Genomic DNA, 56,257 nt, shown 5'->3' with positions numbered 1-56,257 from the left:
AGGAAGACGGTGACCAGCAGGGCGAAGAACGGCGTCATGAGGACGCCGGCGGCGGTCAGTTGACGGCGTTTGGCCGCTCTGCGGGCGCGCAGTCCCGAGGCGGAGGGTGCCGGGGCGGCGGCGCGGACGGCGCCGGCCGGTACCCGTGAGCGGGTGGTCGTGGTCATGGGTGTGTCACCTGCCTTTCGTCGGCTCAGGTGCTGTGCTGAGTGGTGGACAGGCCGAGCGCCTTGAGGTCGGGCATGGTGCCCTCCTGGGCGGTGCGCAGCGACTCGACCAGGCTGCCCTGGCCACCGCTGACGCGGGCGAAGGAGTCCTGCATGACCTTCTGGGTGGCGCTCATCCGCGGGCCCCACAGCCACTGGTCGCCGATCTTCTCGGCCTCCTGCTCGAACAGGGTGTAGATGTCCTGACCGCCGTAGTACGAGCGGTCGAAGGCGTCGCGGCCCACCGCGACCAGGCCGGGCGCCGCCGGGTACTGGCTGCTGGTGCCGCTGGAGAGCCGGGCGCGCAGGGCGTCGGGGTGGGAGACCTGCCACTCGATGAACTCCATCGCGGCCTCCGGGTGCCTGCTGTCCTCGGTGATCGCGAAGGTGGAGCCGCCGTGGGTGCCGGCCGAGGGGCTCGACGTGTCCCACTGCGGCATCGGCGCGATCCGCCACTGGCCCTTCTGCCCGGGCCGTGCGTTCATCTGCGCACCGGCGTCCCAGGCGCCGCTGAGCCGGGTCAGGACCAGCCCGTTGCCGATCTGCGCGTCGGACTGCCTGCTCTCGACGGCGTTCATGAAGACGTCGTCCCGGTCGATCAGCCGCTGCCAGTACTCCCCGACCCGCCGGGAGGGCGCGTCGGCCAGCGAGACGTTCCAGGCGCCCTTCGAGGTGTCGAACCACTGGGCGCCCGCCTGCCAGGCGTAGCAGGCGAACTGGGTCATCCCGTCGGTGGGGAAGAGCACCAGTCGGCGGTCGGGCGCCTTGCGGCGCACCGTCGCGGCCTGCTCGGCGAACTCGTCCCAGGTACGGGCGACTTCCAGCCCGTACTCGTCGAACAGATCGGCCCGGTAGTGCATCACCATCGGTTCGACGTCCAGCGGCACGGCGAACACCCGGCGTTCGAAGGTGGTCAGGCCCAGCGCCTGCGGCAGCAGCTTGCGGCGCAGACCGTCACTGACCAGGTCGGTGATGTCGCGGGCGACGCCGTCGATGGCGAACCCCGGGACCTGCGGGTATTCGAGGGTGGCGACGTCGGGCGCGTTCCCGGCCCGGGCGGCGTTGCTGAGCTTGGCGTAGCCGCCCTGGCCGCCGGAGGGGATCTGCTGGAACTCCACCTGGATGGTGCGGTGCGTGCGGTTGAACGCGTCGACCACTTCCTGGCTGCCGCGCAGGGCGGACCAGAAGGTGATGCGCGTGGTGGTGCCCGTGCGGGCCGACGATGCGCCGTTCCCCCCGGTGCAGGCGCTCGCGGCTCCTGCCAGGGGTAGAGCGGTCATCGCGGCGAGCACGGAGCGACGGCTGGGTCGTCCGGGCATGGCGCCTCCGCGGCTCCTGCGGGTCCGCGTGGGTGCGGACACGACTCATCGAGACACCGGAATCCTGAACGCCCCGCCTCAAACGGTCAATAGATCGATCAGAAGAAAATGAAACGCTCAAACGCTCATTCGTCGAACGGCTCCGCCACCCGGGCCGTCGATCCCCGCACCATCAGCCGCGGCAGCAGCTCGACGCGCCGCCCCGGCTGCCGGCTGCCGGGCGCCTCGGCCAGCCGCTGGAGCAGCAGCTCCGCCGCCGCGTGCCCGACCTCGGCCTTCGGCGGCGACACGGCCGTCAGCGGGGGCGAAGCGAGACCGGCCACCACGTCGTCGTAGGCGACCACCGAGCAGTCCTCCGGCACGCGCACCCCGTCCTCCGCGAGCCGCTGGACCACCATCAGCGCGTCCACGTCGCCGTGCAGCACCATCGCGGTCGCACCCACCTTGCGCATCAGCGCGGGCAGGTCGGCCCTCTCGTCCGCGGCGTACGGCCCGTCGGCCCCGGCCTCCGGCGCGACCAGCGTCCACGCCCACCGCTCCACCAGGGGATGCGTCCCGGCGATCTCGGTGAACGCGGCGCGCAGCGAGCGTGCCGTGGGGCTGTCGTGCCGGGTGGCGAACACGATGCGCCGGTGGCCGAGCCCCACCAGGTGCTCCACCGCCAGGTGCGCGCCGTACCAGTGGTCCGAGCACACCGAGTCCAGGGCGTGCAGCGCGCTGCCGCGCCACGGGCGGCGCTCCATCAGCACCGTCGGCACCCCGACCCCGGCCAGCCACTCGTGGTCGGCCTCCTCGTCCGCCCGGCCCCGCCACCGCGGGGCGATCAGCAGCCCGTCCGCGCCGTCCGCCAGCGCCCGCTCGACCAGCGGGCGTTCGGCACCGGACGCCTGCGGCGCGAGGTGCAGGGCCATGCGCACCCCCGCCCGTTCCAGCACCGTGCGGGCCCCGTGCAGCGTCTCGGTCAGGTACGAGTGCCGCACCGGAACCACCACGGCCACTCGGTCCCCGGCCGCCGGGACCGCGTCGGCGACGGTCTCCCGGGCCGGCAGCGTCGACCGCACGACGCCGTGCCCGCGACTCAGTCTGCCCTCGCGCGTCAGCTCCTCGACGTCCCGGCGCACGGTGACCACCGAGACCTGCAACTCGTCGGCGAGGTCGCGCACCCGCGCGGTGCCGCGCGCCTGGACCGCCGCCAGTATCCGCTGGCGCCTGAGATCGACCGGCTCCCGCATCAGGTCTCCCCACCCGTAAATGTTCGTTTGAGCGATTCGGCGCCATCATAACGATCGCTCGTGCCGGGTGCCCGGGCCTTTCCCCCACGGCCGGGCGCCGCACCCGCAGCGCCCTACGGCTCCGGGTCGGCCAGCAGCGGTCCCAGCGGACCCAGGTCGAGGTTCAGGTCGGAGCGGCTCAGACCGTGCTGGGCGCACAGGTCGTCCATGCGCTCGTCCAGCAGCATGAGCGCCGTGCCGAGCCGCTCCTCCTGCTCGGTGCTCAGCGTTCCCTCGTCGAAACGGCGCACGGCCTGGCGCTCCATGAGCTGGCGCAGCAGCTCCACCACGGTCAGCACCAGCGCGGCCAGGTCGTTCGTGACCCGCTCGGGGTCCAGGTCGAGGGCATGGGCGGCCCGGCCCCGGGGCGCGGTCACAGCGGCCCGCTGTCCGGCCAGGGAGCGGGCACCCGCTCGTTCACCGACGACAGCAGCGCGTGCAGCGAGATCCGCACCAGTGGCACGTCCGCGACGGCCAGGACCAGATCGCCGCTGACCACGACGCCGGTCGCCAGCACCCGGTCCAGCAGGTCGACCAGGGGCACCCCGACCGGTGCGTACGGCTCCGGGCCGTCCCAGGGCACGGGAGCCGGGCCCGGCGTACGGGCGTCCGCGACGGTCACGACGCGGCCTCCCGGTCCGGGTCGGCCCGCGGGTCCGGGTCGGCCTGCGGTTCCTCGTCCCAGCGGGCGAAGGAGTACGGGATCCACGGTCCCGACGCGTCCACCCGCACCGCCGGGTGCGCCCCGACGGCGGCGAACCGGGCCAGGGCCGCGGTGAAGTCGGCGCGCCGCGCGTCCGCCACCAGGTAGGCCGCGTTGAGCAGTTGCGGGGCCCGGCGGCCCGTCAACCGCTCGCTCTGCGGGCGGTGCCGCGTCGCGGCGACCGCGAGGCGCCGCAGCGCCGCGTCGACGGCCTCCGCCTCGGCCAGCGCCTTCCCGCGCGCACCCTGCTGTTCGCGCCGCCGCGCGCTGACCCGGCTGAGGTAGGCGCGGCCGCCGTCGCCGGAGCCGGCGGGGGCGACCGCGTCGGGGTCCCCGGCGGCCTCGGGCGCGGCCTCGGCGGCGTGCACCTTCACCGCCCACTCCGTACGGTCCCTCAGACGGTCCAGCAGCGTCTCCAGCACCTGCTGCCGGGCGGCCACCGCCCGAGCCGCGGTCAGGTCGCCGCGGTACAGCGTCGCCATCGGCAGCGGCACGACGGGGCCCCGCCCGGCGGCGGCCTCGACGCCCCGGTGATGGGCGCGGGCACAGCTTTCCAGGTCCTCGGGCCGGTTGAGGCGCTCGGTGAGCGCCTGCTCGTCGAACAGGGCCGCGGGCACGTCCTGCACGACCAGGCACAGGCCGCCCGAGCGCAGGACGCGCAGCGGACCGCCTTCCTCGTGCCCCCGCGCCGCCGCCAGACCGGCCGGGTCGGGCGGGGTGCGGGTGACGGCGAAGGCGCACACGACGCCGGGGGCCGCGGGTCCGGCGGCGGACGCACTCATCGCACGGCTCCCGTCGTCTCCTCGGCGGCCCCCTCCAGGGCGTCGAGGCGCTCCCGCAGCCGCGCGTTCTCCTCGGCGAGCGCGTCCCGCGCGGCCCGGGAGGACAAGGCGGGGTCCGTCTCCCACCAGTCGATGCCGGCCTTCCGCGCGGTGTCCACGGAGGCGATGAACAACCGCAGCCGGATCGTCAGCAGTTCGATGTCGAGGAGGTCGATCTTGATGTCGCCGGCGATGACGATGCCCTTGTCGAGGACGCGTTCGAGGAGGTCGGCGAGGCTGCCCGACGGGGGCCCGTACGGCTCGGTGCCCGGGCCCGGGTACCGGTGGTCGAGGTCGGTCACCGCCGGCTCCCGGCGGCGTCAGCGACGCGGGCGGCGACGCGCGTCGTCCGCGTCCCCTTCATCCTCTTCGTCCCTGTCGTCCCCGTCGTCGTCTTCGTCGTCTTCGTATTCCTCGTCCTCATAGGGCTCCTCCTCGTCGTCGTACTCACCTTCCTCTTCGTCCTCCTCGTCCTCGTACCGGTCGTCGTCCTCGGTGTTCTCGGCGTTCTCGGCGTCGTCGGAGGCGGCGGCGTGCTCCTCCTCCAACGCGTCCTCGTGGCTCTTGACCACCTCGCCGTCGCGGATCTCGCCGCGCCAGCCCTCGACCTCCTCGGCGTCCAGCAGGGTCACGTGCCGCGCGAAGTGCTTCAGGTCCAGCCGCAGCCGGCGTCCCTGGGCGCGCCAGAGATTCCCGGTCTTCTCGAAGAAGCCCGCCGGGTAGTACTCGACGACCACGACGACCCGGGTCAGCCGGGGCGCCAGTTCGTGGAAGGTCACCACCCCGTTGGCACTGCCCTTGGCGCCCTCGGAGGTCCAGGCGATCCGCTGGTCGGGGATCTGCTCCTGGACCGTCGCCTTCCAGCTGCGGCTGGAGAAGGCGATCTTGGCGGTCCAGTCCGAGGTCACCTCGTCATGGGGGCTGACGCTCTGGACGCCCTTGGTGAAGCCGCTGAAGTCCTGGAGCTGCGTCCACTGGTCGTAGACGGTGCGCAGGGGGACGCCGATGTCGACGGTCTCCATGATGTGCGTCGCCTTCACGCTGCCACCGCCGCTCTTGGAGCCACCGCCGCTCGCGGAACCACCTCCGCTTCCGGAACCGCCGCCGCCTCGCCCGGAGCCGTCGCCCCCCTTCGAGCCCCCGCCGTCGACGGACTCGGTCAGGCGGTCGGTCAGGGACCCGATCCGTTCCCCCGCCCTGCCGACGAGCCCGTGCCCGGCGGCGGAGAGGTAGCCGCCCAGCGCGTCCTTGAGGTCTCCGATGGGCGACGGTCCGTCGTCGCCCTGCCGGTCCGGGGTCATGCGCGTCCACCTCCACGCCTGCCGCCCGGGCCCGTCGCCCGCTTCGCCGGGACGGCCTTCTTCGAGGCCGCCTTCTTCGCCGTCTTCTTCGCCGGTGGCGCGGCCTTGCGCGGCGCGGCCTTCTTGGCCGTCTTCCGGGGCGGCGCCGCGGCGGGCCGCCGGTCCTCCTCCCGGTCCTGCTCCCGGTCCTCTTCGTCGAAGTAGGCGTCCTCGTCCGGAGCGTCCTCGTCCCAGGAGCCGTCGTGGTCGTCGCGGCCGTCGTCCCGTCGGCCCGCGCCGGCGAGCGCGTCGGTGCGCTCGCGGAGGCTGTCCGCGAGGCCGGTGAGGCGGCGGTTCGCCGCGGCGGTGACGGCCGCGCGCCCGGCGGCCATCAGCTCGCCCCGGACCTGGTCGCTCAACTCCTGGAACTGGGGCGCCCGTTGCAGGCTGCCCAGTCCCTGGCCGAGCACCTGGCCGGGGGAGAGGCCGACGCGTCGGCCCACCAGGTAGGAGCCGACCGCGAAGGCGAGCTTGGCCTTCTTGGTGCGTCCCAGGAGGTATCCGCCTGCCACGGCAGCCGCCATGGCCGTCCTGCTGTCGTTCATACGTGTCGTCTCCGCGCTGGATTCGTGGTGGTCGTGCGGCCGGTGGGCCGGGCCGGGCGTTCGAGGAGCGTGAGCAGCCGCTCCTCCTCGCGTTCGAAGGACGCTTCGTCGACGGTGCCCTCGTCCAGGGCCCGGTTGAGTGCGGCCAGCCGCGCCTGTACGGCGCGCGGGTCGTGGGCCTGGCGCCGGGCCTCCTGGAGCAGGTGGTCGGCGACCCACGCCGTACCGCGTACCGGTGCGAGGGGCAGCAGAAGGAGACCGCTCACGATGCCCATGCCGTCACCGGCCGGCCGGTGTCGCGGGGCTCGGGTCCACGAAGCTGTAGCAGGGCAGCGGCCCGGTCACGCTGAGGGCCAGCCGGTCCCCGCAGTCCCGGGCCCGAGCCGCCACCGCCTCCCGGAACCGCGTCTCGTCGGCCGAGTGCAGCAGGAACGACGCGCTGAGCACCTGCTCGTCGTCGGTCTCGCCCCGGACCGTCCGCACGGCGAGCGGTGCCAGCCGGTCGACGACCTCCCGGGCCGCACGCCGCGCCTCGCGGCGCACGCCGAGGGCGATCGCGTCACCGAGCCGGACGTTGGCCTCGTAGTCCGGCCGGCGCCTGGTCCGCAGAGCCAGGCTCCGCAACTTGTCGTCCCGGCGCACCAGATCGGCGAAGTGGCCGGGCACCACCGTCCCCTTGACGTTGAATTCCACGCACCCGCGCACGCCGTCGAGCTGCGCCACCAAGTGGGCGGAGTCCGAGTGGAGTTGGGCGAGCAGGGTGTCGGGCCGCGGGCTGAGGACCGCGAACCGCATGGGCAGCACCGGTCCCTGTGCCGCCAGTTCGTCCAGGACGGCCTGGTGGGCGAGCAGGTCACGGCGCCGGGGCCGCAGCCGCGGGGGCGCGTCGGACACCGCGGCGCACAGTCCCGACTCGGTCAGCAGCCGTACCGGGGCGCCGTCGACGCCCGGGGAGCGGGGGGTGCGGACCTCGGCGGGGGCGATGCCGTACACGTACAGGGCCTTGCGGGCAGGCGCCGCCGCGTCGGGGCCGACGGCGGTGCCGGTGGTGGCGGTGGTGGCGGGCGCGGTCATCGGTCCTCCTCATCGGTGCGCCGGCGGGGGCGGGAACGGGGGCGGTCGTCCTCGTCGCGGGGGCGTGCGGCGGTCCGGCCGCGGGGCCGCTGCGGGTTCCTCGTGCGCTGCGCGCGTTCGCGGGGGCGGCCTTCGGACTCCGCCTCCTCCGGCTCCTCCTCCTCGCGGTCGTGCTCGTGCTCGGGCGTGAGGACGTCGCGCACCTTGTCGGTGAGAGAGCGTGCCGTGCGCCGCGCGCCGGCCTTGCCCACGGTCTTGGCGACCGGGCTGCCGAACATCTCGGGCACGGTCTTGGACCGCACGTCGTGCTCCAGGTCCAGCCGGTTGCAGGCCTCGGCGAACCGGAGGTAGGTGTCGACGCTCGCGACCACGATGCGCGCGTCCACCTTGAGGATCTCGATACCGACCAGGGAGACGCGCACGAAGACGTCGATCACCATGCCGCGGTCGAGGATGAGTTCGAGGACGTCGTAGAGGGTTCCGGCGCGGGGCGCGCAGACGACCTCGTCGTCGTAGGTGATCATGCGGGGGTCCTTCCGGGTGCGGGCCGTACGGTCCGCTCACTGGTCCTGGGCACCACGCCGGTAGCGCGCGATCCTGCGGTACTGGACCAGGTCGCCCGCCGGGTCCAGCTCGACCTGGTAGGTGGCGAGCAGACTGGTGGTGTCGGGGATGCGCGCCACCTCCAGCACGTCCACGTGGACGATCCAGCCGCCGTCCTCGCTCCGGCACACCGCGGAAACCCCTTCGAGGCGGTGCCGGATCAGCTCGGACAGGGCGTCGGCGGCGCGCCGGGCGGCGTCCCGGGCGTCGCGCACGTCACGCTCGCGCGTGGTCGTGGAAGTGGTGCGGCGCCGTCGCTCGCCAGGTTCGGTCATGTGCCCACTGTGACCGGGGGAGCCCGGTCCCCGCGTGCGCAGTTACCCCATCCGGGGCTGCCCCGTGCGCCGGCAGTGCAGGAAGAGGTGCGGCTCGGGCCGGGCGTCCGGGTGGGCCGGGGTGAACATCGACGCCTCCTGCGCCAGCACCTCCAGGCCGGACTCCTCTGCCAGGGCGATCAGGTCCTGTGCGGGAAAGCTGGTCACGCGCACCGGCTGGCCCATGAAGGTGGCGTCGACGTCCTGCACGTCCAGCGGCACGGTGGCCAGGACCAGGTAGCCGCCCGGCCTCAGCAGCCGCACCAGATGCCGTACGAGGTCCGTCTGCTCCGCCCGGTCCAGCTGGAGCAGGGAGAAGTACACGCAGACGGCGTCGAAGGAGGCGTCCGCCAGCGGTACGTCGCGGATGTCGGCGCACCGGAAGGCGGCGGCCGGCACCTGCCGCGCGGCCAGCTCCACCATGACCGGGGAGATGTCGACGCCCAGCACCTCGTGTCCGGCGTTCGCGAGTGTCTCGGCGGTGGGCCGGCCCGTGCCGCTGCCCACGTCCAGCACCCGGCTGCCCGGCGCGAGCCGCGCCAGCAGCCACTCCAGTGAGTGGCGGTGCGTCTTCGACCCGGCGAACGCCTTCTCGTACTCGGCGCCCAGCGCGTCGAACGCGGCGGCGGCCCGCGGGCGTCCCCGGTCGTCGGTCACGGCGGTCCCTTCGGTGCGGTGAGCCGGTGCCCGGGCATCGTTCCACCAGGAGCGGGCCACCCACAAGGGGCCCTCCGGGCGACGGGAGCGGCCGGCGGCCCGGCGCAGGCCTCAGCGGTCGGCGTCGGTGTCCTGCGCCGAGCCCGGCTCGGCCATCCGGCGGTGTACGGCCGCCTTGACGCGGTCCGGCAGCACCTTGTCCGCCACGCCCTGGGCCTTGGTCTTCGCCGACCCGGTGACGAGCTTTCCGCGGCCCTTCATGACGGCGTCGAACGCCTGCCGGGCCACCTGGGCGGGGTCGTCCTTCGGCATGGTGCCGACCTTGGTGTCGGCCATGCCGGCCCGCCGGAAGAAGTCGGTCTCCGTCGGCCCCGGCATGAAGGAGGTGACCGTGACGCCGGTGTCAGAGACCTCCTCCTGGAGGGCCTGCGCGAAGGACTGCACGAACGACTTCGACGCGTTGTAGACCGACTGGAAGGAGCCCGGCATCGTCGCCGCGACCGAGGACGTGAACATGAGCCGCCCGACCCCGCGCGCCACCATGTCCCGCAGCAGGGGCTTGGTGAGCCGCACGGTGGACGTCACGTTCAGGTCGATGACGGCCTGGTCGTCCGCGAGGTCGGTGTCGACGAAGGCGCCGCCCTGCCCCACCCCGGCGTTGAGGGCCGCCACGTCCACCGCGAGCCCGGTCAGGGCGGCGACCAGGTGGTCCACGCCTTCCGCGGTCCTCAGGTCCGCGCGCACCGCCCGTACCGCCACGCCGGTCTCCCGCAGCCGCCGGGCGGCATGCTCCAGCCGTTCGTCCTCGGCGTTGACCACGAGGTCGTACCCGTGCTCCGCGAACAACGCGGCGAGCTCGTACCCGATGCCGCTGGACGCCCCGGTGACCAGGGCGAGCGGCCTGCTGCCGTCCATGGTGCCTCCGTCCTGGGCGCTCCCGCGCACCTGACGACCGCCGGGTTCCCCCGATCCGCCCCTTCACCGCACGGCCCGGCAGCGGCCGGACGGCTTACCGCGGGCGGGCCCCGTCCAGTGCCAGGTCGACCAGGCCGTGGACGAGTACGTCGTCCAGCGGCGCCCCGCTGAGCAGCACCCGCACGAACAGCGGCCCGCTGACCGCCTCGATCAGCAGCCCGGGATCGGTGTCCGCGGCCAGCTCGCCCCGCTCGACTCCCCGCCGGACCATCACCACGGCGCGGTCCAGACGCTCGCTCCAGTAGGGGCCGCGCCGGTCCTCCAGACTCTCGTCCCGCTCGACGCTCAGCCGCAGCAGCGCCCGGCCCTGCGCGGTGGCGAGGAGCCGGGCCAGGGCGCAGAAGAACGCCAGCAGGTCCTCCCGGACCCGCCCGGTGTCCGGGACCGGCAGCGCCGCGTCCAGCTCCGTGGTCAGCGCGTCCAGGATCAGGTTCTCGCGCGTCCCCCACCGCCGGTACACGGAGGTCTCGTGCACCCCGGCGGCCCGGGCCACGGCGCCGACGGTCGCGCCCGCCAGGCCCTGGCTCGACAGCAGCTCCACCGCGGCCGCCAGCACGGCCCGCCGCATCCGCTCGCCGCGGCGGCGCAGGGGCGGGGCGACGGGTTCCGGTGAGTTCATCGGGCCAGCGTAAAGCAAGTCGTCCTGCGTTGGGTGTACGGTTAACGCAAGTCGACCTGCGATGCACCGCTGGGGGCCGCGCGGGGTCGCCACCGCACTGAGGAGGTCCTGTCATGGCGCAGATGCTCGCCGCCCGCCTGCACGTCCCGAGCCGCACCCTGCGGCTCGAAGAGGTGCCCCGCCCGCAGCCCGGCCCGGGGGAGGTGCTGGTCAAGGTCGAGGCGGCCGGCGTGTGCCTGTCCGACGTGCATCTCATCGACGGCACCCTCACCCCGCTGCTCCTCCAGGGCGACACCGTCACCCTCGGCCACGAGGTCTCGGGCACCGTCGCCGAGACCGGGGCGGGCGTCACCGCCTGGTCGCCCGGGCAGCGGGTCGTGCTGCACGCGGGCGAGTCGCGGGACGGCGTCACCTACACCCGCGGCGTCGACTACGACGGCGGCTGGGCCGAGTACGCCCTGTCCGCCGCCGACGCCATGACACCGCTGCCCGATGCCATCCCCTTCGAGCAGGGGGCGATCATCCCGGACGCCGTGTCCACCCCGTGGGGCGCGATCACCGAGACCGCGGCGGTCCGGCCCGCCGAGGCGGTCGGCGTGTGGGGCGTCGGCGGCCTCGGCGTCCACGCCGTGCAACTGCTCCGGGCGATCGGCGCCTGCCCGGTCGTCGCCGTCGACCCGAACCCGGTGGCCCGCGAACGCGCCCTGGCGGCCGGCGCCGACCTGGCCCTGGACTCCGCGGACCCCGAGCTGCGCCGGACGGTCCGCGCGGCGACCGGCGGTCTCGGCCTCGCCGCCGCCTTCGACTTCGCCGGCGTGCCGCCCGTGCGGGAGCAGGCGGTCTCCGTCCTCGCCCCCAAGGGGCGGCTGGTCCTGGTGGGCCTGACCGACAAGCCGCTCACCGTCACGGACGGGACCCGCTTCAGCTACCTCCAGCAGCGCATCCTCGGCCACTACGGCTCCGACATGCCGGTGGCCCTGCCCGAGCTCCTGCGGCTGATCCAGGGCGGGCGGCTGGACTTCTCCGGTTCCGTCAGCGGGGTGCTGCCGCTGGCCGAGGCCGCCGAAGCGGTCGCCCGGCTGGAGAAGAAGGAGGGCGACCCGATCCGGCTGGTCCTGCGCCCGTGAAATGAGGGAAAGCTGAGAATCCCAGCGGCGGTTGAACGCTCCGGCCCCCGGTTCCGTATGGAGCCGGGGGCATTTCATGTCCGAGTCCGTCACGACACAGGAGCACGCCTTGGGACACAACAGGCGCAGACGCCCGACCGGGGCGCGGCGCGCGACCTTCGGAGCGGTCGCACTGATACTGGGGGGCAGCGGCCTGGTGGCCGTGAACGTCTTCGCCTCCGCGACGGAGTCCGGCAACGCGGCCGTCCCCCTGGGCAGTTCCGGAGTCGCGGCCACCGTCGACTGCCCCGACCTGACCGAACGGCTCACGTCCGTTCCCGAACAGGCCAGGCCGGAGGTCGACACCGAACTCGCCCACCTCGACGAGCAGATCGCCGCCGCCTACCGCGCTCTCCAGGACGCCGCCCGCACCGCCGACGACGGCACCCTCGACGAGGCGGCGATCCTCGACCCCTTGAAGCAGGAACGCGCTGCGACGATCGAACGCATCGCCGCCGCCGTCGACAAGGCCGGAGACCGCCCCGAGGGCCTGGACACCCTGGCCGAGTGCACCCTGCGCCGCACCGAGATCGCGTCGGCGGACGCGGGCAGCGGCAGCCCGGACCAACAGGGACAGGAACAGGGCCAGGAGCCCGGGCAGGGACAGCAGGACGGCGAAGGCGGCGAGGGAGACGAGGGAGGCGAGAGAGGCAAGGGTGAACAGCCCGGTGACGGGCAGCAGCAGCCCGGCAACGGCGGACAGGCGGGCAACGGCCCCGTCGCGGCGGACTACGCCGACATCGAGTCCGTCCAGCCCAACGTCTCGCGGGCGCCCCGGCAGAAGAAGGCCTCCACCGGCTCCTTCGCCACCAGCTGCGGCGTCAACGCCGAGGGCCTGTTCAACTCGGACAACCTGATCGCCGCCCCCGGCGTCGGCAACGGCGCCCACCACTTCCACGACTACGTCGGCAACCAGGCCAACGACGCCTTCGCCAGCGACGAGGACCTGGCCGCCGCCGAGACGAGCTGCGCCGACCAGGGTGACAAGTCCTCGTACTACTGGCCCGTGCTGAGGCTCCAGAACGGCAGCGTCGAAAAGGACGCGCAGTCACCGGGCGGCGGCATCGAGGGTAACGCGGGTGAGATCGTCACCCCGGCCGAGGTCACCCTCACGTTCGAGGGCAACGAACGCGGCAAGGTCACGGAGATGCCGCGGCTGCTGCGCATCATCACCGGCGACGCCAAGGCGTTCGTCAACGGCAACACCAACGCGAACGCCTCCTGGAGCTGCACCGGCTTCGAGGACCGGCAACTGAAGGACAAGTACCCGCTCTGCCCCTCGGGCAGTGACGTGGTGCGCACCTTCACCTTCCAGAGCTGCTGGGACGGCCGCAACATCGACAGCGCCAACCACCGTACCCACATGGCCTTCGCCGCCGCCGACGGCAGCTGCCCGGAGGGGTTCCGGGCCGTTCCGCGACTGGTCCAGCGGGTCGTCTACGACGTGGCCGCACCCAGTCTGGAGGACGGCGGCAGGACCGTACCGCTGTTCGCCGTGGACTCCTTCCCCGAGCAGCTGCACAAACCGGTCACCGACCACAGCGACTTCATCAACGTCTTCGACGAGGACCTGATGCGCGAGATGGCCGAGTGCATCAACTCCGGTCGTGAGTGCGGTCCTGACACACCCCCGGGGTCCGAGCCGGGCCAGGGGGAGGAGCAGCCCGGCGGCAACGACGGGGAGCAGCCCGGCGGGGGCAATGGCGAGGAGCAGCCCGGCGACGACGGGGCGAACACCGAGCCTCCGGCCGAGCAGACCGCCACGGCCTCGGCCCCCGCGGACAACGGGCAGGACGGGCAGGACGGGCAGGACGGTGAGAACGGCCAGGACGGCCAGAACGGCCAGGACCAGCAGGCAGGCGGGAACGAGCCCGTGCCCCCGGCCGCGGGCCAGGACGCCGACGCCTCCGCGAGCGCCGAACCCAGGTCCGCCACGACACCCGCCGACACCCCGGACGACGTGAGCGGCGCCGCGGCCACCCCCGAGGCGGCCGGGAACGGCGACGGCAACGCCAACGGCAACGAGAGCGTCGGCGAGAACGGTGCCGGCGCCGGGGCGGCGCCCCAGCCGCAGGCCCAGGGCGGGCTCGCCGAGACGGGCTCCGGGCTCGGCCTGTGGCCCGCGGCGGTCGGCGGCGTGCTCTTCGCCGGCGGATGCGTGCTGCTGCTCCGGTCCAGGCGTCGCGCGCTGTGACGACCGCGGCACCGGTGTGACAGGTGGTGGGCGGGGGCTTCCCCCGCCCACCACCGCGCCGAGCCCCGCGCACACGCCACGGCTGACCCGCGCCACTCCCGTCCCCCCCCGCCCCCGCCGGGAGCGCCGCGTCCGGCGGGGACACCGGTCCTGCGACCGTTTGCCGAAGTGCTCCGCGTCCGTTCCCGGGTGGGGTATACGTCCCTTCATGGACTACTACGACCTGGGTCGCCACGGACGCCCGGTGACGACCTCGTCGCCCGAGGCCCAGCGGTGGTTCGACCGTGGGCTGGTGTGGACGTACGCCTTCCACCACGAGGAGGCGGTCGTCTGCTTCGAGGCCGCCGCCGCGGCGGACCCGGACTGCGCCCTGGCCCACTGGGGCATCGCCTACGCGCTCGGCCCCAACTACAACAAGCCGTGGGAGGCCTTCGACGCCGAGGAGCTCACCCGGACCGTCGACCGCACCCACGCAGCCGTCGAGCGCGCCCACGCCCTGGCCGGCCGGGCCACCCCGGTCGAACGTGCCCTCATCGGCGCCCTGCGCGCCCGCTACCCGCAGGCGAGCGCCGTCGAGGACTGCTCGGTGTGGAACGCGCCGTACGCCGACCGCATGCGCGCCGTGTACGAACTGGCCCCCGACGACCTGGACGTGGCCACCCTCTACGCGGACGCCCTGATGAACCTGACCCCCTGGCAGCTCTGGGACCTGCGCACCGGGCTGCCCGCGGTGGGCGCGCGCACCCAGGCGGCGAAGGAGGTGCTGGACCGCGCCCTGGCCGCCGACGGGGGCCGCGACCACCCCGGTGTCCTGCACCTCTACGTCCACCTGATGGAGATGTCGCCCACCCCCGAGGCCGCCCTCACGGTCGCCGACCGGCTGCGCGGCCTGGTCCCGGACGCCGGGCACCTGCTGCACATGCCGTCGCACCTCGAAGTGCTGTGCGGCGACTACCGCCGTGTGGTGTCGGACAACGAGGCCGCGATCGCCGCCGACGAGAAGTACCGCGCCCGGTCGGGGGCGATGAACTTCTACACGCTCTACCGCTGCCACAACTACCACTTCAGGATCTACGGGGCGATGTTCCTGGGGCAGTACGAGGTCGCGCTCGACACCGCGGCCCGCCTGGAGGCATCCGTTCCCGAGGAACTGCTGCGGGTGGAGAGCCCGCCGATGGCCGACTGGCTGGAGGCGTTCCCGGCCATGCGGGTGCACGTCCTGATCCGGTTCGGCCGCTGGGCGGAGATCCTCGCCCTGCCCCGGCCGGCCGACCCCGGGCTGTACTGCGTGACGACCGCGATGCTGCACTACGCCCGCGGTGTCGCCCTCTCGGCCACCGGCCGGGTCGCGGAGGCCGAGACCGAACGCGAACTGTTCCGGTCGGCGGTCGAGCGGGTGCCCGCGTCCCGCACGCTCTTCAACAACACCTGCGCCGACCTCCTCGCCATCGCCTCGGCCATGCTCGACGGCGAACTGGAGTACCGCAGGGGCGACCACGCCGCCGCCTTCGCCGCCCTGGAGCGCTCGATCGAGCTCGACGACCACCTCCCCTACGACGAACCCTGGGGCTGGATGCAGCCCACCCGGCACGCCTACGGTGCCCTGCTCCTGGAGCAGGGCCGGATCGCCGAGGCCGAGGCGGTCTACCGGGCCGACCTGGGCCTGGACGACACCCTGCCCCGCCCGCTCCAGCACCCGAACAACGTCTGGGCCCTGCACGGACTGCACGAGTGCCTGGTGCGGCTGGGCAGGGCGGGGGAGGCGCGGATCGTGGCCCGGCAGCTGAGGCTCGCCACCGCGCTGGCGGACGTACCGGTAGAGGCGTCCTGCTTCTGCCGTCTCGGCACCGCCGCGGCCACCGGCGGCGGGCCCGGCTGCTGCGCCACGGACCACTGACTCCGCCGGGCCCCGCCCCGGGCCCGTCATGGGGCCCGGGGCGGGCGGGCGGCCGTCAGACGTTGACGCCGAAGTCCGCGGCGATGCCCGCGAGACCCGAGGCGTACCCCTGCCCGACCGCCCGGAACTTCCACTCGGCGCCGTGCCGGTACAGCTCGCCGAAGACCATCGCGGTCTCGGTCGAGGCGTCCTCGGACAGGTCGTAGCGGGCGAGTTCCTGGTCGTTCGCCTGGTTGACGACCCGGATGAAGGCGTTGCGGACCTGCCCGAAGCTCTGGCCCCGGTTTTCCGCGTCGTGGATGGACACCGGGAAGACGATCCGGTCCACCTCGCCCGGGACCGCGGCCAGGTTCACCTTGACCGCCTCGTCGTCGCCCTCGCCCTCGCCGGTGAGGTTGTCACCGGTGTGCTCGACCGAGCCGTCCGGGCTGGTGAGGTTGTTGTAGAAGACGAAGTGCCCGTCCGAGAGCACCTTGCCCGACGTGTCGAGGAGCAGCGCGGAGGCGTCGAGGTCGTAGTCGGTGCCGGTCGTGGTGCGCACGTCCCAGCCCAGACCGACCAGCACCGCGGTCAGGCCGGGCGCCTCCTTGCTGAGCGAGACGTTGCCGCCCTTGGCCAGGGAAACTCCCACTGCGTTCTCCTTCGTCGCGTTCGTTGTGTTCCGGGTACCTCCCGACAATCTACAACACTGTAGAAGAAGGCTTTCTATACGATGTCGCACCGGAAGAGGATCGGCGGCGGAAGGAGGCGGGCCGTGACGGATGACCGGCGTCCGCGGCGGCGGGGCCAGGGCGAGCTGGAGGCGCTGGTGCTGTCCGCGCTGCGCGAGGCGGACGGCCCCGCGACGGCCGGCTGGGTGCAGGAGCGCCTCGGCGGAGACCTCGCCTACACCACGGTGATCACCATCCTGACCCGGCTCCTCGAGAAGGGCGCCGTCAGCCGTGAGCGCGCGGGCCGGTCCTTCGCCTGGACGCCCGCCTCGGACCAGGCGGGCCTGGCCGCACGCAAGATGCGCAAGGTGCTGGACGCCGAGAGCGACCGCGAAGCGGTACTGGCCAGCTTCGTCACCGGCCTCGACCCCGACGACGAGCGGCTGCTGCGCGAACTGCTCGGGCACGCGCGCGCCGCGGAGGACGGCTGACACCGCATGGGGGTCTTCGTCTTCCTGCCCCTGGTCCTGCCGCTGACGGCATGGCCGATCGCCAGGCTCGCCGAGCAGCACCTGCACCCGCGGACCGCGACCAGGCTGCTCACCGCCGTCGCCGCCGTGATGGCCCTGTGCAGCACCGTGTGCCTGGCCCTGGTGATGGTGGTCGGCACCGCCCAACTCCCGGGCAACCCGCTCCCCGACGGCTGGTCGGACCCCGAGGTCCGGGCGGCGGTGCCCTACGACGAGATCGTCGGCAAGGCGGCCATCCCCGCGCTCTGTGCGGTGGTCGCGGCCTCGGCGCGGGCCCTGTGGCGGCACGGCAGGGTGCGCCGCCGCGCCCACCGGGCACTGGCCGGGCTGCCCGGCACCGGGGTGGCCGTACTGCCGGACGACGTGCCCTACGCGTACGCGCTGCCCGGTGGGCGCCGGGACCGCGTGGTGGTGAGTACGGCCCTGCTGGACTGCCTCGAACCGGGTGAGCGGCGGGCCCTGTTCGCCCACGAGCGCGCCCACCTCGCCGCCGGGCACCACCGCTTTCTGCTCGCCGTCCGCCTCGCCGCACTGGCCAACCCGTTCCTGCGCCCGCTGAGAACCGCCGTCGCCTACACGGCGGAGCGGTGGGCGGACGAGACCGCCGCCCGCACGGTCGGCGACCGGCGGACGGTCGCGACGGCGATCGGCAAGGCGGCCCTGGTCTCCCGCGGCACTCCCGTCAGCACCCTCGCCGGACTCGCGGCGCCCGGTCCGGTGCCGCGCCGGGTGGCCGCCCTGCTCGGCCCCGCCCCCGCGGTCCGCACCTGGCCCCCGGTGTTCACCTCGGTGGGCCTGGCCGCCTGGGGCGCGGCGGCGGGCACCGCCGTCTCGGCGATGTCGTCCGCGGACGCCGCCGTGACGATGTTCCTCATCCTCCGGACCGCGACGCCGCTGTGAGACTCCCTCACTCGATCGGGTGAGTCACCAATCCGGGGCCGGGGCGGCTCCGGATTCCCCGTGTGAGGCGAGAACCGAGACCACGCCGAGAGTGAACCGGCGGCCGACTCCGGACCCGGGTCGGCCGGCCACCGCACCACGGCGCCGCGTACTCGGCGGACCGCCGCACACCACATCGATCCAGCACCGACCACCGCGCACCACGCGCACCGACCTCCGTACCGAACGCAGCCTTTGAGCTGCCCGTTTTCAGGGAGATTCTCCATGAACGCCCGTATCCGCCGCTCCGCCGTCGCCGTCGTCGCGGCCGCCGTCCTGCCCCTGTCCCTGGCCGCCTGTTCCGACGACGGCGACAGCGGCTCCTCGGACTCCGCGCAGGCCGCCTCCTCGGCCCCCGCGGCGACCGACGACCAGTCGGCCGACACCTCCGGCGGCATGGAGGGCTCCGACGAGCCGTTCGGTCCGGCCTGCTCCACGGTGCCGAAGGAGGGCGCCGGTTCGTTCGACGGCATGGCCAAGGACCCCGTCGCCACGGCCGCCTCGAACAACCCGGCCCTGTCCACGCTGGTGTCCGCGGTGCAGAAGGCCGGTCTGGTCGACACGCTCAACAACGCGGAGAACATCACCGTCTTCGCGCCGACCAACGACGCCTTCGCCAAGATCCCGAAGGCCGACCTGGACAAGGTGCTGGCCGACAAGGCGATGCTCACCGACATCCTGACCTACCACGTCGTGGGCCAGAAGCTCGCGCCCGCGGACCTGGAGAACGGCTCCTTCGACACGTTGCAGAAGTCGAAGCTGACCACCTCGGGTTCGGACGAGTCCTACGAGGTCAACGACTCGGCCAAGGTCGTCTGCGGCAACGTGAAGACCGCCAACGCCAACGTCTACATCATCGACACCGTCCTCATGCCGAAGAGCTGACGCGCGGGCGGGCGTGGCGGCCCGAGGGGCCGGGGGAGCGGGTCGGGCAGTGGCCCGCCCCCCGGCGGGGCGGTGCCCCTGTGGTAGCTTGCGCAAGCCAGTCGAACCCACCTGGTGGGTCAGGGAATCCGGTGCGAATCCGGAACTGACGCGCAGCGGTGAGGGGGACGGGCGGAACACGGGCCACTGGGCGGCGTACGCCGTCCGGGAAGGCGTTCCGTCCGGTCGAACCCGAGTCCGAAGACCTGCTGGCACCCGCGCCGCGTGCGGCGCGGGCCGCATCGTACGGACGGGCTTCGCGCATGAGCCCTCGACGCCAGAGGATCCCCCTTGTCCGCAGCAGGTCCCGTCGGCCCCCGCCGCCCCCTCCTTTCCCGCCGTGCCCTGCGCGGTCCCGTCCTGCTCCTGTCCGGCGCCCTGCTGGCCTCCGGGTGCGGCTCCGGGGCGGCCAATGACGACGCGGCAGCCCCGGCCGGTTATCCCCGCACCGTCCGGGACTGCGGGCACGACGTCCGGGTCACCGCGCCGCCGCGCCGGGCGGTCTCCCTCAACCAGGGCACCACGGAGATCCTGCTCTCACTCGGCCTCGCCGACCGCATGGCGGGCACCGCCACCTGGACCGACCCGGTCATGAAGGGACTGGAGAAGGCGAACTCCGAAGTCCCCCGGCTCGCCGACGACATGCCGTCCCTCGAGACGGTCCTGGACGCCGAACCCGACTTCGTCGCCGCCTCCTTCGCCTCCACGCTCGGCACCGGCGGCGTGGCCACCCGCGAACGGTTCACCCGACTCGGTGTGCCGGCCTACCTGTCCCCGTCCGACTGCGCGGGCAAGGACAACAGCGGCGACGGCGACGGCGTCCGGAGCGAGCCTCTCACCATGGACACCGTCTACGGCGAAGTCCGCGATCTGGCCCGCCTCTTCGACGTCGAGGAGCGCGGCGAGAAGCTCGTCGCCGACCTCGAGTCCAGGGTCGACGGGGCGACGTCCGGCATCGACGCCTCCGGCGTCACCCTCATGTACTGGTTCGCCAACTCCACCTCGCCCTACCTCGCGGGCTGCTGCGGCGCCCCCGGCGTCATCACCCGCGCGGTCGGCGCCGAGAACGCCATGGACGACACCCACGAGGAGTGGCCGCAGGCCGGCTGGGAGACCGTCGCCGACCGCGACCCCGACGTCCTGGTCCTCGGCGACCTCACCCGCAAGTCCCAGACGGCCGAGACCGCGGCGAAGAAGATCGAGTTCCTCGAGTCCAACCCCGTGACCAGGAACATGACCGCCGTCCGGAAGAAGCGCTACGTGCTGCTCAGCGGACAGGCCATGAACCCCACCATCCGTACCGTCGAGGGCGTGGAACAGGTGGCGGCGGCGCTGCGCGAGTTCGGGCTCGCCAAGTGACGTCCGCGAGCCGGACGGCCGCGGCACCGGCGTCCGTCTCCGGCCCACGCGCGTCCCGGCGCGCCCCCCTCGCGTGGGCGGCGGCCGGAGTCGTCGCCCTGTGCGCCTCCGTGGCCGTCGCCGTGACCATCGGCCCGGCCGACATCGGCGTCGCCGACGTGTGGTCCGTGATCGCCGCCCACCTCGGTGCCGGCACCGGCGCCGAGGGCGTCTCGCCGATCCGCGACGGCATCGTCTGGGACCTGCGCCTGCCCCGCACCCTGCTCGCGGCGGTGTGCGGCGCCGGACTCGCCGTGTGCGGGGCCGTCCTCCAGTCACTGCTGCGCAACCCGCTCGCCGACCCCTTCGTCCTCGGCGTCTCCTCCGGCGCCTCGACCGGCGCCGTGCTGGTCGTCGTCCTCGGCGTGGGCGGTGGCGCGCTGTCCGTTTCCGGCGGGGCGTTCATCGGGGCGGTCTGCTCCTTCGCGCTGGTGATGCTGCTCAGCCACAGCCTCGGCGGGACCACGGACCGGGTGGTGCTCGCGGGTGTGGCGGCGATGCAGCTGTTCTCCGCGCTCACGTCGTTCGTGGTCATGACCGCCGCCGACGCCGAGACCACCCGCGGCGTGCTGTTCTGGCTGCTCGGCTCACTCGGCGGCGCGGGCTGGAGCGACGTACGGACCGGCACGGCCGTCCTGGTGCCGGTCCTGGCCGTGTGCCTCGGCTACGCCAGGACGCTGGACGCCTTCGCCTTCGGCCAGGACGCGGCGGCCGCGCTCGGCGTCCGCGTGGCCCGTACCCGGCTGGTGCTGCTGTGCGCCACCGCCCTGCTCACCGCCGCCCTGGTCGCCTCGGCCGGCGCGATCGGCTTCGTCGGGCTGGTACTGCCGCACGCGGTACGGGCGCTCACCGGCCCCGGCCATGCCCGGCTGCTGCCGGTCTGCGCCCTCGCCGGCGCCGTGTTCCTGGTGTGGGTCGACACCCTGGCCCGTACCGTCCTCGCCCCCCAGGAGGTGCCGGTGGGCGTCGTGACCTCGCTGATCGGGGTGCCGGCCTTCGTGCTCGTGCTGTACCGCACCCGGAGGGCACGGTGACGCTGAACGCCGAGCGGGTCTCCCGCGCCGCCGGGGGGCGGCTCGTCCTGGACGGCGTCGACCTGAGCCCGCGGACCGGCGCCACGACGGGCCTGCTCGGCCCCAACGGCTCCGGCAAGTCCACCCTGTTGCGGCTGCTCGCCGGCGTACTCGCCCCGTCCTCGGGCCTCGTCACCCTGGACGGACGCCCGCTGGACCGGGTGGGCCGCCGGGACGTCGCCCGGCGCGTGGCCGTGGTCGAGCAGCAGACGGAAACCCAGGTGGAACTGACGGTCCAGGAGGTCGTCCGGCTCGGCCGCATCCCGCACCGCCGCGCCTGGACACCGGAGTCGGCGGCCGACGAGGAGGCGGTCGCGGACGCACTGGAGCGCACCGGACTGACCGGTCGGGCCGACCGGCTGTGGCACACGCTCTCCGGCGGCGAACGCCAGCGCGTGCAGATCGCCCGCGCCCTCGCCCAGGAACCGCGCGAACTCCTGCTCGACGAGCCGACCAACCACCTCGACATCCAGCACCAGCTGGACGTGCTGGCACTCGTCGCCGCCCTGCCGGTCACCAGCGTGGTCGCCCTGCACGACCTCAACCTCGCCGCGATGTACTGCGACCACCTCGTCGTCCTCGCCGAGGGACGGGTCGTGGCCCGCGGCGCACCCACGGAGGTCCTGACCACCGAGCTGGTCGCGAAGGTCTACCGGGTCGACGCCGAGATCACGCCCACCGGCCCGGCCGGCCGCCCGCACGTGCGCTTCCTGGGCACACTGCCCTAGGCACGGGTGCGAGCGGCCGCCCGGTGCGTGCTCACGGGTGCGTGCTCAGTCGTCCATCAGACCGGCGGCGAGCGTGGCCCCCAGCTCCCAGCAGGCCTCCAGGCCGGCCTTGCCGGGCTCACCGGTCACGTTCACCGCGGGCGCCGCGCGCTGCCAGCCGAGTCCGGTCGTGACCGACTCGATGCCGCGCACCGCGCCCGTGGTGTCGCTGCCCCCGTGCACGTAGTAACCGAAGGGGCGGCCGCGCGTCGCGTCCAGGCACGGGTAGTAGACCTGGTCGAAGAAGTGCTTGAGCGCACCGGACATGTACCCCAGGTTGGCCGGGGTGCCCAGCACGTACCCGTCGGCCTCCAGCACGTCGACGGCCGTGGCCGCCAGCGCCGCACGCCGGACGACCCGCACCCCTTCGATCTCGGGCGCGGTCGCCCCGGACACGACGGACTCCAGCATCGCCTGGCAGTTCGGCGACGGCGTGTGATGCACGATCAGCAAAGTGGCCACACCGGCAGCCTGCCGCCCGGCACCCGCCCACCGCAAACGGACACCACGCCACCCGGAACGTCCGCCCCCCGTCGGCGGCCCACTCCTCGGGCGCCCCGTCTCCGTCGGCTCGCCGCCGGCCGGCCGCGGCCGGCGCTCCACGCCGATCTCGCGCGGGGACCGCCCGCTGCGGCCCGTCTGAACCGGGTCTCACCCGGAGACGTCGTCGTCACCCACCCGGTCCGCGACTCCTCGCCGCACCATCGACGTCTCCGCCCGGCCGGTGGCCGGGCTCCCGCACCGGCCCGGGTGCCGCGTCGGACGAGGCGGGCGCCGCCGACCGCAACACCGTCGGCCCGGCCGCCGCGAAGGCCCGGGCGAACAGCTCGGAGGGCGCCGCTTCTGGCGCGAGCAGATGGGCCACCGCCGCGGTCGCCGTGCGGTGCCAGCGGGCGTGGTGGCGGAGCATCGCGTGGTCGCCGTTCTCCAGCAGCAGCATGCCCGCCCGGGCCCCGGCAGCGCGGGCGCGGGAAACGTACCCGGCCGACTCGCCGGGGTCGGTGACGCGGTCCCGGCTGCCGTGCACGACGAGAAGGGCCCGGTCGCGGAGCTGGGCGACCGGCTCGCCCGGCGGGCACCAGGGCGCCAGCGCCACCACACCGCGCACCCCGTCGGCGTCCGCCGCGCGCAGGGCCGCCCGGCCGCCCATGGAGTGGCCGAGCAGCACCACCGGTACGTCGCCGACGAGGCCGTGCAGCTCGGCGAGGGCCCGCCGGGCGTCCCGCAGGGGGTCCTCGGCGGCACCGTTCCAGCCGCGGTGGCGGTAGCGGACCCGGCCGAGGAGCACGTCGTCGCGGCCGGTGGCCGCCTCCAGCGCCCGCAGGAACGGGTGCATCCGCAGCGCCGCGAGCTGCCAGGGGCGCGCCGTGCTGCGGCTCTCCGCGCGGCCGCCGTGCAGCACCAGCACGGCCGCGCGCGTCCGCGGCGGACGCCGCCGCACCCGCAGTGCGCCGTCCCTCGACGGATCGTCCTCCGTGCCCATGCCGACCCCTTTCCCTCCGCGTCCCTGTTTCTCCCCGCAATTAGTGATCCGTTGCCGTGCCGCCCCCGGACGGGTGGTCGTCGAAGCCGTCGGCGACGCCCGCCAATCCGCCCGCCCCACGGCTCCGGATTACCCACGCAAGTGTTGATCACAGTGGGGTGGAGGTACAGCGAAATGCCGCGAGCGTCAGGGGAGACCGCACGCCGCACGGCCGTCGTGGGCAGTGGAGTGGCGGGACTGACCGCCGCGTACGTACTGGGCCGCGCGCACCGCGTCACCCTCTACGAGGCCGACGACCGCCTCGGCGGGCACGCCCACACCCACGACCTGACGTCGCCCGACGGCCGCGTCCACCGGGTCGACTCGGGCTTCATCGTGCACAACCGCCGCACCTACCCGAACCTGCTGCGCCTCTTCGACGAACTCGGCGTCGCCACCCAGGAGTCGGAGATGAGCATGTCGGTACGGTGCGAGGGCTGCGGCCTGGAGTACGCCGGTGCCCGCGGCCCCGCCGGACTGCTCGCCCGCCCGCGCAACGCCCTGCACGGCCCCTACCTGCGCATGCTCGCCCAGGTGCCGCGCTTCCACCGCGCCGCCCGCCGGTTGCTCACCGAGGACGCCGACCAGGCCCTGACGCTCGGCGATTTCCTGGACCGCGAGGGCTTCACACCGTACTTCCGCGCCCACTTCATGACGCCGGTGGTCTCCGCCGTCTGGTCCTGCGACGCCGCCACCGCCCTGCGCTACCCGGCCGCCTACCTGTTCCGCTTCCTGCACCACCACGGCATGCTCGCCGTCGGCGGCTCCCCGGTGTGGCGCACGGTCACCGGCGGCTCCCGCTCCTACGTCGACCGGATCGCCGAGCGGCTGCCCGACGTACGCACCGCCACCCCGGTCCGCACGGTGACCCGGCACGCCGACGGCGTCGACGTCACCGCCGCTGACGGCAGCACCGACACCTACGACCACCTCGTGGTCGCCGTCCATCCGGACCAGGCGCTGGAGTTGCTCGCCGATCCGACGCCCGAGGAGAAGGAGGTCCTCGGTGCCTTCCGGTACTCCCGCAACGCCACCCTCCTCCACACCGACACCGCGCTGCTGCCGCGCTCGCGCGGAGCCCGGTCCTCCTGGAACTACCTCCTGCCGGCCTGCGACGCGGGAGCCGACCGGGTCCGGGTCAGCTACGACATGAACCGGCTGCAACGCCTCGACGCCGCCGACACCTACGTCGTCACGCTCGGCGGCGAGGACCGCGTCGACCCCGGCCGGGTCCTGGCCCGGATGACCTACGAACACCCCGTCTACACCCCCGAGTCGGTCGCCGCCCAGCGGCGGCTGCCCGGCCTGCGCACCCCGGTCACGGCCTACGCCGGCGCCTACCACGGCTGGGGGTTCCACGAGGACGGCTGCCGCTCGGGGGTGGCGGCCGCCGCGGCCCTCGGAGTGACCTGGTGACGCCCGCGCCGACGGCCCGGCCCGGCCTTTACCCGTGCGAGATCGGGCACATACGCCTCGACCCGATCCGCCACACGCTGCGCCACCGCACCTACATGTGGCTCGTCGACCTCGACCACCTGCCCGAACTCCCGCGCCCGCTGCGCCCGCTGGCCGGCTTCCGCGCCCGCGACCACTTCACCGGCGACGCCCCCACCCTGCGCGACGGCCTGGAGCGCTTCCTCGCCACCCGCGGCGTCGACCTGGCGGGCGGCAGGGTGCTGATGCTCGCGCACGCCCGCGTCCTCGGACACGTCTTCAACCCGCTGACCCTGTACTGGTGCCACGGCCCCGACGGCGCCCCGCGCTGCGTGGTCGCGGAGGTGCACAACACCTACGGCGAACGCCACGCGTACCTGCTGGACCCGGACGGGGCGGGCGTCGCGCACGTCGACAAGGAGTTCTACGTCTCGCCCTTCCACCCCGTCGACGGCGCCTACCGCATGCGGCTCCCGCTGCCGACGGACCGCCTCGACCTGACCGTACGCCTGGACCGGCCCGGCGCCCGGCCGTTCACCGCGACCGTACGGGGCACCCGCCGGGAGGCGACCCCCGCAGCCCTTCTGCGGCTGGCCCTGCGGCACCCCGCCTCCACCCTCGCGGTGTCGGCCGGCATCCGCAGGCACGGCATCCGCCTCTACCTGCGCGGCCTGCCCGTCCAGCCGCGCCCGAGTCACCGCACCACGGAGAAAGCGACATGACCGCAACCCACCCACGCCCCGCCGCCGCGACCGCCGTACCGGGAGTCCGCGGCACCCCGGTCGACCCGCGCCGCTGGCCCGACGTCGCCGCACCGCCCCGGGCCTCCCGGTTCCGCCGCGCCACCGCCGCCGCCGTCGTACGCCGCGCCCTGCACCGGCTGCCGCTGCGGGTCCGGTTCGCCGACGGCGAGACCGTCGGACTCGGCGGTCCGCTGGTGGAGGTGCACGACCCCGACGCCTTCCACGGACGGATCGGCGCCCAGGGCCTCATCGGCTTCGGCGAGTCCTACATGGCCGGCGAGTGGGACGCCCCGGACCTGGTCGGCGCCCTCACCGTGCTCGCCGCCAACGCCGCCCACCTGGTCCCCGCCCCGCTCCAGCGGCTGCGCGGCCTGTGGCACCAGCGCCGGCCCGCCGACCGGCGCAACACGCCCCAGGGCGCCCGGGACAACATCAGCAGCCACTACGACCTGTCCAACGACCTGTTCGCCCTCTTCCTCGACGACACCCTCAGCTACTCCGCCGCCGTCTTCCTCGGCTTCCCGGCCCGCCGCGAGTCCCTCGCCGCCGCCCAGCAGCGCAAGATCGACCGGCTGCTCGACCTCGCCGAGGTCCGCGAGGGCACCCGGCTCCTGGAGATCGGCACCGGCTGGGGCGAACTCGCCCTGCGCGCCGCCGCGCGCGGCGCCGACGTCACCTCCCTCACCCTCTCCCGCGAACAGCGCACCCGCGCCCTCGAACGCGCCCGCGAAGCGGGTCTCGCCGACCGGATCAGGGTCGAACTGCGCGACTACCGCGAGGAGAAGGGCACCTACGACGCGATCGTCAGCGTCGAGATGATCGAGGCCGTCGGTGCCGAGTTCTGGCCGGTCTACTTCCGCACCCTCGACCGGCGCCTCGCCCCCGGGGGCCGGGCCGCCCTCCAGGCCATCACCATGCCGCACGACCGCATGCTCGCCGCCCGCCACACCCACACCTGGATCCAGAAGTACGTCTTCCCCGGCGGCCTGATCCCCTCCACCGACGCGATGGAAGAGACGGTCCGCGACCACACCGGCCTGCGCGTCGCCCGCCGCGACGGCTTCGGCGCGCACTACGCCGAGACGCTGCGGCTGTGGCGGGAGCGGTTCACCGAGCGCGCCGACGAGGTCGACGCCCTCGGCTTCGACGCGACCTTCCGGCGCCTGTGGACCTTCTACCTCGCCTACTCCGAGGCGGGCTTCCGCGCCGCCTACCTCGACGTCCAGCAGTACCTGTTCACCAAGGAGGGCCCCGCCCGATGAGCACCGCCCGCACCACCAGGACCGGCGCCGCCCACCGGCTCGCCGCGCTCGCGCAGGAGGCGCTCGGTGGCCCGCTCCCCGTCCGGCTGCGCGCCTGGGACGGCTCCGAGACCGGCCCCGCGGAAGGCCCCGTGGTCGTCGTCCGCTCCCGGCGCGCCCTGCGCCGCCTGCTGTGGCAACCCGGCGAACTGGGCCTGGCGCAGGCCTACGTCACCGGCGAACTGGACGTCGACGGCGATCTGGCCGACGGCCTGCGCCGGATGTGGGCGGCCACCCGCGAACGCCGGCTGCACCCGCCCCGCCTCTCCCTCGCCGACCGGGCCCGCGCGGCGGGCACCGCCGTCCGCCTCGGCGCCGTCGGTCCGCGGCCCGCTACCCCCGCCTCCCAGGCCCGGCTGCGCGGCGGCCTGCACACCAGGTCCCGCGACCGCGCCGCCATCAGCCACCACTACGACCTCTCCAACGACTTCTACCGCCTCCTCCTCGACGAGACCATGGCCTACTCGTGCGGGGTGTGGACGGACGGTTCCGCCGACGCGGACGCCGCCGGCGCCCAGCGCGCCAAACTGGAGCTGATCTGCCGCAAGCTGGGCCTCACGGCCGGCTCCCGCCTGCTCGACATCGGCTGCGGCTGGGGCTCGCTCACCCTGTACGCGGCCGAACAGCACAAGGCGGAGGTCACCGCCGTCACCCTCGCCCGGGAGCAGGCGGCGTACGTCCGCGAGCAGGTGCGGGAGCGCGGTCTGGAGGACCGGGTCGAGGTCGTCTGCCAGGACTACCGCGACATCACCGGCGGGGGCTACGACGCCGTCTCCACCGTCGAGATGGGCGAGCACGTCGGGGACGCCGAGTACCCGGCCTTCACCGCCGCCCTGCACCGCATGGTCCGCCCCGAGGGGCGCGTCCTGGTGCAGCAGATGTCCCGGGGGCCGGGTGCGCCGGGCGGCGGCGCCTTCATCGAGGCGTACATCGCTCCAGACATGCACATGAGGCCCCTCGGCGAGACGGTCCAGCTCCTGGAGGACGCCGGGCTCGAAGTGCGCCACGTCGAATCCCTGCGCGAGCACTACGTCCGCACGGTCGGCGCGTGGGAGCGCACCCTGGAGGAGCGCTGGGACGAGTTCGTCGCGCTGGCCGGGGAGGAGACGGCCCGGGTGTGGCGGCTCTACCTGGTGGGCGGCGCCCTCGCCTTCGAACAGCGGCGCATGGGAGTCGACCAGATCCTGAGCGTCCGGCCCACCGGCGAGGGCGCCGCCGGCATGCCCGCCACACCGGGCGAGTGGTACGAGCGGCTGGACCGCCCGTGAACGGCTTCCCGTGGAGCGCGTTCGCCGTGGGCGCCGGCTGGGCCGCGGCGGCCGCGCTCGCCGTCCTGCTGGTCACCTTCGCCGTCGCCGTGCGCAAGGGCGTGCACCGGGTGGTGGACGTGGCCTGGGGCCTCGGCTTCGCCGCCGTCGCCGTCGTGACCTGCGGCCTCGCGGCGGCGGCCGGGGAGGGCGACCCGGGGCGCCGGACCCTGGTGGGGGTCCTGACCGTCGTATGGGGTGTGCGGCTGGCCGCGCACATCGCCCGGCGCGGCCGGGGCCACGGCGAGGACCCGCGCTACGACGCGATGCTCGCCAAGGCCCGCGGCAACCGGAACCTCTACGCCCTGCGCATGGTCTACCTGCTCCAGGCCGCCCTGGTGTGGGTGGTGGCGCTGCCGGTGACGGCCGCCGCGTACGGGCCGGGGTCGCCTTCCGTCCTGGCCTGGGCCGGGGCGGTCGTGTGGGCGACGGGCCTGGTCTTCGAGGCCGTGGGGGACGCCCAGCTGGCCCGGTTCAAGGCCGACCCGGCCAACCGGGGGCGCATCATGGACCGCGGACTGTGGAGCTGGACCCGGCACCCGAACTACTTCGGCGACTTCTGCGTCTGGTGGGGGCTGTTCCTGATCGCCTGCGACGCCGGCACCGCGGCCGCCGCGGTGTCCGTCGTCTCCCCGCTGGTGATGACGTACCTGCTCATCGGCGGCAGCGGGAAGCGGTTGCTCGAGCGGCACATGGCCGACCGGCCGGGATGGGCCGAGTACGCGGCGCGCACCAGCGGCTTCTTCCCGCGCCCGCCGCGCCGGTCAGGTTCCGCGCAGGACGCTTAGGACTCGGCCCGTGACAGGGGCGGGGGCCGAGGCCCCCACCCCTGTCAGGCCGGCATGCTCAGCAGCGCGATCGGGTCGGAGGTCGGCTGCTTCGACCCGCCGGCCGGCTCGACCGTGATGCCCACGCCCGCCGCACCGTCGACCGCGCCGTCCATCAGCACCGCCTGACTGGTGCTGCCGGGATCCATCAGGCCCGCCGAGCGCATCGTGCCGTGGTCGTCGAACCAGAGCTGGTACACCTGGCCGCTCGGCGGCTCGGCCATGCCCGAGGCCAGGAACACCGCCCGGTCCTGCCGCTGCGAGACGACCAGCGTCCCGCTCGCCCCGTCGGCCAGCCGCGCCGTACGGGACTCGGCGTCCGGCGCGGCCAGCACCCCGGCGAGGGTCTCGGCCCGTCGCTCGGCCTGCGCGGCCCGCTCCCCGGCGTCCTGCGCGCGCTCGTACTGCCACACGGCCGTACCGCCGAGGCCCGCCGCCGCGGCGAGGCAGGCGGCCAGCGCCCAGCGGGCCATCGCGCGCCCGCGGGGCACGACACGCCGCGCCTTGTCCACGGTGCCGCCGCCCGGCGGGACCTGGCGCACGGTCGTGACGCGGTGCAGCACCCGGTCCTTGAGCGCGGGGCCCGGAACGACGGTCGCGGCCAGCCCCAGCCGGGCCGTCGCGGCGGCGAACTCCTGGGTCTCCCGCTCGCAGGCGGCGCAGTGCGCCAGATGGCGTTCGAAGGCGTCCCGCTCGTCGTCGGGCAGCGCGTGCAGGGCGTAGGCGCCCGTCAGGCTGTGCAGGTCCTCGGTGCGCATCACGCGCTCACCCCCAGGCAGTCGCGGAGCCGGATGAGACCGTCGCGCAGCCGCGTCTTGACCGTGCCCAGCGGCAGCGCGAGCGCCTCGGCCACCTGTCGGTAGGTCAGGCCGCGGTAGTAGGCGAGGTTCACGGACTGGCGCTGGATGTCGGTCAGGGTGCGCAGACAGCGCCGCACCTGCTCCCGCTCCAGCCGGGTCTCGACCTGTTCGGTCACCTCGTCGTACTCCGGTGTCCGGTCGAGCAGCGCGGCCTTGTGGTCACGGGCCGCGGCGGCCTCCACCGACCGCACCCGGTCCACGGCCCGCCGATGGGCCAGGGTGAGGATCCAGTTGACGACCGTGCCGCGCTCCGGCCGGTAGCGGGGTGCCGTGCGCCACACCTCCACCAGCACCTCCTGCGCGACCTCCTCCGACTGGGCCTGGTCGCGCAGCACCGCCCGGGCGACCCCGAGCACGGACCCGGCCACCGCGTCGTACACGGCGGCGAAGGAGTCCTGATCGCCCAGGGCCACCTCCCGGATCAGCTGTTGCAGATCGGGTTGGGACGAGGGATTTCTGCCGATGTGTACGGCTTCCTTCACGACGGTTGCTCCAAAGGATGTGCGACGGGCGGGGATGTCCCCGCGTAATCCGGGGCCGCGCGGCCTGCGGATTGGTCCCGGGCTCCGGGAAGGCGCGGTGCCCCGCCCGACGCACACCCTCCCACGGGCGACTCGGCTACACTGACGCCGTTCGTTCGATCGCGCTCCCCGGGGAGCAGGAGGAGAGGGAGGTGAGGTTGATGACCGTGCGCGACGCCGTCCTTCGCGATGCCCGGATCTCCCTCGCGTCCCGAGCGGCGGCCTGACCCCGCATCCCACGAACGCACACCAGAAACGGATCCCCGTCTCGTCATGTCTTCTTCTCGTCCCACTTGGAACACCCGCGCCGAGACCGGCGCCGACGTACCCGTCATCCGCGACATCGTCCGCGCCGCCTTCCCCACGCCGGAAGAGGCCGCGCTCGTCGACGCGCTGCGCGCCGACCCCGGGGCCTGGATCGAGGGGCTGTCCCTCGTCGCGGTGGACGACGCCGACCGCCCGGTCGGCCACGCCCTGCTGACCCGCTGCCACATCGGGGACAGCCCGGCGCTGTGCCTGGCGCCCGTCGCCGTCCGGCCCGCGGAGCAGAACAGCGGCGCCGGCACGGCGGCCGTCCGGGCCGCGCTGGTCGCCGCCGAGCGCCTCGGCGAGCGCCACGTCGTCGTCCTCGGGCACCCGGAGTACTACCCCCGGTTCGGCTTCACCCGGGCCTCCGCGTACGGCATCGGGCTGACCATCGACGTCCCGGACGAGGCCCTGATGGCCCTCACCCTGGACGCCGCCCACCCGCTGCCCGCCGGCACCGTCCGGTACGCGGCGCCGTTCGGTATCTGATCCGGCACGCCGGGTGGCGGCGGGAGTCTCTTCCGCCGCCACCCGGCATTTCCTCGGCACAACCCCTTGACCCGAAGCCCGCGGTCCTTCACATTACTCGTTAATGCGCATTAGGTAATGCGCATTAACAACTCGCGACGGCGCGACGGCGCGACGGCGCGATGGAGCGACGGAGCGACGGAGCGACGGAGAGGAGTGGTGGTGGCGAAGGAAGCCGCAGGGCGGGCCAGGCCGGGGAGGACCCCCGCGCCGGCCGGCCGCCGGGCCCGGCCGAGGCAGGCGGAGGTGGCCAGGCTCGCCGGTGTCTCGCAGGCGACGGTGTCGCTGGTGCTGTCCGGCCGCGACATCGCGACGGGCCGGCCGATCTCGGCGGAGACCCGGGCCAAGGTCCTGGACGCCGCCCACCGCCTCGGCTACGTCCCCGACCCGGCCGCCAGCCGGCTCGCCGCCGCTCGCAACAACCTGCTCGGCGTCTTCAGCTTCACCGCCACCTTCCCGACCGACGTCCGGCACTCGTACTACCCGTTCCTCGTCGGCGTGGAGCAGGAAGCCGCCGCGCAGGGCTACGACCTGGTGCTGTTCACCGGGTCGAGCACCGGGGGAGCGGGCGCCGGCGGCGCGGGCGCGCTCAACCGCGTACGGCTGGCGGACGGCTGCCTCTTCCTGGGCCGCCACGCCCCCGCGGACGAGCTGCGCCGCCTGGTCGCCGACGACTTCCCCGTCGTCCACGTCGGCCGGCGCGACGAGCCCGAGGGCCTCGCCTGGGTGGGCGCCGACTACGTCAGCGCCAGCCGCGAGGTCGTCACCGCGCTCGCCGGGCTCGGTCACCGGCGCGTCCTCCTCGTCCGCGAGGACGACGACGCCCCCGCCTCCACCGACCGTGAACGCGGCTTCCTCGACGGGCTCGTGGACAGCGGCCTGCCCGCGGGCTCCGGCGCCGTGTTCCGATCCGGGGACCCGCGCCGCGACCTCACCGCCGACCGGGTCCGCGCCTGGGTGGCCGAGGGCGTCACCGCCTTCGTCGCCGAGGAGACCGACACCGGCGCCGCCTGGCGAGCCCTGCGCGCCGCCGTGGACGCAGCCGGTCTGGACTGCCCCGGCCAGGTGTCGCTCGCGCTGCTCGGCAGCCCGCCCGCCGACCTCGCGGACGAACCGGCGCCGATGGGCTTCGACATCCCGCGTCCCGCGCTGGGCGCCGAGGCCGTACGGCTGCTCGCCGCCCGTATCGCGGGCGGGCCCGCCGAGGGCACCCTCGTCGCCTGCGCCTTCCGGCCCGGCGCGACCGCAGGCCCACCGGCATCCCCCTGAACCGACCGCACTCCACAGCACCTACCGCACCCCCACAGCACCGACCGCACCACCTAAGGAGCAGCAGCGTGATACCGGAACCCGACATCCTCGTCGTCGGCGGCGGCCTCGGCGGCGTCGCCGCGGCCCTCGCCGCCTGCCGGGCCGGCCGCAGTGTCGTCCTGACCGAGGAGACGGACTGGATCGGCGGCCAGCTCACCAGCCAGGCCGTGCCGCCCGACGAGCACCCGTGGGTCGAACAGTTCGGCACCACCGCCACCTACCGGCGCCTGCGCGAGGGCATCCGCCAGTACTACCGCCAGTGGTACCCCCTGCGCGCCGAGGCCGCCGCCCTCACCGACCTCAACCCGGGCGCCGGCCGGGTCAGCAAGCTCTGCCACGAGCCGCGTGTCGCCCTCGCCGTCCTGGAGGGCATGCTCGCCCCGCACCGCGCCGCCGGACGGCTCACCGTCCTCACCGAGCACCGGCCGGTGGCCGCCGAGGCCGACAACGATGTCGTGCGGGCCGTCACGCTGGAAGACCTCCGCGACGGCACCCGCCGCACCGTCCCCGCCCGCTACGTCCTGGACGCCACCGAGACCGGCGAACTGCTCCACCTCGCGGGCGTCGAGCACGTCAACGGCGCCGAATCGAGGGCCGAGTTCGACGAACCGCACGCCCCCGACGAGGCCCAGCCGGGCAACCAGCAGGGCATCACCGTCTGCTTCGCCCTCTCCCACCACGAGGGCGAGGACCACACGATCGACCGCCCCGCCGACTACGACTTCTGGCGCGACTACAAGCCCGACTTCTGGCCCGGACCGCTGCTCGGCTTCGAAGCCCCCGACCCGCGCACCCTGGAGCCGGTGCCGCGCACCTTCGAACCCAACCCCGACCTCGACCCGCTGGCCGTCAGCGCCGACCAGAGCGCCGACGCGGGCGACAAGGAGCTGTGGGGCTTCCGCCGCATCCTCGCCCGCAAGCTGCACACCGACGGGGCCTTCGACTCCGACATCACCCTCGTCAACTGGCCGCTGAACGACTACTGGCTCAAGCCCTACATCGGCCAGGAGGGAGAAGCCCTGCGCGAGGCACGGCAGTTGTCCCTGTCGGTGCTGTACTGGCTACAGACCGAGGCGCCCCGCACCGACGGCGGCACCGGCTTCCCCGGGCTGCGCCCGCGCCCCGACGTGACGGGCACCGCCGACGGCCTCGCCAAGGCGGCCTACGTCCGCGAGTCCCGCCGTATCAAGGCCGTCACCACCGTCACCGAGCACGACGTCTCCATCGACCTGCTCGGCCCCTACGGCCGCACCCGGCACCGCGACTCGGTGGGCGTCGGCAACTACCGCATCGACCTGCACCCCTCCACCGGCGGCGACGGCTACGTCGACATCGGCTCCGTCCCCTTCGAGATCCCGCTCGGCGCGCTCGTCCCGCGCCGGGTGCGCAACCTGCTGCCGGCCGGCAAGAACCTGGGCACCACCCACATCACCAACGGCTGCTACCGCCTGCACCCGGTGGAGTGGAACGTCGGCGAGGTCGCCGGAGCCCTCGCCGCCCACTGCCTCGCCGAGGACGTCGAGCCGCACCAGGTGCAGGCCGAGGACAAGCGGTTCGAGGAGTTCGCCAGGGTGCTCGACCGCGACGGCGTACAGCGTCACTGGCCCGACGTCAGGGGCTACTGAACGACCCCGCGCGGGACGGGAGTCGGGCGGGGCAGCACCACCTGCCCCGCCCGGTGACCGCCCGCGCGTGGACCGACCCAGCACAAGGAGGTGCCCGGACATGACCACCCACCGCATCCGCGTCGGCATCGACGTGGGCGGAACCTTCACCGACGCCGTGGCGGTCGACGCCACGACGCTGCGGCTCGTGGGCCAGGTGAAGGTCCCCACGAGCCACCATCACGAGGACGGTGTCGCGCACGGCATCGTCGAGGCACTCGACCGGCTGCTGACGCAGACCGGACACGCACCCGCCGACGTGGCCTTCCTGGCACACGGCACGACCCAGGCTACCAACGCCCTGCTGGAGGGCGACGTCGCCACCGTCGGCCTGCTCGGCATCGGCACCGGCGCGGGGACGTACTTCACCCGCAGGCTCGCCACCCTCGCCAAGCTCGAACTCACCCCCGGCAAGCGGCTCCCGCTGCACTACGCGCACGTGCCCGACCCCGAGGACGCCCCCGCCGTACGGGCCGCCGTCGAACAGCTCACCGCCGCCGGTGCCCAGGCACTGGTGGCCAGCGAACCCTTCGGCGTCGACCGCCCCGAGGGCGAGGACGCGGTCGCCGAAGCGGCCCGCACCACCGGCCTGCCCACCACCGCCGCGCACGCGATCACCTCCCTGTACGGGCTGCGCAAACGCACCCGCACCGCCGTCGTCAACGCGGCGATCCTGCCGCGCATGCTGGCCACCGCCGACCTCGTCGACGCCTCCATCACCAAGGCCGGGGTCACCGCGCCGCTGATGGTGATGCGCTGCGACGGGGGAGTGATGTCCCTGGACGAGATGCGCCGCAGGCCCCTGCTGACCGTGCTGTCCGGGCCGGCCGCCGGGGTCGCCGGTGCGCTGATGCAGGAACGCGTCAGCGAGGGCGTGTTCCTGGAGACCGGCGGCACCTCGACCGACATCAGCGTCGTCAAGCGCGGCAAGGTCGCGGTCCGGCACGCCGTGCTGCTCGGCCGGACCTCCTACCTCAACGCCCTGGACGTGCGCACCGTCGGCGTCGGCGGCGGCTCCATGGTGCGGGTCTCCGGCGGCCGGGTCACCGGCACCGGTCCGCGCAGCGCCCACATCGCCGGGCTGCCGTACGCCTGTTACGCCGACCCGGCCGACCTGCGGGACGCGAAGCTGACCACCGTCAGCCCGCTGCCCGGCGACCCCGCCGACTACGCCGTCCTGGACGCGGCCGGCGGCCGGTTCGCGCTCACCATGACCTGTGCCGCCAACGCGCTCGGCCGGGTCCCCGAGGGCGACTTCGCCCACGCAGACCCCGACACCGCCCGCGCCGCGCTGGCCCCGCTCGCCGCCGCCCTCGGCACCGACGTGGAGACCGCGGCCGCCCGGCTCCTGGACGCGGGCACCGACCAGGTGAAGTCCGTCGTGGACGACCTGGTGCGCGAGTACCGCCTCGACACCGACACCGCCGTCCTGGTCGGCGGGGGCGGCGGCGCCGCCTCGGTCACCCCGCACCTGGCCGCCCGCTCCGGCATGACCGGCCGCATCGCGCAGCACAGCGAGGTCATCAGCCCCATCGGCGTCGCCCTCGCCCTGGTGCGCGAACAGGTCGAGCGGATCGTGCCGGGCGCCACCCAGGAGCAGATCCTCGCCGTCCGCGCCGAGGCCGAGCGCGCCGTGGTCGCACAGGGCGCCGCCGCCGACGGCGTCGAGGTCGAGGTCACCGTCGACCCGCAGACCAACGTCGTACGCGCCATCGCCACCGGCGCCACCGAACTGCGCACCCAGGACCGGGCCCACCGCGCCGACGACGCCGAACGCCTGCGACTGGCCGCCGCCAGCCTCAAGACCGACCCGTCCAAGGTGCACGTCCTCGCGGGCACCCCCGCCCACACCGTGTACGGCACCGAGGTGCACCGCCGCTTCCGGCCCGTCCGCCACCCGGTCCGGGTCGTCGACGCCGACGGGGTCGTCCGCCACCACGCCCCCGACGCCCGGGTCGAGGCGACCACCGTCGCCGCCGCCCCCGAGGTGCTCGCCAAGCTGGTCGCCGAGCACACCTCCTACGGCGACGGAGGCGTCCGCGCCCCCGCCGTACGGCTGCTGCTCGGCTCCCGCATCGCCGACCTCTCCGGCGTCCTCGACCCCGAACCGCTGCTCGCCCTCGCCCGCAGCGAACTGCGCTCCCGCGCCGCCGACGAACCGGTGGTCGCCGTACTGGAGGTGCGCGAATGACCGTCAAGGACGCTTCCGCGCGGGCGGACCTCGCCGCCACCGACGACATCGGGTGGGCGGTGCGGCTGCTGGCCGCCACCCCCACCCACGAGCACCGGGACCCGGAGCTGCTGCACCGGTGGGCACGGGCGGCCGACGCGTTCGGCGCCGCCCTGGCACCCGTGGAGTGCCGGGCCCGGATCGTCGAGCGCGACGGCGGCCTGGAACTCGGGCTGCTCGCCCGCTACACCTCCAGACCGCCCACCGTCGAGCTGTACACCGACACCATCGACCTCGCCGAACGGGTCGTGGACGCCCGCGGCTGGCGCGACTGGTACCCGCCCGGGTCCGTACGGGCGGCCGCCCTCGCCCACGAGGCGGTGCACGCCCACCTCCACCACGGGCCCGCGAAGGCCGCCCTGAAGCGGGCCCTGGGCCACAGCGCCCTGCGCCTGGGCCGGTTGCGCGTCCCCGGCCATGTCGCCGGGGCCGAGGAGGTGGCCGCGCACGCCTACGCCCGCACCGTCTGCGGACTCGGCCGCAGCCCCCTGCTGCTGACTGCGGCCCTGGCCGCCGAGACCGAGACCGAGACCGGGACCGGGACCGGCTCCGCGATCCCGAGCACCCCACCACCCGCACGTGACGCAAGAAGAGAGAACTGACCCATGGGTGTCGTCATCCTCCTCGTCATGGCGGCCGGCGTCGCCGCGATGCTCACCCGCAAGCTGCCCACCGCCTTCGCGCTGGTGCTGCTGGCCGTGGTCATCGCCTTCCTCTCCGGCGCGCCCCTGACGGGCAAGAACAGCGTCCTGGACACGGTGCTCCAGGAGGGCGCCCCGGCGCTCGCGGCGACGATGGTCGCCATCATCCTCGGCTCCTGGCTCGGCAAGCTGCTCGACGAGACCGGCATCGCCGGCACCCTCGTCCGCAAGATCGTCGAGTTCGGCGGCGACCGGCCCACCGTCGTCGCCCTCGGTGTCCTCGCCGTCTCCGCGCTCGTCGGCACCGTCACCGGCTCCGCGCCGGCCGCGATGCTGGCCGGCATCATCGGCATCCCCGCGATGGTCGCCGTCGGCGTGCCCAAGGTGACCGCCGCGGGCACGGTCCTGATGGGCATCGCGGTCGGGGTCCCCTTCGAACTGCCGGTCTGGCAGTTCTTCTCCACCGCGCTCGACCTGCCGGTCGACACCGTCCGCGGCTTCATGGTGAAGCTCTTCCCGTTCGCCCTGGTCGCCGCCGTCGCCTACGTCGTCATCGAGAACCGGCGCCGCGGCACCGAGCACGCCTGGTCGCTCAAGTCGGTCTCCGCGCGCCCGGCCCCGCGCCGCGAACGCCTCGGCGACGCACCCTGGTACGCGCTGCTCGCCCCGGTGATCCCGCTGGTCCTGGCCCTCGGCCTGGACGTGGCCATCATCCCCTCGATGCTGGCCGGTGTGCTCTACGCGCTGGTCACTACCACCCGGCCCGGCGAGATGAACAAGCGGCTGCTGCGCACCCTGTACGGCGGCTTCGAGGTGGCCGCGCCGCCGCTCGCGCTGTTCGTGGCGATCGGCATCCTGCTCGCGGCCGTCAAACTCCCCGGCGCGGTGGACGCGCTGGAGCCGCTGATGAAGGCGGTCAGCCCGCAGAACCCGGTGCTGTTCGTCATCGTCTTCACCGTGCTGGTGCCGCTGTGCCTGTACCGCGGCCCGCTCAACGTGTTCGGGCTCGGCGCGGGCATCGCGGGCGTCCTCATCGCCACCGGCATCTACCCGGCCGTCGCCGTCCTCGGCATGGCCACCTCGTACAACCAGGTCTTCGGCGTCGCCGACCCGACCAGCACGCAGACCGTGTGGGCCGCGCAGTACGCGGGCGTCAGTCCGCAGCAGGTCATGGTCCGCACCCTGCCCTACGTGTGGCTGGTCGCCCTCGGCGGCATGTGCGTCACCGCCGCCCTGTACCTCTGACCTCCCCTCACCCAGCCTCTCCCAGGAGTCGACATGCACGAGCCGCACCTCGACCGCCGTCTGTTCCTGAAGGGCACGGCCGCCACCGGCGCCGCCCTCGCCCTGGGCGCCACCGCCGCGCCCACCGCCTCCGCCGCACCCGGCGGCTTCCCCGACTACACCTACGTCCGCACCCTGCTGACGCCGTCCAAGTTGGCCTACAACCCCACCGGCGAGATCATCTTCCCGACCGTCCGGGGCGTCTACGACCGGCTGCCCGCGAGCGGCCGGCTGGGCCGCTACTACCTCTACTACGCCCCGCACGACGCCCCCGGCGGCATCTGCCTGGCGTACGGCGACTCCCTGGAGGGCCCCTTCACGGAGTACCCGGACAACCCGATCGTCTCCCACACGTGGTCGCCGCACTACTCCGTCAGCCACGTCTCCTCGCCGCACGTGATGTGGCACGCCGGGAACAAGGAGATGTGGCTGTACTTCCACGGCGAGAACACCACCACCAGGCTCGCCCGCTCCTCCGACGGCATCCACTTCACGTACGACAAGGTCGTGCTGACCACCTCGATGCTGCCGTCCGGCACCACCGAGACCTCCTACGCGCGGGTCTTCCCGCACGAACTGCCCTCGCGCGGCGCGCACTACGTCATGGTCTTCATGGTCAACAACACCACCAACCACCGCGACATCGGCTGGGGCTGGTCCGCCGACGGGCGCACCTGGACCTTCGCCCAGGAGCCCCTGGTGCGTCACAGCGATGTCGGCGCGGTCAACGTCGGCGGCCCGCACCTGCTGCACCGGAACAACAGCACGTACGTCGTCTACAACAAGGACAAGGAGAGCGGCGGCGACCTGATGATCACCGAGGTCGGCAACGACTTCTCGCTCCGCAGGCACCTCGGCGTCTTCTACGACTCCCGCGGCTCCGCGCCCGAGAACGGCCGCGCGGCCTCCCCGTCCTTCGGCACCGACCACGGCGTCCCGTACATGATCTACGAGGCGGGGGAGCGGCTGGCCGGTTCGATCGCCATGGCCCGCGGCTGACCCAGGTACGCCGCCGCACACGGCAGCGGGGCCGCCTGTCCTGATCGGACGGGCGGCCCCGCTGTCTTCTCGCCGGGTGACTCAGGCGACGGGCGCCGCGTCCTTGTCGGCCGGCGCGGCACCGCCCTCGCCGGACTCCTCGGCCAGGCGCTCCATGCCGCTGGTGGTCTTCAGCGGCTTCTCCTTGATGAAGACGACGGCGACCAGCGCGAGCACCGCGAACGGCGTGGCGATCAGGAACAGGTCGGCCGTGGCGACGGCGTAGGCGTGCTCGATGATCGTCCGCATCGGGCCGGGCAGCGTGGACATGTCCGGGACGCTGCCCTCGCCCGAACCGCCGCCACCGCCGGGGACGGTGACGCCCGCGTCGCGGAGCCCCTTGGCCGTCTCGCCGGCGACCCGGTTGGCGAGGATCGCGCCGAGGACGCTGACGCCGATGGTGCCGCCCATGCTGCGGAAGAACGACAGCACCGAGGTCGCGGCGCCCAGGTCGGCGGCGGGCACGTCGTTCTGCGCGGCCAGCACCAGGTTCTGCATCAGCATGCCGACGCCGACACCCAGGATCGCCATGTAGAGGCTGAGCAGGCCGAAGTTGGTCTTCGCGTCGATCGTGGCCAGCAGCGCGAGGCCGACGGCCATGATCAGCGCGCCCGCCACCAGGTACCGCTTCCACTTGCCGGTCCGGCTGATCACCTGTCCGGCGACGGTGGACGACACCAGCAGGCCGAGGATCATCGGCAGGCTCATCAGACCCGCGACGGTCGGCGACTTGCCCAGGGAGATCTGGAAGTACTGCGAGAGGAAGACCGTCCCGCCGAACATGGCGACACCGACCAGGAGGCTGGCGACGGTGGTCAGGGTGACCGTGCGGTTCTTGAAGATGCCGAGCGGGATGACCGGCTCGGGCGTGCGGGACTCGACGAACACCGCCGCGACCAGCAGCAGCACGCCGCCGCCCGTCAGGGCACCGGTCTGCCAGGACGCCCAGTCGAACTCGTTGCCGGCCAGCGACACCCAGATGAGCAGGGCGCAGACACCGGCGACGATCAGGAAGGCGCCGAGCCAGTCGATGCGCACCTTGCGCTTGACGGTGGGCAGGCGCAGGGTGCGCTGGAGCAGGGCGATGGCGAGCAGCGCGAACGGCACGCCGATGAAGAAGCACCAGCGCCAGCCCAGCCACGAGGTGTCCACCAGGACACCGCCGACCAGCGGTCCGGCCACGGTGCCCACGGCGAAGACGGCACCGAAGATGCCGGCGTACTTGCCCAGCTGGCGCGGCGGGATGACGGAGGCCATCACGACCTGCGCGAGCGCGGTCAGACCGCCCGCGCCGATGCCCTGCACCACCCGGCTGAAGATCAGCAGGCCGACGCCGTGCGAGAAGCCGGCCAGCAGCGAGCCGACGACGAACATGCCGAGCGACAGCTGGAGCAGCAGCTTCTTGTTGAAGAGGTCGGACAGCTTGCCCCACAGGGGCACCGTCGCGGTCATCGCCAGCAGCTCGGAGGTGACGACCCAGGTGTACGACGACTGGCTGGCGCCCAGGTCGGCGATGATCGTGGGCAGCGCGTTGGCCACGACGGTGCCGGCCAGGATCGCGACGAACATGCCGGCCATCAGGCCCGACATGGCCTGGAGTATCTGCCGGTGGGTCATCGAGGTGGGAGGCGCGTCGGCGGGCGCCTGGGTAGCGGTCACGGCATCTCTTTCGTGTGGTGGGTCCTGAAGGGGCGCGAGCCCGGCGCGGAGGCTACGCGGAGGGTGCCGGGAGACCGGCGGCGAGGAGGGTGAACACCTCGTGGAAGACGTCGAGGAAGGCGGCTTCCTCCTGGTGGGCGGACCAGTGGTCCATGCTGGTGCGCACCGCGGCGCCCGCCACCGCGGCCAGCAGCCGCGGGTAGAGCCCGGGCCCGGTTCCGCCCGTGCCGCCGTCCCCGCGCAGGCGCACGGCGATGGCGTCGGCCAGGTCCGCCTCGGCCGCCATATGGGCCCCGACGCCGCGCGCCAGGAGGTGCGGCGAGGCGTGCAGGACCTGGGCGTGCAGCCGCCACAACTCGTGCTGCTGTTCCGCCTCGGCCAGCTCCGCCGCCATGGCCTCGCGCAGGGCTGCCAGCGGGGAGAGATCGGCCGGTGCGTCCAGGACGGCACGCCGCATGCGTGCGCCCGCGTCCGCGTCGATGACCACGAAGGCGTCGTCGCGGCTCTCGAAGTAGTTGAAGAAGGTACGCACGGACACCCCGGCCGCGGCGCTGATCGCCTCGACGGTGACCTTCTCCGCCCCGTGTTCGGCGGCGAGCCGTACGGCGGCCTCGGCCAGAGCGGCACGTGTGGCCCGCTTCTTCCGCTCCCGCAGACCGCCCCCCGCGGCACCCTTCTCCGACATAAGTTGCATGGTATGCAAAGATGCACGACATGCAAAATTGGCGGGCGCCGACCCCGGAAGGGATCGGCGCCCGCCGTCGTCGGTGCGGCTCAGGCGGCCAGCCGGGCCAGCGTCTCCTCGAAGGAAGGGGCGTCCCCGGTGGGCCGGTTGTGGGGCAGCCGGGCCAGTGCCGCGGCCATGCCGCAGGTGTTGGTCACCGCGGAGAAGACCAGTCCCGCGCCTACCGCGCCGGACAGCCAGTGCGCGGGGCGCCGGAAGCGGCCGGCCACGAAACCGGCGGCGACGAGCGTTCCGGCCGCCAGGCGCACCTGCCGGTCCATGGGCCACGGCGTGCGTGCCCCGGCCGGACGCTCGACGGGGTGACCGGCGGCTGCCCAGGCGTTCGTGCCGCCGTCGAGCGTGGTCGCCGCCACGTTCCGCGCCGCCAGCCGCGCGCAGCCCTTGGCGGACCGGTTCCCGGAGGCGCACACGAGCAGCAGTGGCCCGCGCGCGGCGGCCGCCGCCAGGGCGTCGGCGGCCTCGTCGAGCCGCTCCAGCGGGACGTTGTGCGCGCCGGGCAGGTGGCCGCCGGTGTACTCGCCGGGAGAGCGGACGTCGACGACGGTGAACTCGGCCAGGCGGGCCGCCGCCTGGCCGGTGGTCAGTGCGGTGGCGGTTGCTGCGGGGGTGTTCACGGAGCGAGACCTTTCTCGTAGTTCGTCCCCCCGCGCGATAGGATACCCGCGGGGGTATGTGGGTATCGGTGAGGTATCGGGTGGAGGAGAGGGAGAAGCGTGGAACTGGACATGTCGGCCGACGAACTGAAGTCGGCGCTGAACCGGCTGCGGCGCGCCCAGGGCCAGCTTGCGGGAGTCATCCGGATGATCGAGGAGGGCCGCGACTGCGAGGACGTGGTCACCCAGCTCGCCGCCGTCTCCCGCGCCCTGGACCGGGCCGGGTTCTCGATCATCGCCACGGGACTGCAACAGTGCATGACCAGTGACGACCCCGAGGTGCGGGACTCGGCGCAGATGCGGGCCCGGCTGGAGAAGCTCTTCCTCTCCCTGGCCTGACGCGTCCTCCCGGCCTGACGCGTCCCCGCCCCGGCGCGCACCGGGCCGCCCGCCGGGTCACAGCACCGCCGTCGCGCCCATCGCCACGGCCACGGCGAGCAGCACGGCACCGAAGACGCGCCGCAGTGTCCCGGCGGAGACCTTCGCGGCCAGCCGCCTGCCGTCCCACGCGCCGAGGACGGCGGCGGCCAGGAACGGCAGGAGCAGGGTGAGGTCCAGGTGTACGGCCGTGTACGCCCGGCCCGCGAGGGCCACCAGCGCGTTCGACCCGACGACCAGCAGACTCGTGCCCACCGCCGCGCTCATCGGCACCGCGAGGACCGTGACCAGCGCCGGTACCGCGAGGAAGCCGCCGCCGACCCCGAGGAACCCGGTCACCGCGCCGAGCCCGGCCCCGGCCCCGACCGCCCGGACCCCCGACACGGTGCCGTTGCCGCGCGGGGTGCGCCGGCGCAGCATGTGCAGTCCGGCCAGGGCGGCCACGGCCGCGAACAGGAGCGTCAGCACCGCCGCCGGGACCCGCGCGGACAGGGCGCCCGCCCCGGCGGCGGGCAGCAGGCCCGCCGCCGCGCACAGCAGCCCGGCCCGCCACCGCACGCCTCCCGCCCGCGCGTGCCCGACCAGCGCGGTGACCGATGTGACGACCACCACGACGAGGCTCGCGGTGGTCGCCGCCGCCGGGGTGAAGCCGAGCAGGTAGACGAGCGCGGGCACGGTGAGGATGCTGCCGCCCGCCCCCAGCGCGCCCAGGGACACACCGGCCGCGGCACCCGCGAGCAGGGCCAGGATCAGCGGCGTCATGCGAGGGTGGCGTCCGGGGAGGTCACGACCGGGAGCCCGGCCGCGGCGGCCGCGGCGAAACCGTCGTCGACCGCGACCACCTCGCGGCCCGCGGCGTCCAGCACGGACGCCGCGACGGCCGCACGCATCCCGCCCGCGCAGTGCACCCACACGGTGCCCACCGGCACCTCGTCGAGGCGACGGTGGATCTCGTGGACCGGCAGGTGCACACTGCCCCGGACCCATCCGTGGGCGCGTTCGGCGTCTCGGCGCACGTCCACGACCACCACGTCCGCGTCGTCCCGCCGGGCCGCGGCCAGCTCCGCGAACGTGGCACGCCGGAACGAGGCCGGCCGGGCCCCCTGTGCGACCCAGTCGGCCGGGGAGCCCACCGCCGCCGCGGCCGGGCGGTCGATGCCCACCCGGGCCAGCTCGCGCTGGGCGCGGGCCAGGTCGTCGGCGCTGTGCGCGAGCAGCGTCACCGGCCTGCCCCACGGGATCATCCAGGCCAGATACGTCGCGAGCTGTCCGTCGGCCTCGAAGTTGACCGACCCGGCGACGTGCCCGGCGGCGAAGGCCACCCGGGAACGCAGGTCCACGACCCACTCGCCGGCCGCCAGGCGCCGGGCTATCTCCTCCGCGTCCGCGCGCCGGGGCTCGGTCAGGTCCAGGGGAGCGGGCCCCTCGCTGTTCACCGGCGCCATGTGGGCGTAGTAGGCGGGCACGTCGTCCAGCCCCGCCAGCAGTTCCCGCACGAAGGTCCCCACGTCCTGGACGAGCGCCGGGTTCGCGGCCCGCTCGGCGCCGATGGTGCTCCGCTCGCCGCCCAAGGAGGTGGCGGAGCAGAAGCTGCCGAAGCCGTGCGTGGGCAGCACGCTCACCCCGTCCTCGAGCTGGTCCGCGAGACGGTGCGCGGAGGCGTGCTGCGCGCGGGCCAGCTCCTCGGTCAGCCGGGGCTCCACGAGGTCCGGCCGGCCCACGGTGCCGATCAGCAGCGAACCGCCGGTGAAGGCGGCCACGGCCCGCCCGGCCTCCTGGAGCACGTAGGAGGTGTGGTGCGGGGTGTGGCCCGGTGTGGCCACCGCGCGCAGCTCCAGCCCCGCGTCGACCGGCTCCACGTCGCCGTCGGCCACCGCCACGCGCGCGTACGCCACCTCCGCCCCGGCCGGCACCAGGTAGCGCGCGCCGGTGAGGCGGGCCAGCTCCAGGCCGCCGGTGACGTAGTCGTTGTGCACGTGGGTCTCGACGACGGCGCTGATCCGCACCCCGCGCCGGGCGGCCGCGGCGATGACGCGGTCGATGTCCCGCGGCGGGTCCACGACCACGGCCGTGCGCGGCCCGCCCGCCAGGTAGCCGCGGTTGCCCAGTGACCGGGTCTCCAGGACGTCGACAAAGAACACGACACGCTCTCCTTCCGAAATTACCCCCCGGGGTATCTCTTCGGCCACCGTAACAGATATACCCAGGGGGGTATTATCGGGCTCCGTGCTCGCGGTGCCGCGGGCCCGCCGGGGCACCGTCCGGCAGCCGTGCGGGAGCCGTGCGGCAGCGGATCGGCAACTCCGGTGTGCGCCGCCGAAGTTGGGGTACCCGCAGCACCAGCACGGTCGGCACCGGGGTCGGCGCCGGTGGCGGCCGTGCTGTTCTCGTCGCGCACGGCGCCCGCCGCCCCGCGGCACCGGCGCCCGCCGCCCCGCGGCACCGGCGCCCGCCGCCCCGCGGCACCGGCGCCCGCCGCCCCGCGGCACCGGCGCCCGCCGCCCCGCGGCACCGGCGCCCGCCGCCCCGCGGCACCGGCGCTCCGTGACCCGTTCGGAACACCACGTGACCCGAACGGCCCTCTCGGGTACCCGCCCGGTCGGCGCGGGGTTGGGATGTGCACGGGCACCCCGTGCCCCGCGCGCCCCGACCGGCTGTCCCGACACGGAAGGACCACCGATGTCCGTCGACACGCAGCAGGCGCCCACCGAGCCCACCGACGAGGAGCTCGCCCACCTGGACGCCCACTGGCGCGCCGCGAACTACCTCTCCGTCGGCCAGATCTACCTGATGGCCAACCCCCTGCTGGCCGAACCCCTGCGCCCCGAGCACGTCAAGCCGCGCCTGCTCGGCCACTGGGGCACCTCACCCGGCCTCAACCTGGTCCACACCCACCTCAACCGGGTGATCAAGGCCCGCGACCTCGACGCCCTGTGCGTCTGGGGACCCGGCCACGGCGGGCCCGCCGTCCTGGCCAACGCGTGGCTGGAGGGCTCGTACACCGAGACCTACCCGGACATCACCCGGGACGCGGCCGGCATGGCCCGGCTGTTCAAGCAGTTCTCCTTCCCCGGCGGCGTACCGAGCCACGTCGCGCCCGAGACGCCGGGCTCCATCCACGAGGGCGGCGAGCTGGGCTACGCGCTCTCGCACGCCTACGGCGCCGCCTTCGACCACCCCGATCTGGTGGTCGCCTGCGTGATCGGCGACGGCGAGGCGGAGACCGGCCCGCTGGCGACGTCCTGGCACTCCAACAAGTTCCTCGACCCGGTGCACGACGGCGCCGTCCTGCCGATCCTGCACCTCAACGGCTACAAGATCGCCAACCCGACGGTGCTCGCCCGCCTCCCCGAGGAAGAGCTGGACGAACTCCTGCGCGGCTACGGCCACGACCCGATCCACGTCACCGGCGACGACCCGGCCGCCGTCCACCGCGCGACGGCCCGCGCCATGGACACCGCCCTCGACCGCATCGCCGCGATCCAGCGCGCCGCCCGCGAGGAGGGCGCCACCGGACGCCCCCGCTGGCCCGTGATCGTCCTGCGCACCCCCAAGGGCTGGACCGGCCCCGCCGAGGTCGACGGACTGCCCGTGGAGGGCACCTGGCGCGCCCACCAGGTGCCCCTGTCCGCCGTACGGACCAATCCCGAGCACCTCGCGCAGCTGGAGCGGTGGCTGCGCTCCTACCGCCCCGAGGAACTGTTCGACGACTCCGGAGCGCCGCGGCCCGCCGTTCTCGCCGCCGTCCCCGAAGGGCCGCGCCGCCTCGGCGCCACTCCTTTCGCCAACGGCGGCCTCCTGCTGCGCGAACTGCCCGTGCCCGCACTGGAGAAGTACGCGGTGCCCGTCGAGACACCCGGCGCGAGCACGCACGAGCCCACCCGCGTCCTCGGCGACCTGCTCCGGGACGTCATGGACGCCACCACCGACCGGCGCGACTTCCGCCTCGTCGGCCCCGACGAGACCGCCTCCAACCGCCTCCAGGCCGTCTACGCCGCCAGCGGCAAGGCCTGGCAGGAGCGGACACTGCCCGTCGACGAGGACCTGGACCGGCACGGCCGCGTGATGGAGATCCTGTCCGAACACACCTGCCAGGGCTGGCTGGAGGGCTACCTCCTCACCGGCCGGCACGGACTGTTCTCCTGCTACGAGGCCTTCGTCCACATCGTCGACTCGATGGTCAACCAGCACATCAAGTGGCTCCGGGTGACCCGCCGCCTGCCGTGGCGCGCGCCCATCGCCTCCCTCAACTACCTGCTCACCTCCCACGTCTGGCGCCAGGACCACAACGGCTTCTCGCACCAGGACCCCGGCTTCGTCGACCACATCCTCAACAAGAGCCCCGAGGCCGTGCGGGTCTACTTCCCGCCGGACGCCAACACCCTGCTCTCCGTCGCCGACCACGCCCTGCGCAGCCGCGACTACGTCAACGTGATCGTCGCCGGCAAACAGCCCTGCTTCGACTGGCTGACCATGGAGCAGGCCAAGGCGCACTGCGCACGCGGCGCCGGCATCTGGGACTGGGCGGGCACCGAGGACGGCACCCGCGAACCCGACGTGGTGCTCGCCTGCGCGGGGGACGTGCCGACCCAGGAGATCCTGGCCGCCGCCCAGCTGATCCGCCACCACCTGCCGGAACTCGCCGTGCGCGTGGTCAACGTCGTGGACATCGCCCGCCTGCTGCCCAGCGGGGAACACCCGCACGGCATGAGCGACTTCGAGTACGACGGACTGTTCACCGCCGGCAAACCGGTGATCTTCGCCTACCACGGCTACCCCTGGCTGATCCACCGGCTCGCCTACCGGCGCACCGGCCACGCCCATCTGCACGTGCGCGGCTACAAGGAGATCGGGACCACCACCACCCCGTTCGACATGGTGGTGGGCAACGACATGGACCGCTACCGCCTGGTCATGGACGTCATCGACCGCGTGCCCGGCCTCGCCGTCCGCGCCGCCGCCGTACGGCAGCGGATGGAGGACGCCCGGCTGCGGCACCACGACTGGATCCGCGAGCACGGCGTGGACCTGCCCGAGGTCGCCGACTGGACCTGGGAGGCACCGCGGTGACCGCGACCCCGTCGACCTGGGACTACGACCACTACGACGCCGCCGAGGAGCGGCTGCGCGAGTCCCTGTGCACCCTCGGCAACGGCTACTTCGCCACCCGCGGCGCGCTGCCCGAGTGCGCGGCGGACGACGTGCACTACCCGGGCACCTACGTGGCCGGCTGCTACAACCGCCTCACGTCCGCCGTCTCCGGGCGCGAGGTCGAGAACGAGGACATGGTCAACCTCCCCAACTGGCTGCCGCTGCGCTTCAGGCCCGCCGGCGGGGACTGGCTCACACCGGACACCGCCGAGGTGCTCGACCACCGCCAGACCGTGCACCTGGACTCGGGCGTCCTGGAGCGCCTCACCCGCTTCGGGCTCGACGGGGAGCGTGTGCTGTCCGTGCGCCAGCTGCGCCTGGTGCACATGGCCGATCCCCACCTCGCCGCCCTGCGCACGGAGTTCACCGCCGAGGGCGGCCCGGTGGACCTGGAGGTGGAGGCGGCCCTCGACGGCGGTGTCATCAACTCCGGGGTGCCGCGCTACCGGGACCTCGACGGACACCACCTCACCCACGTGCACACCGACAGCGCCGCCGACGACACGGTGTGGCTGCGCTGCCGGACCCGCACCTCGGACATCCGGATCGGCATGGCCGCCCGCACCACCGCGGGCGCGCCGGTCACCGCTGCCCGCGAGCACCTGTGCGTCACCCAGCGGGCCGCCCTGCGCGCCGAACCGGGCCGCACCGCCACCGTCGACAAGGTCGTCGCCCTGCACACCTCGCGCGACCCGGCGATCAGCGACCCGCTCCAGGCCGCCGTCGACCGGGTGGCCCAGGCCCCCGGCTTCGACGAGCTGCTGGTCGGTCACCGCACCGCCTGGGGCCAGTTGTGGCGCCGCGCCGAACTGGACGTCCCCGGCGAGGCGGGCAGCATCCTGCGCCTGCACCTCTTCCACGTGCTCCAGACGCTCTCCCCGCACACCGCCGACCTCGACGTGGGCGTACCGGCGCGCGGACTGCACGGAGAGGCCTACCGCGGCCATGTCTTCTGGGACGAGCTGTTCGTCCTGCCGTACCTGAACCTGCACTTCCCGGAGGTCTCCCGCGCCCTGCTGCACTACCGGCACCGCCGCCTGGAGAAGGCGCGGACCGCGGCCCGCGCGATCGGCAGACGCGGCGCGCTCTACCCGTGGCAGAGCGGCAGCGACGGTCGCGAGGAGACCCAGCAACTGCACCTCAACCCGCGCTCGGGCCGCTGGCTGCCCGACCACTCCCACCTTCAGCACCACGTCGGCTCCGCCATCGCGTACAACGTGTGGCAGTACTGCGAGGCCAGCGGCGACGCCGAGTTCCTGCACACCAAGGGCGCCGAGATGCTGCTGCAAATCGCGCGCTTCTGGGCCGACTCCGCCACCTGGGACGAGCGGCTCGGGCGGCACCGCATCCGGGGCGTGGTCGGCCCCGACGAGTACCACGAGGCCTACCCCGGCGCCGACCGGCCGGGCCTGGACGACAACGCCTACACCAACGTCACCGCCGCCTGGGTCCTCGCCCGCACCCTCCACGTCCTGGACGACCTGCCCGAACCCCGGCGCCGTGAACTCGTCGAGCGCACCGCGCTGGACGACGCGGAACTGGAGCAGTGGGACAGCGTCTCCCGCACCCTGCACGTCCCCTTCCACGAGGGCGTCGTCAGCCAGTTCGAGGGGTACGGCGACCTCGCCGAACTGGACTGGGAGGGCTACCGCGAGCGGTACGGCGACATCCGGCGCCTCGACCGCGTCCTGGAGGCCGAGAACGACAGCGTCAACAACTACCAGGCCTCCAAACAGGCCGACGTCCTCATGCTCGGCTACCTGTTCTCCCCGGCCGAACTCCGGTCGCTGTTCCGGCGCCTGGGCTACACGCTCGACGAGCGGACCTGGCAGCGCACCGTCGACCACTACCTCGCCCGCACCAGCCACGGGTCCACCCTCAGCGGACTCGTCCACGGCTGGATCCTGGCCCGCGCCCGCCGCGCCGAGGCCTGGGACTACTTCCAGGAGGCGCTCAAGGGCGACGTCGCCGACCTCCAGGGCGGCACCACCGGCGAGGGCATCCACCTCGGCGCCATGGCGGGCACCCTCGACCTCGTCCAGCGCGGCCTGACCGGCCTGGAGACCCGGGCGGGCGCCCTGTGGCTGGACCCGGTGCCGCTGCCGGAGCTGTCGTCGTACGGGTTCTCCGTGCGCTACCAGGGCCACTGGGGCGTGCGGTTCCGGCTGGAGCACGGCCGGCTGGAGATTGCCGTGCCCGCGGCCGGACCGCTGCCGATCGACGTCCGGCTGCCGGACCGCGAGGTGCGTCTCCAGCCGGGCGACACCTGCCGGCTGGTGCTGCCGGACTGACCGGACCCTTCCGGACCGACCGGGCCCGCCCGTCGACCGGTCAGCCGGGCAGCGGGTAGGACACCGTGCGCGGGGACCCGTCCGGCCTGCCGTCGGTGTAGGTCAGGGTGATCCGGGTGAAGTGCGCCTGTCCCGTGCCCTGCTCCCCGCCCGTCGGCATGTCCAGCCGCACGGTCACCGGGTAGGAGTGGAAGGCGCCCGCCGCGCAGTACGGGTCGCAGTCGTTCACGGCGTTCGTGCCCCGGCCCACCGCCGCCTGCGCGTCCCAGCGGAACCAGCGCACGGAGACCAGGCGGCTGTTGCCGTCCCCGCAGGCGAGCACATACGCCTCGGGCCCGATCTGCGGCTGCCCGGAGCAGTCGAGCAGCACCGGGTCCTGCGTCTGCTGGGTGCGTGCCGCGGGCTGCGCCGACGGCGCGGCGGAGGCCGTGCCCAGCGGTACTGCGAGCGCGGCGGCGGCACAGAGTGTGACCGCTGCCCTCATCGGGTTCCTGCCCATGTCTGCTCCCGCCGTCTCGGGGTCGCCTGTCTCCGCTTGCCCCTTTTCTCCGTTCCGACCGTACGACCGTGTTCGTGAACGCACCACTCGTACGGAGCAGCGGCCGGGGCTCCGAGGGCGCCGGCCTGCGCGTCGGCCGGGCCGTCCGGTTCGTGCGACAAGACGCCGATTGCATCCCCCGTGTGGTCCTCGCGGCGGCCCGCAACCGCCGTCCGCGCCCCGGTGTCTCATGCCGTCAAGAACGGCGACCCGACCGGGCGCCCCCTCACGTGGAGGACCGCGGTATGCACCCGACGACTATTCCGACCGCCGCCGCCCCGACGCACTCGCGCTCCCGCGACACGCGGGGCGACTTCCTGCTCCAGCCGCCCGACCCCGCCCGGCGCGTCCCCTGCCGCGTCGACCCCGTCGACCTGCGCCGCCTCGACCTGCTCGCCCTGCTGACCGCCGCCGGCATCGCGCCCTCGGCCGGGGACCGGGCCGCCATCGAGCAGCTCAGCGTGCTCCCCGGCAGCGTGCACACGGCACTGCACCGGTGGCTGGAGCAGGCGTACATGTTCTGCCGCTGAGGCCCTGCCCCCACCGTGCCCCTGAGGTCCGGCATGGTCCTCGCGCCTTCGAGGTCAGAAGTCGACGGGGTCACGTACCAGCGGGCACGTCATGCAGTGCCCTCCGCCCCGCCCCCGGCCCAGTTCCGCGCCCACGATGGTGACGACCTCCACCCGGGCCTCGCGCAGCAGGGCGTTGGTCAGGGTGTTGCGGTCGTAGGTGAACACCACGCCGGGCTCCACCGCGACGGCGTTGTTGCCGCTGTCCCACTGCTGGCGCTCGGAGGCGTAGGCGTCGCCGCCCGTCTCCACCACCCGCAGCTTCGCCAGCCCGAGCGCCTTGGCGACGACGTCGACGAAGGGCGTCGACCCCTCGTCCACGACGTCGAAGCCGGGGGCCCGGTCGCCCGGGCGCAGCGAGAAGGTGTGCACCGCGTCCATGATGCGGGGGTAGAGGGTCACCACGTCGCGGTCGGCGAAGGTGAAGACCGTGTCCAGGTGCATGGCGGACCGCAGCTTCGGCATCCCGGCGACGACGACGTGCTCGGCGGCGCCGTTGCGGAACAGCGCGGCGGCGACCTGGGTGATGGCCTGCCGGGAGGTGCGCTCGCTCATGCCCATGAGCACGACCCCGTTGCCCACCGGCATGATGTCACCGCCTTCGAAGGTGGCCTGGCCCCAGTCCCGCTCGGGGTCGCCCCACCACACCGTCGAGCCCTTGAAGTCGGGGTGGAAGGTGTAGATCGCCTTCATCAGCAGCGTCTCGTCGTGCCGCGCGGACCAGTACAGCGGGTTGAGGGTGAGTCCGCCGTACAGCCAGCAGGTGGTGTCGCGCGTGTACAGGGTGTTGGGCAGCGGGGGCATCAGGTACTCGCGGGCGCCGGTGGACTCGCGGGCCAGCGCGAGGTGCGCGGAGCGGAAGTCCTCGGGCAGGTCGGCGGTGGCGAGCCCGCCGACCAGGTACTCGGCGAGTTCCCTCGGCGAGAGGGTCTCCAGGTAGGCGCGGGTCGCGTCGATGAGGCCGATGCCGACCTGGTTGGCGACGATCTTGCGGTCCAGGAGCCACGCCTTGGCCTCGGGAAGCGCCATGATCTGCGCCAGCAGGTCGTGCAGCTCCACCACCTCCACTCCGCGCCGGCGCAGTTCGCCGACGAAGGCGGCATGGTCGCGCTGGGCGTTCTCCACCCACATGACGTCGTCGAAGAGCAGCTCGTCGGAGTTGGTGGGGGTCAGCCGCCGGTGCGCGAGACCGGGGGAGCACACCAGGACCTTGCGCAGCCTGCCGACCTCGGAATGGACGCCGAGCGCGGGTCTCACGGCGCTGTCGTTGCTGGCCACAGGGCCTCCTTCAGGGATGCGGTACGAGGCGGGGGAGGACGGCGTACGGGGCAGGGGTCACAGGCTGATCCACCCGGCCACCAGGGCGACGAGGCCGAGCACCGCGCCGGTCACGGACACGGCCAGGACGACCAGTTCCCCCGGCGAGAACAGCCGACGGCCCTGCTCCCGGCGGGCCATCACGAACAGGACGGTCGCCGGGGCGTAGACGACGAAGGACACGAGTACGAACTTCAGGCCCGCCGCGTACAGCAGGAACGCGGTGTACAGCGTGGCGACGACCCCGACCACCAGCTCGCGCCGCGAGGTCCGGCCGCCCTCGGTGCGCGGGTCGTCCCGGCTGCCGATCCGCACCGCGAAGGCCGCCGCCAGCAGGTACGGAATCAGGGACAGGGCGCTGGTCAGGTTGAGCGCGAAGTCGAAGGCGTCGCTGGAGAAGCTGGTGGCGACCAGCACCGCCTGGGTGAGCAGCGACGTCATCAGCAGGGCCGGCACCGGCACGTCGGCGGCGTTGGCCCGGCGCAGGAAGCGCGGCATGTCGTCGTCCTTGGCCGCGACGAAGAGCACCTCCGCCGCCATCAGCGTCCAGGCCAGATAGGCGCCCAGCACCGACACGATCAGACCGACGCTGATGAACACCCGGCCCCAGGTGCCGACGGCCGCCTCCAGAACGCCCGCCATGGACGGCTGGCGCAGCTCGGCGATCTCGGCCATCGGCATGACGCCGTACGACACGATGGTCACCGACGCGAAGACGGCGAACACGCTGAGGAAGCCCAGCACCGTCGCCCGGCCCACGTCGGTCCGGCGCCGGGCGTGCCGGGAGTAGACGCTGGCGCCCTCGACGCCCAGGAACACGAAGACGGTCGCCAGCATGGTGCCGCGCACCTGCGAGAAAAGGGACCCGGCGTAGTCGGCGCCGCCGAAGTTGTCCGCGAACACACCGGGGTCGAAGTACACCAGGGCCAGGACGACGAAGAAGACGATGGGGACGAGCTTGGCCACCGTGACGATCCGGTTGATGGCCGTCGCTTCCTTCACCCCGCGCCGGATCAGCCAGAAGAACGCCCACAGCCCGGCGGAGGAGAGCACCACCGCCACGGCGGTGTCCCCGGCGCCCAGCTCCGGCCAGATCGAGCCGACGGTCGACATGATCAGGACCCAGTAGGTCACGTTGCCCACACACGAGCTGGCCCAGTAGCCGAAAGCGGCGAAGAAGCCCAGGTACTCGCCGAAGCCCGCCTTGGCATACGCGTACACGCCGGCGTCGAGATCGGGCCTGCGCACGGCGAGGGACTGGAAGACGAGGGCCAGCATCAGCATGCCGGTGCCCGCGATCGCCCAGGCGATCAGCGCGCCCGCGACACCGGTCTCCTCGGCGAAGCGGCCCGGCAGCGAGAACACACCGGCGCCCACCATCGACCCGACGACCATGGCGGTCAGGGTGAACAGCCCCACCTTCGCGGTGTGCGGGGCTGTGCTGTCGACGTCGGAAGCAGCGGCCTGCGACATGCCGTCCCTCCGGATGGCCGATCGATGGTGACCACTGTGCAGCATGTGGTGGCTTGGAGCATCTTGTCCGAGCGCGGCCCGGTGCGGCCGGTCAGCCGTGCAGGGCGAGGTACGGGGCGAGTGCGAACAGCGTCGCGATCAGGGCGTACTTCAGATGCCGCGTGGGCAGCGCGTGCGCGATCCGCCAGCCCAGCAGCACCCCCGCCAGCTCGGGGACGCCGACCAGGACCGCCAGCGGCCAGTCGACGGCACCCTGGGCCAGGTACCCCACCGTGCCCACCCCGGCGATGACGACGGACTGCGCCTGCGCCGCGGCCAGCGACTCCAGCACGGGCACGCCCAGGGCCACCAGCAGGGGGACGGTCAGCATCGGTCCGCCGATGCCGACGATCCCGGCCGCCACGGCCACCCCGCCGCCCAGCCCCGCCACCACCACCGTCGACGGGTGGGCCCGCGGAGCGGCCGGACGGCGACGCTCACGGAACCACACCAGGCCCGCCACACCCGCCACGAACCCGCCGAGCACCAGCCCGAACATCCGCTTGGACACAGAGGAGTTGACCAGGACGCCGATCGGGGTGCCGGCCACCGCGCTCACCGCGAGGACCAGCGCCGTACGCCGCGGCCCCGGCTCGCGCAGCTGCCCGGAGCGGGTGTAGGCGGCGGTCGCGAGCACGCCGGTGGCGACATGGGTGACGATGGCCGTCCCGGCCACTTCCGCCGGCGTCAGGCCGGTGAGGGCGAACAGACCGATGGTGGGCAGCACCCCGCCCGGTCCGACGGCGGTGATGCCCACCCCGCCGACCAGACCCAGCAGCCCCAGCGCCACCAGCACGGGCACGCTCGTACCGAACATCACCGGTCTCCCCTCATGTGGTCCGCGGTCCACCACGACCGAGCGTGGCGCGCAGCGTCATCCGGTCCGCGCGGATCCTGATCGACTCCGTGTCCACCGGCCGACCGTCCGCCAACCGGGTCAGCCGCTCCAGGGCGAACACCGCCGCCCCCGGCTCGATCCCCAGCAGCCGTGCCGTGCCCGGGTCCGCGTTGACCGCGTGCACGGCGACCTCGGCCCGCCCGAGCGGGGCGCCCGCGGCCTCCTCGATCAGGCGGAACACGTCCCGGCCCCGCAGGTCCCCGGCGAGCACCGCACGGCCGATGCCGGCGGTCAGGTAACTGGTGTCCAGCGACAGCGGCAGCCCGTCCAGCCACCGCAGCCGCTCCACGTACACACCGCCCGCCCCGGCCGGTACCTCCAGACGGGCGGCGATCGCGGCCGGCAGCACCGGCACCTCCGCGGCGACCCGCACCTCGTTGGTCACGGTGCCGCGCCCGGTCAGCTCCTCGGCCAGCCCGGTCAGCCGGTCGAGACCGTGCCCGTACTTCGGCAGCAGCACCGTCGTCCCGACCCCGCGCCGCCGGGTGATCAGACCCTCCTGGCGCAGCAGCGCCAGGGCGTCCCGCACGGCGTTGCGCGAGGCGCCGAAACGGCGGCCCAGCTCCCGCTCGTCGGGCAGTGCGCCCTCGGCGAAGGCACCGTCCGTGATCTGCTGCCGCAGCACGTCGGCCAGTTGCCGGGCCCGGTCGGCGCGCGGCCGTCCCCCGTGGTCGTCCATGCCGGTCACGGTAACCCGAACCATGTTTCGCCGACGTTACGCCACCCCTGCTGACCTGCGAAAACGGCTGACCTGCGGGTTCTGCGGGGAGGGCGGCGCGCTCCGCCACCCGGCCGGCGGGACACTCACTGCGCGGTGCGCAGATCCGCGCCGCGCCGTGCCAGGTTCAGCACCCCGACGACGATCAGCGCCACCCCGATCAGCTGCGGCACGATCCACCAGTCGCCCCGTACGTCCTCCCGGTACAGGACCACGCCGAGCAGGAGGCTCACCGCCGCGTCGCCCAGGGTGAGGGCGGGCTGGGAGGCGACCAGCGGACCGCCCTGCATGGCGTGCTCCAGCAGGAGCACGGCACACACCCCGGC

57 protein-coding genes and 1 riboswitch (2 of these 58 running past the window's edge) are annotated in these 56,257 nt (G+C 73.9%); of the genes, 25 read left to right on the top strand and 32 right to left on the bottom strand.

Translation table 11 applies throughout. The features are described 5' to 3' along the window. The 16 genes from B9W62_RS02530 to B9W62_RS02455 form a co-directional block, all read right to left on the bottom strand. Positions 1-167, bottom strand: the 5' portion of a protein-coding gene (locus B9W62_RS02530) for a carbohydrate ABC transporter permease (protein ID WP_087804748.1). 820 nt of this gene lie to the left of the window's left edge; the window shows 167 of its 987 coding nt (coding positions 1-167); it begins with the start codon at positions 165-167; its stop codon lies beyond the left edge, outside the window. A 26-nt stretch (positions 168-193) separates the two neighbouring features. Then, positions 194-1,525, bottom strand: coding sequence for an ABC transporter substrate-binding protein (locus B9W62_RS02525; RefSeq protein WP_087804746.1), 1,332 nt, complete (start codon positions 1,523-1,525; stop codon positions 194-196). Between the two features lie 125 nt (positions 1,526-1,650). Further along, positions 1,651-2,757 carry a substrate-binding domain-containing protein gene (locus tag B9W62_RS02520; protein ID WP_087804744.1) on the bottom strand — a complete coding sequence of 369 codons (1,107 nt, stop codon included), beginning with the start codon at positions 2,755-2,757 and terminating at the stop codon, positions 1,651-1,653. Positions 2,758-2,870: 113 nt separating this feature from the next. Beyond that, complete coding sequence (locus B9W62_RS02515) at positions 2,871-3,173, bottom strand: gas vesicle protein K (protein ID WP_087804742.1); 303 nt, start codon at positions 3,171-3,173, stop codon at positions 2,871-2,873. Next, entirely contained in the window at positions 3,170-3,379 is a 210-nt protein-coding gene (locus B9W62_RS02510) for a gas vesicle protein (RefSeq protein WP_073729089.1), read from the bottom strand. The genes B9W62_RS02515 and B9W62_RS02510 overlap by 4 nt, the downstream gene beginning before the upstream one ends. Before the next feature lie 35 nt (positions 3,380-3,414). Next, positions 3,415-4,281, bottom strand: a complete 867-nt coding sequence (locus B9W62_RS02505; RefSeq protein ID WP_087804740.1) for a GvpL/GvpF family gas vesicle protein — start codon at positions 4,279-4,281, stop codon at positions 3,415-3,417. Further along, entirely contained in the window at positions 4,278-4,622 is a 345-nt protein-coding gene (locus B9W62_RS02500) for a gas vesicle protein (RefSeq protein WP_087804738.1), read from the bottom strand. The genes B9W62_RS02505 and B9W62_RS02500 overlap by 4 nt, the downstream gene beginning before the upstream one ends. 18 nt (positions 4,623-4,640) lie before the next feature. Beyond that, the gene (locus tag B9W62_RS02495; protein ID WP_087804736.1) at positions 4,641-5,621 is read right to left on the bottom strand and encodes an SRPBCC family protein; all 981 of its coding nucleotides are present in this window, start codon (positions 5,619-5,621) and stop codon (positions 4,641-4,643) included. Further along, positions 5,618-6,205, bottom strand: coding sequence for a hypothetical protein (locus B9W62_RS02490; RefSeq protein WP_087804734.1), 588 nt, complete (start codon positions 6,203-6,205; stop codon positions 5,618-5,620). The genes B9W62_RS02495 and B9W62_RS02490 overlap by 4 nt, the downstream gene beginning before the upstream one ends. Further along, complete coding sequence (locus tag B9W62_RS02485) at positions 6,202-6,480, bottom strand: gas vesicle protein GvpG (RefSeq protein WP_087804732.1); 279 nt, start codon at positions 6,478-6,480, stop codon at positions 6,202-6,204. Before B9W62_RS02485 ends, B9W62_RS02490 begins: the two co-directional genes overlap by 4 nt. Positions 6,481-6,484: 4 nt before the next feature. Then, entirely contained in the window at positions 6,485-7,279 is a 795-nt protein-coding gene (locus B9W62_RS02480) for a GvpL/GvpF family gas vesicle protein (protein WP_087804730.1), read from the bottom strand. After that, the gene (locus tag B9W62_RS02475; RefSeq protein WP_087804728.1) at positions 7,276-7,803 is read right to left on the bottom strand and encodes a gas vesicle structural protein GvpA; all 528 of its coding nucleotides are present in this window, start codon (positions 7,801-7,803) and stop codon (positions 7,276-7,278) included. Before B9W62_RS02475 ends, B9W62_RS02480 begins: the two co-directional genes overlap by 4 nt. Positions 7,804-7,839: 36 nt before the next feature. Continuing rightward, entirely contained in the window at positions 7,840-8,157 is a 318-nt protein-coding gene (locus B9W62_RS02470; protein WP_087804726.1) for a gas vesicle protein GvpO, read from the bottom strand. Positions 8,158-8,199: 42 nt separating this feature from the next. Then, complete coding sequence (locus B9W62_RS02465) at positions 8,200-8,853, bottom strand: class I SAM-dependent methyltransferase (RefSeq protein ID WP_087804724.1); 654 nt, start codon at positions 8,851-8,853, stop codon at positions 8,200-8,202. Between the two features lie 111 nt (positions 8,854-8,964). Beyond that, complete coding sequence (locus B9W62_RS02460) at positions 8,965-9,768, bottom strand: SDR family NAD(P)-dependent oxidoreductase (protein WP_087804721.1); 804 nt, start codon at positions 9,766-9,768, stop codon at positions 8,965-8,967. Positions 9,769-9,862: 94 nt separating this feature from the next. Next, entirely contained in the window at positions 9,863-10,447 is a 585-nt protein-coding gene (locus tag B9W62_RS02455; protein WP_087804719.1) for a TetR/AcrR family transcriptional regulator, read from the bottom strand. A 113-nt stretch (positions 10,448-10,560) separates the two neighbouring features. Between B9W62_RS02455 and B9W62_RS02450 the strand changes: the two genes are divergently transcribed. The 3 genes from B9W62_RS02450 (at position 10,561) to B9W62_RS02440 (ending at position 15,704) form a co-directional block, all read left to right on the top strand. After that, the gene (locus B9W62_RS02450; RefSeq protein ID WP_087804717.1) at positions 10,561-11,574 is read left to right on the top strand and encodes a zinc-binding dehydrogenase; all 1,014 of its coding nucleotides are present in this window, start codon (positions 10,561-10,563) and stop codon (positions 11,572-11,574) included. Positions 11,575-11,683: 109 nt separating this feature from the next. Then, positions 11,684-13,807 carry a DUF1996 domain-containing protein gene (locus B9W62_RS02445; protein WP_087811701.1) on the top strand — a complete coding sequence of 708 codons (2,124 nt, stop codon included), beginning with the start codon at positions 11,684-11,686 and terminating at the stop codon, positions 13,805-13,807. A 208-nt stretch (positions 13,808-14,015) separates the two neighbouring features. After that, positions 14,016-15,704: a tetratricopeptide repeat protein gene (locus B9W62_RS02440; RefSeq protein ID WP_087804715.1), complete on the top strand. Its 1,689-nt coding sequence runs from the start codon at positions 14,016-14,018 to the stop codon at positions 15,702-15,704. Between the two features lie 55 nt (positions 15,705-15,759). Here B9W62_RS02440 and B9W62_RS02435 read toward each other — a convergent pair whose 3' ends face one another. Further along, positions 15,760-16,335: a TerD family protein gene (locus B9W62_RS02435; RefSeq protein ID WP_087804712.1), complete on the bottom strand. Its 576-nt coding sequence runs from the start codon at positions 16,333-16,335 to the stop codon at positions 15,760-15,762. Positions 16,336-16,416: 81 nt separating this feature from the next. Here B9W62_RS02435 and B9W62_RS02430 point away from each other — a divergent pair, with 81 nt between their 5' ends. The 6 genes from B9W62_RS02430 to B9W62_RS02405 all read left to right on the top strand — a co-directional run bounded on the left by B9W62_RS02430 (position 16,417) and on the right by B9W62_RS02405 (position 21,946). Beyond that, the gene (locus tag B9W62_RS02430) at positions 16,417-16,845 is read left to right on the top strand and encodes a BlaI/MecI/CopY family transcriptional regulator (RefSeq protein ID WP_087804710.1); all 429 of its coding nucleotides are present in this window, start codon (positions 16,417-16,419) and stop codon (positions 16,843-16,845) included. Between the two features lie 6 nt (positions 16,846-16,851). Further along, positions 16,852-17,784: a M56 family metallopeptidase gene (locus tag B9W62_RS02425; RefSeq protein WP_087804708.1), complete on the top strand. Its 933-nt coding sequence runs from the start codon at positions 16,852-16,854 to the stop codon at positions 17,782-17,784. A gap of 264 nt (positions 17,785-18,048) precedes the next feature. Beyond that, a complete protein-coding gene (locus tag B9W62_RS02420) occupies positions 18,049-18,708 on the top strand; it encodes a fasciclin domain-containing protein (RefSeq protein ID WP_087804706.1) in 660 nt (219 codons plus the stop codon). 81 nt (positions 18,709-18,789) lie between these two features. Then, positions 18,790-18,976: riboswitch (cobalamin riboswitch) on the top strand. 62 nt (positions 18,977-19,038) lie between these two features. Continuing rightward, positions 19,039-20,106, top strand: coding sequence for an ABC transporter substrate-binding protein (locus B9W62_RS02415; protein WP_373433659.1), 1,068 nt, complete (start codon positions 19,039-19,041; stop codon positions 20,104-20,106). Then, a complete protein-coding gene (locus B9W62_RS02410) occupies positions 20,103-21,179 on the top strand; it encodes a FecCD family ABC transporter permease (RefSeq protein WP_087804703.1) in 1,077 nt (358 codons plus the stop codon). Before B9W62_RS02415 ends, B9W62_RS02410 begins: the two co-directional genes overlap by 4 nt. Continuing rightward, positions 21,176-21,946 (top strand): ABC transporter ATP-binding protein, encoded by a 771-nt coding sequence (locus B9W62_RS02405; RefSeq protein WP_087804701.1) that lies wholly within the window; start codon positions 21,176-21,178, stop codon positions 21,944-21,946. Before B9W62_RS02410 ends, B9W62_RS02405 begins: the two co-directional genes overlap by 4 nt. A gap of 45 nt (positions 21,947-21,991) precedes the next feature. On the opposite strand, the gene B9W62_RS02400 is transcribed toward B9W62_RS02405, so the two are convergent. Both B9W62_RS02400 and B9W62_RS02395 read right to left on the bottom strand, forming a co-directional pair. Next, complete coding sequence (locus tag B9W62_RS02400) at positions 21,992-22,447, bottom strand: flavodoxin family protein (protein ID WP_087804699.1); 456 nt, start codon at positions 22,445-22,447, stop codon at positions 21,992-21,994. A 208-nt stretch (positions 22,448-22,655) separates the two neighbouring features. Further along, positions 22,656-23,468: an alpha/beta fold hydrolase gene (locus B9W62_RS02395; protein ID WP_087804698.1), complete on the bottom strand. Its 813-nt coding sequence runs from the start codon at positions 23,466-23,468 to the stop codon at positions 22,656-22,658. Between the two features lie 174 nt (positions 23,469-23,642). Between B9W62_RS02395 and B9W62_RS02390 the strand changes: the two genes are divergently transcribed. Genes B9W62_RS02390 through B9W62_RS02370 form a run of 5 tightly spaced genes read left to right on the top strand, consistent with a single transcriptional unit; the run spans position 23,643 to position 29,080 of the window. Next, positions 23,643-24,923 (top strand): NAD(P)/FAD-dependent oxidoreductase, encoded by a 1,281-nt coding sequence (locus B9W62_RS02390; RefSeq protein WP_087804696.1) that lies wholly within the window; start codon positions 23,643-23,645, stop codon positions 24,921-24,923. Next, on the top strand, positions 24,920-25,663 hold the full coding sequence (locus B9W62_RS02385) for a DUF1365 domain-containing protein (RefSeq protein ID WP_087804695.1): 744 nt from the start codon (positions 24,920-24,922) through the stop codon (positions 25,661-25,663). Before B9W62_RS02390 ends, B9W62_RS02385 begins: the two co-directional genes overlap by 4 nt. Then, entirely contained in the window at positions 25,660-26,946 is a 1,287-nt protein-coding gene (locus B9W62_RS02380; RefSeq protein WP_087804693.1) for an SAM-dependent methyltransferase, read from the top strand. Before B9W62_RS02385 ends, B9W62_RS02380 begins: the two co-directional genes overlap by 4 nt. Beyond that, positions 26,943-28,253: an SAM-dependent methyltransferase gene (locus B9W62_RS02375; protein ID WP_087804691.1), complete on the top strand. Its 1,311-nt coding sequence runs from the start codon at positions 26,943-26,945 to the stop codon at positions 28,251-28,253. Before B9W62_RS02380 ends, B9W62_RS02375 begins: the two co-directional genes overlap by 4 nt. Continuing rightward, the gene (locus tag B9W62_RS02370; protein ID WP_087804689.1) at positions 28,250-29,080 is read left to right on the top strand and encodes a DUF1295 domain-containing protein; all 831 of its coding nucleotides are present in this window, start codon (positions 28,250-28,252) and stop codon (positions 29,078-29,080) included. Before B9W62_RS02375 ends, B9W62_RS02370 begins: the two co-directional genes overlap by 4 nt. Before the next feature lie 44 nt (positions 29,081-29,124). On the opposite strand, the gene B9W62_RS02365 is transcribed toward B9W62_RS02370, so the two are convergent. Both B9W62_RS02365 and B9W62_RS02360 read right to left on the bottom strand, forming a co-directional pair. Next, positions 29,125-29,877, bottom strand: a complete 753-nt coding sequence (locus B9W62_RS02365) for an anti-sigma factor (RefSeq protein WP_087804687.1) — start codon at positions 29,875-29,877, stop codon at positions 29,125-29,127. Then, positions 29,877-30,461: a sigma-70 family RNA polymerase sigma factor gene (locus tag B9W62_RS02360; protein WP_087804685.1), complete on the bottom strand. Its 585-nt coding sequence runs from the start codon at positions 30,459-30,461 to the stop codon at positions 29,877-29,879. Before B9W62_RS02360 ends, B9W62_RS02365 begins: the two co-directional genes overlap by 1 nt. A gap of 312 nt (positions 30,462-30,773) precedes the next feature. Here B9W62_RS02360 and B9W62_RS02355 point away from each other — a divergent pair, with 312 nt between their 5' ends. The 7 genes from B9W62_RS02355 (at position 30,774) to B9W62_RS02325 (ending at position 39,463) form a co-directional block, all read left to right on the top strand. Then, complete coding sequence (locus B9W62_RS02355) at positions 30,774-31,295, top strand: GNAT family N-acetyltransferase (RefSeq protein ID WP_087804683.1); 522 nt, start codon at positions 30,774-30,776, stop codon at positions 31,293-31,295. 198 nt (positions 31,296-31,493) lie between these two features. Further along, positions 31,494-32,603, top strand: coding sequence for a LacI family DNA-binding transcriptional regulator (locus B9W62_RS02350; RefSeq protein ID WP_087811699.1), 1,110 nt, complete (start codon positions 31,494-31,496; stop codon positions 32,601-32,603). Positions 32,604-32,671: 68 nt separating this feature from the next. Beyond that, complete coding sequence (locus B9W62_RS02345) at positions 32,672-34,270, top strand: FAD-dependent oxidoreductase (protein WP_087804681.1); 1,599 nt, start codon at positions 32,672-32,674, stop codon at positions 34,268-34,270. 100 nt (positions 34,271-34,370) lie between these two features. After that, a complete protein-coding gene (locus tag B9W62_RS02340; protein WP_087804679.1) occupies positions 34,371-36,500 on the top strand; it encodes a hydantoinase/oxoprolinase family protein in 2,130 nt (709 codons plus the stop codon). Beyond that, a complete protein-coding gene (locus B9W62_RS02335) occupies positions 36,497-37,141 on the top strand; it encodes a hypothetical protein (protein WP_087804677.1) in 645 nt (214 codons plus the stop codon). Before B9W62_RS02340 ends, B9W62_RS02335 begins: the two co-directional genes overlap by 4 nt. Positions 37,142-37,144: 3 nt before the next feature. After that, complete coding sequence (locus B9W62_RS02330) at positions 37,145-38,425, top strand: TRAP transporter large permease subunit (RefSeq protein ID WP_003978237.1); 1,281 nt, start codon at positions 37,145-37,147, stop codon at positions 38,423-38,425. Positions 38,426-38,458: 33 nt separating this feature from the next. Then, the gene (locus tag B9W62_RS02325; protein WP_087804675.1) at positions 38,459-39,463 is read left to right on the top strand and encodes a twin-arginine translocation signal domain-containing protein; all 1,005 of its coding nucleotides are present in this window, start codon (positions 38,459-38,461) and stop codon (positions 39,461-39,463) included. An 81-nt stretch (positions 39,464-39,544) separates the two neighbouring features. Here B9W62_RS02325 and B9W62_RS02320 read toward each other — a convergent pair whose 3' ends face one another. The 3 genes from B9W62_RS02320 to B9W62_RS02310 form a co-directional block, all read right to left on the bottom strand. Then, positions 39,545-41,119 carry an MDR family MFS transporter gene (locus B9W62_RS02320; protein WP_256976746.1) on the bottom strand — a complete coding sequence of 525 codons (1,575 nt, stop codon included), beginning with the start codon at positions 41,117-41,119 and terminating at the stop codon, positions 39,545-39,547. A gap of 94 nt (positions 41,120-41,213) precedes the next feature. Then, complete coding sequence (locus B9W62_RS02315; RefSeq protein WP_087804671.1) at positions 41,214-41,855, bottom strand: TetR/AcrR family transcriptional regulator; 642 nt, start codon at positions 41,853-41,855, stop codon at positions 41,214-41,216. An 80-nt stretch (positions 41,856-41,935) separates the two neighbouring features. Beyond that, positions 41,936-42,520, bottom strand: coding sequence for a rhodanese-like domain-containing protein (locus B9W62_RS02310; protein WP_087804669.1), 585 nt, complete (start codon positions 42,518-42,520; stop codon positions 41,936-41,938). A 99-nt stretch (positions 42,521-42,619) separates the two neighbouring features. Here B9W62_RS02310 and B9W62_RS02305 point away from each other — a divergent pair, with 99 nt between their 5' ends. Continuing rightward, positions 42,620-42,898 (top strand): metal-sensitive transcriptional regulator, encoded by a 279-nt coding sequence (locus B9W62_RS02305; protein ID WP_003978241.1) that lies wholly within the window; start codon positions 42,620-42,622, stop codon positions 42,896-42,898. Between the two features lie 57 nt (positions 42,899-42,955). Here B9W62_RS02305 and B9W62_RS02300 read toward each other — a convergent pair whose 3' ends face one another. Further along, positions 42,956-43,699 carry a sulfite exporter TauE/SafE family protein gene (locus tag B9W62_RS02300; protein ID WP_087804666.1) on the bottom strand — a complete coding sequence of 248 codons (744 nt, stop codon included), beginning with the start codon at positions 43,697-43,699 and terminating at the stop codon, positions 42,956-42,958. Then, positions 43,696-45,078 carry an MBL fold metallo-hydrolase gene (locus B9W62_RS02295; protein ID WP_087804664.1) on the bottom strand — a complete coding sequence of 461 codons (1,383 nt, stop codon included), beginning with the start codon at positions 45,076-45,078 and terminating at the stop codon, positions 43,696-43,698. Before B9W62_RS02295 ends, B9W62_RS02300 begins: the two co-directional genes overlap by 4 nt. Before the next feature lie 538 nt (positions 45,079-45,616). Here B9W62_RS02295 and B9W62_RS02290 point away from each other — a divergent pair. Continuing rightward, entirely contained in the window at positions 45,617-48,007 is a 2,391-nt protein-coding gene (locus B9W62_RS02290) for a phosphoketolase family protein (RefSeq protein ID WP_087804662.1), read from the top strand. Beyond that, positions 48,004-50,379, top strand: a complete 2,376-nt coding sequence (locus tag B9W62_RS02285; protein ID WP_087804660.1) for a glycoside hydrolase family 65 protein — start codon at positions 48,004-48,006, stop codon at positions 50,377-50,379. Before B9W62_RS02290 ends, B9W62_RS02285 begins: the two co-directional genes overlap by 4 nt. 40 nt (positions 50,380-50,419) lie before the next feature. On the opposite strand, the gene B9W62_RS02280 is transcribed toward B9W62_RS02285, so the two are convergent. Continuing rightward, positions 50,420-50,878, bottom strand: coding sequence for a hypothetical protein (locus B9W62_RS02280; RefSeq protein ID WP_087804658.1), 459 nt, complete (start codon positions 50,876-50,878; stop codon positions 50,420-50,422). Positions 50,879-51,162: 284 nt separating this feature from the next. Between B9W62_RS02280 and B9W62_RS02275 the strand changes: the two genes are divergently transcribed. After that, a complete protein-coding gene (locus B9W62_RS02275; RefSeq protein WP_087804656.1) occupies positions 51,163-51,447 on the top strand; it encodes a hypothetical protein in 285 nt (94 codons plus the stop codon). Positions 51,448-51,501: 54 nt separating this feature from the next. Here the strand turns inward: B9W62_RS02275 and B9W62_RS02270 are convergent, their stop codons facing one another. The 5 genes from B9W62_RS02270 to B9W62_RS02250 form a co-directional block, all read right to left on the bottom strand. Beyond that, the gene (locus B9W62_RS02270; protein WP_087804654.1) at positions 51,502-52,764 is read right to left on the bottom strand and encodes an arginine deiminase; all 1,263 of its coding nucleotides are present in this window, start codon (positions 52,762-52,764) and stop codon (positions 51,502-51,504) included. Positions 52,765-52,821: 57 nt separating this feature from the next. Next, the gene (locus B9W62_RS02265; protein ID WP_087804652.1) at positions 52,822-54,276 is read right to left on the bottom strand and encodes a basic amino acid/polyamine antiporter; all 1,455 of its coding nucleotides are present in this window, start codon (positions 54,274-54,276) and stop codon (positions 52,822-52,824) included. Between the two features lie 91 nt (positions 54,277-54,367). Further along, positions 54,368-55,132 (bottom strand): sulfite exporter TauE/SafE family protein, encoded by a 765-nt coding sequence (locus tag B9W62_RS02260; protein WP_087804650.1) that lies wholly within the window; start codon positions 55,130-55,132, stop codon positions 54,368-54,370. 13 nt (positions 55,133-55,145) lie between these two features. Continuing rightward, entirely contained in the window at positions 55,146-55,916 is a 771-nt protein-coding gene (locus B9W62_RS02255) for a GntR family transcriptional regulator (protein ID WP_087804648.1), read from the bottom strand. Between the two features lie 101 nt (positions 55,917-56,017). Next, positions 56,018-56,257, bottom strand: partial view of a DMT family transporter gene (locus B9W62_RS02250; RefSeq protein WP_087804646.1) — the final stretch only. Its footprint extends 624 nt past the window's final position; the window shows 240 of its 864 coding nt (coding positions 625-864); its start codon lies beyond the right edge, outside the window — the gene reads right to left on this strand; it ends in the stop codon at positions 56,018-56,020.

The sequence above is a fragment of the Streptomyces sp. CS113 genome, from assembly GCF_002188365.1.
Taxonomy (GTDB): domain Bacteria; phylum Actinomycetota; class Actinomycetes; order Streptomycetales; family Streptomycetaceae; genus Streptomyces; species Streptomyces tendae.
This window is presented reverse-complemented; position numbering and strand designations above follow the sequence as displayed.

Coding starts and splice junctions, on each gene's coding strand:
- B9W62_RS02280 (WP_087804658.1), bottom strand. CDS start 50,878: ATGGGCAGGAACCCGATGAGGGCAGCGGTCACACTCTGTGCCGCCGCC.
- B9W62_RS02355 (WP_087804683.1), top strand. CDS start 30,774: ATGTCTTCTTCTCGTCCCACTTGGAACACCCGCGCCGAGACCGGCGCC.
- B9W62_RS02380 (WP_087804693.1), top strand. CDS start 25,660: ATGACCGCAACCCACCCACGCCCCGCCGCCGCGACCGCCGTACCGGGA.
- B9W62_RS02340 (WP_087804679.1), top strand. CDS start 34,371: ATGACCACCCACCGCATCCGCGTCGGCATCGACGTGGGCGGAACCTTC.
- B9W62_RS02525 (WP_087804746.1), bottom strand. CDS start 1,525: ATGCCCGGACGACCCAGCCGTCGCTCCGTGCTCGCCGCGATGACCGCT.
- B9W62_RS02520 (WP_087804744.1), bottom strand. CDS start 2,757: ATGCGGGAGCCGGTCGATCTCAGGCGCCAGCGGATACTGGCGGCGGTC.
- B9W62_RS02390 (WP_087804696.1), top strand. CDS start 23,643: ATGCCGCGAGCGTCAGGGGAGACCGCACGCCGCACGGCCGTCGTGGGC.
- B9W62_RS02260 (WP_087804650.1), bottom strand. CDS start 55,132: ATGTTCGGTACGAGCGTGCCCGTGCTGGTGGCGCTGGGGCTGCTGGGT.
- B9W62_RS02335 (WP_087804677.1), top strand. CDS start 36,497: ATGACCGTCAAGGACGCTTCCGCGCGGGCGGACCTCGCCGCCACCGAC.
- B9W62_RS02495 (WP_087804736.1), bottom strand. CDS start 5,621: ATGACCCCGGACCGGCAGGGCGACGACGGACCGTCGCCCATCGGAGAC.
- B9W62_RS02480 (WP_087804730.1), bottom strand. CDS start 7,279: ATGACCGCGCCCGCCACCACCGCCACCACCGGCACCGCCGTCGGCCCC.
- B9W62_RS02455 (WP_087804719.1), bottom strand. CDS start 10,447: ATGAACTCACCGGAACCCGTCGCCCCGCCCCTGCGCCGCCGCGGCGAG.
- B9W62_RS02275 (WP_087804656.1), top strand. CDS start 51,163: ATGCACCCGACGACTATTCCGACCGCCGCCGCCCCGACGCACTCGCGC.
- B9W62_RS02425 (WP_087804708.1), top strand. CDS start 16,852: ATGGGGGTCTTCGTCTTCCTGCCCCTGGTCCTGCCGCTGACGGCATGG.
- B9W62_RS02255 (WP_087804648.1), bottom strand. CDS start 55,916: ATGGTTCGGGTTACCGTGACCGGCATGGACGACCACGGGGGACGGCCG.
- B9W62_RS02475 (WP_087804728.1), bottom strand. CDS start 7,803: ATGATCACCTACGACGACGAGGTCGTCTGCGCGCCCCGCGCCGGAACC.
- B9W62_RS02460 (WP_087804721.1), bottom strand. CDS start 9,768: ATGGACGGCAGCAGGCCGCTCGCCCTGGTCACCGGGGCGTCCAGCGGC.
- B9W62_RS02505 (WP_087804740.1), bottom strand. CDS start 4,281: ATGAGTGCGTCCGCCGCCGGACCCGCGGCCCCCGGCGTCGTGTGCGCC.
- B9W62_RS02325 (WP_087804675.1), top strand. CDS start 38,459: ATGCACGAGCCGCACCTCGACCGCCGTCTGTTCCTGAAGGGCACGGCC.
- B9W62_RS02330 (WP_003978237.1), top strand. CDS start 37,145: ATGGGTGTCGTCATCCTCCTCGTCATGGCGGCCGGCGTCGCCGCGATG.
- B9W62_RS02430 (WP_087804710.1), top strand. CDS start 16,417: ATGTCGCACCGGAAGAGGATCGGCGGCGGAAGGAGGCGGGCCGTGACG.
- B9W62_RS02265 (WP_087804652.1), bottom strand. CDS start 54,276: ATGTCGCAGGCCGCTGCTTCCGACGTCGACAGCACAGCCCCGCACACC.
- B9W62_RS02375 (WP_087804691.1), top strand. CDS start 26,943: ATGAGCACCGCCCGCACCACCAGGACCGGCGCCGCCCACCGGCTCGCC.
- B9W62_RS02490 (WP_087804734.1), bottom strand. CDS start 6,205: ATGAACGACAGCAGGACGGCCATGGCGGCTGCCGTGGCAGGCGGATAC.
- B9W62_RS02450 (WP_087804717.1), top strand. CDS start 10,561: ATGGCGCAGATGCTCGCCGCCCGCCTGCACGTCCCGAGCCGCACCCTG.
- B9W62_RS02395 (WP_087804698.1), bottom strand. CDS start 23,468: ATGGGCACGGAGGACGATCCGTCGAGGGACGGCGCACTGCGGGTGCGG.
- B9W62_RS02440 (WP_087804715.1), top strand. CDS start 14,016: ATGGACTACTACGACCTGGGTCGCCACGGACGCCCGGTGACGACCTCG.
- B9W62_RS02320 (WP_256976746.1), bottom strand. CDS start 41,119: ATGACCCACCGGCAGATACTCCAGGCCATGTCGGGCCTGATGGCCGGC.
- B9W62_RS02300 (WP_087804666.1), bottom strand. CDS start 43,699: ATGACGCCGCTGATCCTGGCCCTGCTCGCGGGTGCCGCGGCCGGTGTG.
- B9W62_RS02365 (WP_087804687.1), bottom strand. CDS start 29,877: ATGCGCACCGAGGACCTGCACAGCCTGACGGGCGCCTACGCCCTGCAC.
- B9W62_RS02470 (WP_087804726.1), bottom strand. CDS start 8,157: ATGACCGAACCTGGCGAGCGACGGCGCCGCACCACTTCCACGACCACG.
- B9W62_RS02315 (WP_087804671.1), bottom strand. CDS start 41,855: ATGCAACTTATGTCGGAGAAGGGTGCCGCGGGGGGCGGTCTGCGGGAG.
- B9W62_RS02290 (WP_087804662.1), top strand. CDS start 45,617: ATGTCCGTCGACACGCAGCAGGCGCCCACCGAGCCCACCGACGAGGAG.
- B9W62_RS02420 (WP_087804706.1), top strand. CDS start 18,049: ATGAACGCCCGTATCCGCCGCTCCGCCGTCGCCGTCGTCGCGGCCGCC.
- B9W62_RS02485 (WP_087804732.1), bottom strand. CDS start 6,480: ATGGGCATCGTGAGCGGTCTCCTTCTGCTGCCCCTCGCACCGGTACGC.